This window comes from Marinobacter sp. EhC06 (genome assembly GCF_001650915.1).
In the GTDB taxonomy this organism is placed as follows: domain Bacteria; phylum Pseudomonadota; class Gammaproteobacteria; order Pseudomonadales; family Oleiphilaceae; genus Marinobacter.
This window is the reverse complement of the sequence record NZ_LXYO01000036.1, coordinates 57,672-115,033: the sequence shown is the minus strand read 5'-3', so window position 1 is coordinate 115,033 and position 57,362 is coordinate 57,672. Positions and strand designations below refer to the sequence as shown.

Sequence of the window (57,362 nt, the reverse complement as noted above, 5' to 3'; positions counted from 1 at the left end):
TAACAATCTGGGCGGCTGTCATGGCAGCACCGGCCCCAACAGCCTCAACCCCGAAACCGGAAAACCCTTCGGCCCGGAGTTCCCGGTAATCACTGTGGGAGACTGGGTGAAGAGCCAGGCGCTGCTGGCAGACCGGCTCGGCATCCAATGCTGGGCGGCCGTTGTTGGCGGATCCCTCGGCGGCATGCAGGCCCTGCAGTGGAGCCTGGACTATCCTGACCGCCTGAAGCATGCCGTGGTGATTGCCTCCACCCCCCGGCTCACTGCCCAGAATATTGCCTTCAATGAGGTAGCACGGCAGGCCATCACCTCCGACCGGGAGTTTCACGACGGTCGCTATTACGACTTCGATACCGTTCCACGGCGTGGCCTTATGCTGGCACGGATGGTCGGCCACATCACGTATCTATCCGATGCATCCATGGGCGAAAAATTCGGCCGCGAACTTCGCGATCAGGCCTACAAGTTTGGTTATGACGCGGAATTCCAGGTTGAGAGCTACCTTCGCTATCAGGGCGAGCGATTTTCAGAGTCTTTCGACGCCAATACCTATCTGCTGATGACCCGAGCGCTGGACTACTTCGATCCGGCCTATGAGTTTGGCGGGGACCTTTCCAAGGCACTGGCGGCCGCCAGTTGCGAATACCTGGTGTTGTCGTTCAGCACCGACTGGCGTTTCACACCCGCCCGCTCGGAAGAAATGGTCAACGCCATGATTGCCGCCCGCCGAAAGGTCAGCTATGCCGAGGTGGATGCTCCCTGGGGGCACGACGCGTTCCTGATTCCGACCCCGAGATACACCGACATTTTCAACGCCTACATGGACCGAGTGGCCCGGGAGGTCGGCGCATGAGACCGGATCTCGAAATCATCCAGCAGTGGGTTCAGCCCGGTCATCATGTCCTGGACCTGGGCTGCGGCGACGGCACCCTGCTCGACTTCCTCCAGAGGGAGCGGGGCGCCAGCGGCTTCGGTCTGGAAATCAACCCGGACCATATCACCACCTGCATGGGCCGCGGGGTGGCGGTTATCGAGCAGAACCTGGATACCCAGGGGTTGGGTAACTTTGATGACGGCAGCTTCGATATCGTTCTGATGACCCAGGCGCTTCAAGCGGTCCGGCGCCCCGACAAGGTGCTGGACGAAATGCTCCGGGTTGGCAGCGAAGGCATCGTAACTTTCCCGAACTTTGCCCACTGGCGACTGCGCTGGGGACTGACTTTGAGCGGGCGTATGCCCGAATCCGAGGCGCTGCCGTATAAATGGTATAACACACCTAACATAAGGCTGTGCACCTTCAAGGATTTTGAGGCTCTGTGCCGGCAGAAAGGCATCAGGATCAAAAGCCGTCGGGTGGTAGACGGCCAGCATCAGAACAGCTGGTTGGCGCGCCTGTGGCCGAATTTGTTGGGTGAAATTGCCATTTACCGAATCACACGGGAGACCTAGCAATGATCGCAAAAACCTTTTCCGCATTCCGCAACCTGCTGGTAATTGCTCTCATCGGCCTGTGTAGCCTTCAAGCACAGGCTGGCTCCAAAGATTTCGGCGAGTACAAAGTGCTCTGGAGCGTGCTGCCCAGTACCTTCCTGGCCCCGGAAGTCGCCAAGGCGAACAATCTTCAACGCAGCAAGGGCATCGGTATCGTCAATATTTCCATCATGAAGGAAAACGAAGACGGCTCCATGTCCCCGGTCAGCGGCCAGGTAGAGGGCAAGGTTTCCAACGATGTCCAACAGGTACGCTTTCTGGCGTTTCGCCGTATTCAGGAAGGTGACTCCGTGTATTTTATTGCCGAGTATCAATATTCTTCCGGCGAGCTGATGACCTTCAATATCACCGCCCGCCCTACCGGACACCGGCAAGACCTGGCGGTGCGGTTTGCTCACACACTGTTCAGCGATTAAGCCTATATGACCAACCGACTTGTCATCGCCAGCAATAATAAAGGGAAAATCGCCGAGCTGACCGAGCTGCTGTCACCTCTGGGCATGACGCCGGTTGCCCAGGGTGACCTGGGCGTCGGTGAAGCCGAGGAGCCGGCGGTGACCTTTGTCGAAAATGCGATCCTCAAGGCCCGCCATGCCGCCTGGGAAACCGGGCTCCCGGCCCTGGCAGACGACAGCGGTCTGGCGGTGTATGCACTCGAAGGCCGCCCCGGCGTCCGTTCCGCCCGCTTTGCCGGCGAGGCGGCGACCGACCAGGACAACGTGAACGCCCTGCTGGACGCCATGGCCGGCGTTCCAGATGGGCACCGGGGCGCCCAGTTTCACTGCGTGCTGGTATACCTCCGTCACCCAGACGACCCAACCCCCATTATCTGCCATGGCCGCTGGCCGGGCTCGATCCTCAGATCACCCCAGGGCGATGGCGGTTTTGGTTATGACCCGGTATTCCTTGTTCCTGAGCATGGCTGCAGCGCGGCCAAACTGTCCCGCTCCGAGAAAAGCAGCATCAGCCACCGCGGACGAGCCCTGAAAATTCTGATGGAACAGCTGAAGGCCGAGGCCTGACCCCGTTGAACGACGCTGAGACCGCGAAAGATCCACAGCCAGCGGCGGTTCGGCCGCCACTGAGTCTCTATATTCACGTGCCATGGTGCGTGCGGAAGTGCCCCTACTGTGATTTCAACTCCCACGCCTTCACCGGGGTTATCCCCGAGTCCGCCTACCTGGAGGCCCTGCTCGAAGACCTCGACCAGGATCTGGCCTTTGCCACCGGCCGGCCGATAGAAACCTTGTTCATTGGCGGCGGCACTCCCTCCCTGATGAGCGGAGAATTCTATGATCGGCTGTTCCGGGAATTACAGGCAAGACTCAACTTTGAGGCAGATGCCGAGATCACTCTGGAAGCCAACCCGGGAACGCTTGAAACCGGCCGCTTCGAAGCCTTCCGGAAGGCGGGCATCAACCGCCTGTCCATCGGCGTGCAGAGCTTTAACGCCGATCACCTGAAAGCCCTGGGCCGAATTCATGACGCCGATGCCGCTCACCGCGCGATACGCACCGCTCGCCGAGCCGGCTTCGACAATTTCAACGTCGACCTGATGCACGGCCTACCGGGCCAGACTCCAGAGCAGGCCCTTGAGGACATCCAGACCGCCCTGGACTACGAGCCGCCTCACCTGTCCTGGTATCAGTTGACCCTCGAGCCCAATACTGAATTTTACAGTCGGCCTCCAGACCTGCCGGACGACGATCATCTCTGGGACATCTATCGACGCGGCTCAGACTTGCTGCACAAACAGGGATACCAGGATTACGAAGTTTCGGCCTGGAGCCTCCGCGGAAAGGCCTCTCGCCATAATCTGAACTACTGGACTTTCGGGGACTATCTGGCCCTCGGGGCCGGCGCCCACGGCAAGATCAGTCTGGCCGACGGCAGCATCAGGCGCTACTGGAAAACCCGCCAACCCGAAGCCTACCTGCAAAGGATCGGGAGCCGTACCGCTGGCACAGACGCCATAGCCGCGGAAGATTTACCCCTGGAGTTCCTGATGAACGCCCTGAGGCTCAAAGAAGGAGTGGATGAAAGCCTTTTTTCTGAACGAACGGGTTTACCCCTGACAACAGTTGGGGTAAAACTTGAACAACTGCGAAATGAAAAGCTGATGGTGATCGATCGGCTCCAGGCCACTGACTTGGGCCAGAGATACCTGAACAGCCTGTTGGAGCGTTTTCTGTAATGGACCCTGCACACGGAGTGGCGGCCTTTCCGAAAAGCCTGAAAGCCAGCCTGGTGGTGGCTGCCGTGCTGCTGTTCGCCTTGCTTATGATCAACCAGCCACTGCAGACCGCCTCCGCGCCCCAGGGTATCGTCAGCTACCAGTTGGCCGGTACCGCAGACCAGGCCCATGCCATTTTTCGCAGCTGGGGAAGAGAAGGTGTTGCCTGGGCGAAGATTTCACTGTGGCTGGACTTCCTGTTCATCCCCGCATACATGCTTGCCCTGATCCACCTGACACGACACTTCACCCGCGATCGCCCCGGCATTCGCGAGCGGGTGGGAGCCCGCTGGGTGAGAGCCCTGTTTGCAACCGCCGGCCTGAGCGATGGTGCGGAGAACATTCTGTTGCTGAACAATTTCAACCCACCCACCGATGAGGTGAGTCTGTCCGCAACCCTGTGCGCGTTGATCAAGTTCACGGCGCTCACGCTCGGAATTGCAGGACTGGTAATTATCCGGGCGTCCCGGCGCCATCCGCTGGCGCACCACTGAAGCTCCTTTTGCCGGACATCAATTGGTCCGGTAGAACAACAGGTCCCAGACGCCGTGACCAAGGGTTTCGCCCCGCTTTTCAAACTTGGTAATCGGACGGTCTTCAGGGCGCGGTGAATAGCCACCGGACTCCTGAGTATTGGCAAAGCCTTCGGACTCGTTCATTACCTCGAGCATATGCTCGGCGTAATTCTCCCAGTCGGTCGCCAGGTGCAGGATGCCACCCACCCTCAGCTTGTGACGAACCCGCTGGACAAACTCGTGCTGAATCAGGCGGCGCTTGTGATGCTTTTTCTTGTGCCAGGGGTCCGGGAAAAACACAATCACCCGATCCAGACAGGCGTCCGGGAGGCAAAGATCAATGACATCGTTGGCGTCTATGCTGTAGATGCGGACGTTCTCCAGGCCCCGATCCTCTATCTCCTTGAGCAATGCACCAACACCGGGCTGATGGACCTCGACACCAATAAAATCCTGCTCTGGGGCCGCTTCGGCCATTTCAGCCAGGGACCGGCCCATACCAAAACCGATTTCCAGGTTAAGCATGTTGTCCCGACCAAAGACTTCGCGCGGATCAATCATTCCGTCCTCACGGGTCAGGCCATACTTCGGCCAGCTGCGCTCAAACGCCTTCTTCTGGCCCTCTGTCATCCGGCCCTGGCGTAGAACGAAGCTGCGCACGCCACGGCGGGTGGTTACCGGCGATTCGGCGGCGGCATCCTGGGAGTTTTGCGGTTCTTTATGGTCTGTCATCTGCAATCCTTAACCGCAGGCAGCGGGTCTGTTTAACGGGATTTGCCAACAGTTTACCAGAGTGTCCTCGCTCAGGCGGAGACCACCGAGTTACGACCCTGTTGTCGATCCAGCTGCCGATAGCCCAGTGCTTCAACCAGATGGCTCTGGCGCAGCGCTTCGCAGCCTTCCAGATCGGCAAGTGTTCGGGCGACTCGCAATATGCGGTGCAGTGCACGGGCCGAAAGTCCCAGCTTTTCCATGGCACCGGTGAGCAACTGCTCACCCTGGCGATCCAGCCGGCACGCAGCCTGCAGTTCACGCCCGGATAAGCCGGCATTCAGGCAACCCCGCTCTGATTGCCGGGCTCTGGCGATCAGGACACGTTCCCGGACGGTGGCGCTGGTTTCGCCATCCCCGCCCTGCCGCATCAAGATATCGCCACCCTGTACGGGCACTTCAACGTGCAGATCAAACCTGTCCAGAAGCGGGCCGGAAATTTTCGATCGGTAACGCGCAACCTGTTGCGGCGTGCACTGACACTCGATGGTGGGATGACCACTATAACCACAGGGGCAAGGGTTCATCGCGCCCACCACCTGAAATCGAGCCGGAAAATTCACCTGCCGCGCCGCGCGGCTGATCGAGATCTCCCCGGTTTCCATCGGCTCCCGCAACACCTCCAGAACCCGACGTTCGAACTCTGGCAATTCGTCCAGAAAGAGTACGCCCCGATGGGCCAGGGAGATTTCCCCGGGCCTCGGGCTGCTGCCGCCGCCCACCAGGGCAACAGCCGATGCGGTATGATGAGGCGATCGGAAGGGCGGTTCCCGCCAGCCCCCGGAACGAACAGGAAGCCCGGCAACAGAATGCACGCTGGCAACTTCCATGGCGGCAGCATCATCCAGCCCCGGAAGAATGCCGGGCAGCCGACTGGCGAGCATACTCTTGCCGGTTCCCGGTGGACCGAAGAACAGAAGATTGTGACTACCTGCCGCAGCCACCTCCAGTGCCCTGCGGGGAACCCGCTGGCCGCGAACATCCGACAAATCTGGCACCTCCCTCTTGTTGCCCGGCGGCTGTTCCAGCGAGGACCTGGGCACTGGCACCAGGCGGGCGCGGCCACTCAGGTGCTCACACACCGCCAGAAGGTGACCGGCGGCCAGAACGTCACCCTGGCTAGCCAGGGCCGCTTCCTCGGCATTCCTGTGAGGAACCAGCAAACTCCGCTGATCCTCACGGGCGGCCAGCACAGCCGGCAGTACACCCTTTAATGGACGCAATGCACCATCAAGGGACAATTCGCCAAGAAATTCGCAATCGGAAAGACTGTCCACCGGGATCTGGCCCGAGGCCGCCAGAATGCCCAGGGCAATGGGCAAATCGAAACGGCCGCCCTCTTTGGGCAGATCAGCAGGCGCGAGATTGATGGTGATTCTGCGAGCGGGAAATTCGAAGCCCGCGTTGAGAAGGGCGCTTCGAACACGCTCCTTGCTTTCTCTGACACCGGTTTCCGGCAGCCCTACGATCGAGAGCGCGGGCAGGCCGCCTGAGAGATGAACTTCAACGGTAACGGCAGGGGCCGACACGCCAATGGTGGCGCGGGAGTGAACGATAGCGAGCATGACAACCTTCCATGGTAATGACAGGAAATGCTTGCCCGGCATCCTGCCGGGCACGTCCGGGATTTACTGTTTCTGCAGGGAATTTTCCAGTTCGGCCACCCGCTTCTCGAGCGCGTCTACCTTTTCACGAGTCTTCAGCAAGACCGCCTGCTGGGCGTCGAACTCTTCCCGTGTTACCAGCTCCAGACGGGACAGGACGGCCATCACAGTAGCCCGAGCCTGGGTTTCAAAATCTTCCCGTGCAGCGCGGGCCATATCGGGAACGAACTGGCCGAATTGGCCCTGCAGCTGAGCAAAAATATCCTGTGGACCTTTCACACATCACCTCACAAATTACTGAAATATCCGGCTTCGACTAAAAGACAGGGCCGGTTGCCGGTTAGCGGGAGTGTATCACACCGCAGCCCCTGCCATACTGTAGGTGGTCGACCCTATAATAAGTGGCGAAGGGCCAGGGAGCCCGCTCCAAATTGGCTCACTGGCCGGCTGCCCGCTCTATTTTGGTGCACAAGTTTGCGCCATTCTGGTACGCGGATATCGTAGCTTACTGTTTTTAAACTATTTTTTTGCGTTGGCATACACGATGCTAAAGCTCTCGTACGCAATCCGCACAATTGGTGTGCGAGGTGGCAGCATCCCGAGCTCAACAACCGGCCGACGGGCCCTCACTGTTGAGACGGCTTTACCAAGGAGAAAGCAATGAAACTTGTGACAGCGATCATCAAGCCTTTCAAATTGGATGATGTCCGTGAGGCACTATCCGAGATTGGCGTACAAGGCGTAACCGTCACTGAAGTCAAAGGCTTCGGTCGGCAAAAAGGCCACACAGAACTCTATCGTGGCGCTGAATATGTGGTGGATTTCCTGCCCAAGGTGAAGGTGGAAGTTGCCATTGGCGACAATCTGCTGGACCAGGTTATTGAATCCATCACCAAGGCGGCCAACACCGGAAAGATCGGTGACGGCAAGATCTTCGTGACTGAACTGGCTCAAGCCATCCGGATCCGGACGGGCGAAACCGGCGAAGAAGCGGTCTGAACCAGCTCTGATTTTTCGAACAGCCAACGCAAAAAAATTTATAACCTGAAAAGCCTCGTGCGGAGGGCTTCATATGGAAAGCAATCTTAATCACATTTTTGAACTCCAGTATGCGCTGGATACCTTTTACTTCCTGATTTGCGGTGCCCTGGTCATGTGGATGGCCGCCGGCTTTGCCATGCTGGAAGCCGGCCTGGTGCGTGCCAAGAACACCACCGAAATCCTGACCAAGAACGTGGCCCTGTTTGCGGTCGCCTGCACCATGTACCTGATTGTCGGCTACGACATCATGTACGACGGTGGCATCTTCCTGAGCGGCATCACTACCGTTGCCGAAATGGACGACGCAGCGGTTGCCGGCGTTATTGCAGCCTCCACTGAAGCCGGCTTCGGCGACATGGGCGAATACAGCGGCGCTTCTGACTTTTTCTTCCAGGTTGTCTTCGTTGCAACCGCCATGTCCATCGTTTCCGGTGCCGTGGCCGAGCGCATGAAGCTCTGGGCTTTCCTGGCTTTCGCCGTTGTTATGTGTGGTTTCATCTACCCGATGCAGGGTTCCTGGACCTGGAACGGCGACGCGGTATTCGGCATGTATGAGCTGAGCTACAGTGACTACGCCGGTTCCGGTATCGTTCACATGGCCGGTGCAGCAGCTGCCCTCGCTGGCGTGATCCTCCTCGGTGCCCGTAAAGGCAAGTACGGCGCCAAAGGCGAGATCCGCGCCTTCCCGGGCGCCAACCTGCCCCTGGCAACGCTTGGTACCTTCATTCTGTGGATGGGCTGGTTCGGCTTCAACGGTGGCTCAACCCTGAAACTGGGTGGCATCGGTGTCGCGAACGAAGTGGCCAACGTGTTCCTGAACACCAACGCAGCTGCAGCCGGCGGCCTGATCGCTGCCCTGATCGTGGCGCGCCTGATGTTCGGCAAGGCTGACCTGACCATGGCCCTGAACGGTGCCCTGGCTGGCCTGGTTGCCATCACTGCCGAGCCGGCGGACCCTTCTCCCCTGCTGGCCGTCATCATTGGCGCCATCGGCGGCACCCTGGTGGTCTTCTCCATCGTAACCATGGACAAGCTGCGCATTGACGATCCGGTCGGTGCCATCTCTGTACACGGCGTGGTGGGTATCTGGGGTATCTTCGCGGTTCTCCTGTCCGACGCAGACGCCACCTTCATGGGTCAGCTGGTCGGCATGCTCACCATCTTCATCTGGGTGTTCGTAACGAGCCTCATCGTCTGGGGTATCCTGAAAGCCGTAATGGGCATCAGGGTTTCCGAAGAAGACGAGTACGAAGGTGTGGATCTGTCCGAGTGCGGCATGGAAGCCTATCCGGAGTTTGTCAGCGGCAAGCAGTAATCGCTGACACGAGGAACGAAAAAGGGGCGCCATCTGGCGCCCCTTTTTTTGTCTGCCTATTGTCACCTTAACCTTCTTCCGGACGGACCTCGTCTTCCAGGGCATCCACCATGAACTGGGGCATCGCCAGGGCACCGTGATGAACTCCGGAATTGTAGTACCGGGTCACGAACGGCCGGTTGTTGGCGTCTTCCTCGCGGAAGTATTTGATCGGGTTTTCCTTGCTGGCCATGGTGCAGCTCCACCAGCCCGTCGGATAGACCGGCTGCGGGAACGGCAGGGTCTGCACGTGCTCGAACCCCGCCTTGCGCATGTCCTCGTGAATACCCTTGATGATACTGTCGGTGTGCAGCAGCGGCGATTCACTCTGCTGGACAATAATGCCGCCCTCACGTAGGGCCAGCATGGCATCCCGGTAGAAATCCAGGGCAAACAGGCCTTCGGCCGGACCAACAGGATCGGTGCTATCGATAATAATGAGGTCGACACTGTTCGGTTCAATGTCCCGCATCCACTGAATGCCATCCCCAAAGAAGAAGTTGGCGCGCGGGTCACTATTCGCTTCGCAAAGCTCCGGGAAGTACTTTTCCGACATACGGGTGACACGCTCATCGATTTCCACCTGCCAGGCTTCCTCAACGCCCGGGTGTTTGAGCACCTCTTTAAGGGTGCCGCAGTCACCGCCGCCAACAATCACCACCTTTTTGGGGTCCCTGTGAGTAAACAGGGCCGGATGGGTCATCATCTCGTGGTACAGGAAGTTATCGCGGGTGGTCAGCATCACACAGCCATCCAGGACCATCAGGTTACCGAAGGTCTCGGTCTCATAGATTTCCAGTTTCTGGAACGGTGTCTGCTCCTCGTGGAGCTTCTTTTTCAGCTGCAGGGAGAACGCCGTCCCCTGGTCCTGGAATACCTCGGTAAACCAGCCGTCATTGAGTGCTGTCATGTCTTGCCTCCCGCTGTGGGCCATGGGCTAAATTGAAAGGGCGTATTGTAGGGGTGCCCCTTCGTGAGCTAAAGCGATAATCGCGGTGAACGGCCACGTTTTTTCCGCACCCGATGCTTTTAGCCCGGAGTGGGAATCCATACAATGGCGGCCAGTGTTTCCTGACAGGATAGCAAGCATGAGCGAAGCCAGCGCCACTCCGGCCCATAAGGTATACAACATTGCCCACTGGAGCGATGGCTACATCGGCGTCAATGACCAGGGCCAGGTACTGATCCGTCCGGATCGTGGCCACAGCCCGGCCCGAATCAACTTGCCGGAACTGACCCGAACGCTGACCGATTCCGGGGTTCAACTGCCGGTACTGGTGCGCTTCGTTGATATCCTGCACGACCGTGTCAACAAACTGTGCAGTGCCTTCAACAAGGTCGCAGAGGAACACGCCTACCAGGGTTGTTACACGGCGGTCTACCCGATCAAGGTGAACCAGCAGCGCCGTGTGGTCGAGGAACTGCTGGCCGCCGAGCCGGCTGCCTCAAAGGGGCAGATCGGCCTTGAAGCGGGCAGCAAGCCGGAACTGATGGCAGTGCTGGCGATGTCGCAGCAGCCGGGATCGGTGATCGTCTGCAACGGCTATAAAGACCGGGAGTACATCCGCCTGGCCCTGATCGGCCAGACCCTGGGCCACAGGGTGTTCATCGTGGTGGAGAAAAAGTCGGAACTGCCACTTATTCTGGAAGAGGCAAAAAGACTGGGGGTTTCGCCCCTGATCGGGGTTCGGGCCCGGCTGGCAACCATCGGCAAGGGTAACTGGCAGAACACCGGCGGTGAAAAATCCAAATTCGGTCTGTCCGCCAGCCAGGTGTTGGCTGTGGTGAACATGCTGCGCCAGGCGGGGGCCCTCGACACCCTGCAGCTGCTGCATTTCCACCTTGGCTCGCAGATCGCCAATATCCGTGACATCCAGACCGGTCTCCGGGAATGCGCACGTTTTTACAGCGAGCTGCGCCAGATGGGCGCGCCGATCGGAACGGTGGATATCGGCGGAGGCCTGGGCGTGGACTACGAGGGCACCCGCTCCCGCAGCAGCTGTTCCATGAACTACAGCGTTTACGAATATGCCTACAATGTCGTGCACGTACTCCAGGCGGAGTGCGATCGCCACGGCATTCCCCATCCTGATCTGATCAGCGAATCCGGCCGGGCCCTGACCGCGCACCACTCTGTGCTTGTAACCAACGTGATCGACCACGAAGCACCGGAAAACCTGACACCGCAACGACCAGACGAGACAGCCTCGGCCCCGTTGCATGATCTGTGGCGCGACCTGGAGAGCCTGCAGGACGACAACACGCCGCGCTCACTGGCGGAGATCTACCATGACGTGCTGCACGCCATGGCCGATGTTCACGCCCAGTTTGCCCACGGCGTACTCTCCCTGCAGGAACGGGCAGACGCTGAAACACTGTACACCCGCTGTTGCCGACTGCTCCGGGATCAGCTGGACAGCAGCAACCGGGCCCACCGGGAAATCATCGACGAGCTCAACGAGAAACTGGCAGAAAAGCTGTTCGTGAATTTCTCCCTGTTCCAGTCACTGCCGGATGTCTGGGGCATCGACCAGATCTTCCCGGTGATGCCGATAAATGGCCTGGACCGGCCGCTGAACCGACGCGCAGTCATCCAGGACATCACCTGCGATTCTGACGGGCGCATCGACCTTTACGTGGATGGCCAGGGCACCGAGACCACCCTGCCCCTGCCGGAGGAGAAACCGGGCGATCCGCTGTTGATGGGCTTTTTCATGACCGGCGCCTATCAGGAGATCCTGGGGGACATGCACAACCTGTTCGGCGACACCCATTCTGTGGACGTCCGCCTGACCACAGAAGGTGGCCACGAGATCAGCGACCCTATCACCGGCGATACGGTGGCCAAGGTGTTGCGCTATGTGAACTTTGAACCGGATGCCTTGATGGATGCTTACCGACGCAAGTTCGCCGTCTCTGCCCTGACACCGGAGACCCAGTCAGCGCTGCTGGCGGAGCTGGCCGCCGGTCTGGATGGCTACACCTACCTGGAAGAATAGCCAGACTCAGGGTTTCCGGCGCTCCCGGCGCCAGGCGCTGGGGGCAATGCCCTCCCACTTGCGGAAAGCCCGGCCAAAGTTGGAGGGGTCACTGTAGCCGAGGGCATCGGCAATCTCGTCGATGGTCAGCTCATTGCGCCGCAGAAGCTCCAACGCCCGGCGGTGACGCAGTGAATCCTGCAGCTGCTGGAACCGGACGCCCTCCGCTGCCAGTTGCCTGCGAAGTGTTCTTGCGGACATCTGCAGGCGTTCAGCCACTTCCTCAAGCGCCGGTAACCGCTGGCTCTTCCCGGTTTCAAGCAGGCGTATCACCCGGTCCGAGACCGACGTCGCTCCCTCGATAAATCGCATTTCCTCCTCGCACTGGGCTTCGGCTATCCGACGGGTCACCGGGTTCGACAGGGACATGGGCGAATCCAGAAAAGCCCCCTTGAAACGCAGCTGGTTCACACCGCTGCCGAACATGATCTGGCTGCCAAACAGCTGCCGATAGGCCGTTGCATCGTCAGGCTCCGGGAAATCCAGAAGGCAGCGGCCTCCGTCCAGGAGCCTTTGACCGAACAGCAAAAGATTCACATCCATCAACGATGCCATCACCACATCGACGTTGAACCGGTACAGGTCCTCGATACCGTGCGCCAGGTCCAGCTGGATCACTGCCTCACGGCCGTCCACGAAAAAAGACAGCTTCATGTAAACGAAACGGATCTGGAAATACTTGATCAACACCGTGAGCGCCTGCTCGAGGGTGTCGCAACTGATGGCGGCCTGGGCCAGGGAACCGTGGGTGGTAAATTTCAGTCGCTTGCCGTATTCGAGCCCTAGGGCCGGATCACCGCTTTGCACCAGACTTTCGCGGCACAGAGCGCTGAACTGATCAACCGTGATGAAATTCTCCGGGTGCCCCAACATGGAAGGCCGAATTCCGGAGGCTGACAGCAACCGGGATCGTTGCAGGCCACGATCCTCCGCCAACTGGCAGAGAATATCCGCATAGTGCGCCCGGATAACGGGCAGGTTTCCGGTAATGCCGGGTGCATTCATGGGGATGGTTGTCTTCCGGTATCGGTGTATTGCTCAGACTAGACCGCTCTGAAGGTTCCGGCAATCACCGGCGAGACGACCGGCAACCGTCGCTGATGCCAGATTTCTGCATTATTTTCCAATCGGGCTGATCCACCGGATAACGCATTCCGTAACCCTTCTAACTGACAAACCCGGGACGAGTGCATAGAATGATGACCAGAACAAGCTCAAATCATGCGACTGTCAAGGAGCGTCCGGTGACCACACTGGATCAGAAGCCAGCCAGTTCCGAGGGCCGGAAGGATCCCTGGAGCCAGATGCTGCAGAAAGTGGGTAAGAACCAGGACCGCGAAGCATACCACGCGCTGTTCGAGCATTTTGGCCCGCAAATCAAGTACTACGCCATGGCCAACGGCCTGGCAAGCCACGCGGAAGAGCTCGTGCAGGAAGTATTTGTGTCCATCTGGAGGCGGTCCTGTCTATACGACTGGCGCAAGGCTGCCGCTTCTACCTGGATTTTTACCATCGCCCGTAACCAGCGCATTGATATGCTCCGCAAAATGCAGCGTACCAGTGCCGAAATGCCGGTTGAGACGGAAGATCTCTGGCAGATTCCGGGTGAAAACGAGAACGAGCCGGTCACGTCTTTGCACCGCCTCATGTCCGAGCGGCGGATCAGGGAGTCCCTGAGCCACCTTCCGGAAGAACAGATCACGGTTATTGCCAAGGTTTACATGGAAAACAAGTCTCACCAGATGGTCGCAGACGAGTTGGACATCCCGCTTGGCACCGTTAAAAGCCGGGTTCGTCTGGCATTGAACAAACTGAAAGTGATTTTGCAGGACCAGAACGTATGACACGGCACCATCCCGACAGCCTGAGCCTGATGGAATACAGCGCAGGTAACCTGAGTGAGCCTCATGCCCTTTGCATCAAGCTGCATCTGGACAAGTGTTCCCACTGCCGCAGCCGTGTGGACACACTGGACAGTCTTGGCGCTGTGATGATGGAGCAGCAACCGAAGGTGACTGTTTCTGAAAGCATGTTCGACAGCATTCTTTCACGGATCGACAGCGAACCTGCTGGTGAGCCTGTTACTCCGACGATCCCACGGGTCAGTGCTCTGCAGAAGTTGCTGGGTGAAGATCTCAACAGCCTGCCGTGGAAGCGTCAGCTGGGCGATGTGAGTGTCTTGGACATTACCGACCGGTTTCCCGGCCAGAAAGAACAGGTCGTCCTCCAGAAATTGGCCGCGGGCGGAAAAGCGCCAGCCCACACTCACCGGGGTGAGGAAACAACCATCGTGCTGCAAGGCGCCTTTGCCGACCAGAAAGGTGTTTTCAATCAGTGGGATTTCGTAGTGCTGACTGACGAGGATGAGCACAAGCCGGTAGCGGTTGGCTGTGAAGACTGCATCACACTCTCTGTGCTCAGCGCGCCGGTTAAGCTGACAGGCACGTTTACGCGGATGCTCAATCCCTTTATTCGGTAATGAATTCAGTGGATTAGCGGGCACGCAAAAGGGGCGATACAGATCGCCCCTTTTTTCGTACCCGATTCTGGGACTTTTAGAACTACCAAGGCAGTTCCGAGCCATCCCAGCTCAGGAACCGTCCATTGTCATCCTCCTCCAGCCCATCGATCACGTCCAATAGGTTGGAGGCAGTTTCCTCCGGAGTATGTACCTTAAGCTTGGCGAGAGACTGGCTGAATGGTTCGCTCAACGCCGATTCGGTGGTGCCCGGATGCAGGGATACGCACGCAATTGGTTTGCAGCGGCGCGGCAACTCAATGGACAGGTTGCGAACCAGCATATTCAGTGCCGCCTTTGAACTGCGATAGGCATACCAACCGCCAAACCCGTTGTCGGTTATCGATCCGACTTTGGCGGAAATGGCCACCACCCGTTTGAATTCCCGATGCCGCAGCCGTGGCAATAATGCCTGGGTCAGCAATCCGAAACCGGTTGCATTGACTGCGAACGCACGCGCCATACTCTGCGAATCCAGATCTTCAAGCCGCTTCTCCGGAAACATATCCGGCCCATGGAGCAAGCCGGCAGCGTATATAAAGCCGTCGATGCCTTCCTCTCTGGCCAGCAACGATTCCAGCGCCTCTGCCACGGCCGCTGGCGACGCACTGTCCTCGGCATCCCATGGCAACACCGTACTTCGCCCATGGGCTCGCAAGACCTCGGGGGCCTTCTCCGGGTCACGACATAACCCGATCACACGGGTCTGCGCATCCCGGTCAATCAACCGGGTCGCCAAAGCGCCGCCAATTGCGCCGGAAACCCCGGCAATCACCACTCGTTTCATCAGAGACCTCCTTTGTACTGGAGGACATACGAAAATTCTATCGTCCGGACTGCCAAAACGGTGAACCAGCCCATTAAAACGGGCGTATGAAACCAGTGTTCCAATCACCTTCGGTGTTCTGCCGTTCCGGGCAGCACTCCAGTAAAAAAGCGCACCTAGGAGAGTATCCATGCAATACCAGGCTCCGGCGAATGACCTTCGCTTTCTGTTGTTTGATGTATTGGGCGCAGACCGGCTGCATGAGCTGGAAAAATACGCCGATGCCACCCCGGATCTGATTTCTGCGGTCATCGACGAGGCCGGCAAGCTGGCTGCGGAAGTCATCCAGCCCACCAACCAGGCGGGCGACCGGGAAGGCTGCAGCTACGATCCCGAAACCCGCTCGGTGAAAACACCAGACTGCTTCAAAGAGGCCTACAAGAAGTTTGTCGAAGGCGGCTGGACCGCACTGGACGCGCCGCTGGAATACGGCGGCCAGGGCCTGCCCCACACCCTGAAGTTCGTGGTGGACGAAATGGTCTGCTCCACCAACCTCTCCCTGGGCATGTATCCCGGGCTGACCCATGGCGCCATCAGTGCCCTGCACGCCCACGGCTCCGATGAACTGAAAAACATCTATCTGGAAAAACTGATCTCCGGCGAGTGGACCGGCACCATGTGCCTGACCGAACCCCAGTGCGGCACAGATCTTGGCCTGATTCGCACCCGCGCCAACCCGAACGATGACGGCAGCTATGCCATCGAAGGTACCAAGATCTGGATTACCGGCGGCGAGCACGACCTGGTGGACAACATCGTGCACCTGGTACTGGCCAAACTGCCGGGTGCGCCAGATACCACCAAGGGTATTTCGCTGTTCGTGGTTCCCAAATTCCTGCCGGATTCCGGCGAGCGCAATCCTGCCTTCTGTGGCGGCCTGGAGCACAAGATGGGAATCAAGGGCTCCGCCACTTGCGTCATGAACTTCGAGGGTGCCAAAGGCTGGCTTGTCGGCGAGCCAAACGACGGTATGCGGGCTATGTTCACCATGATGAACGAAGCCCGCCTGATGGTCGGCATGCAAGGCCTCGGCCTGGCGGAAATGGCTTACCAGGAAAGCCTCGGCTTTGCCCGAGAGCGCCTGCAGAGCCGTTCACTGAGCGGTCCGAAGAACCCGGATGGTCCCGCTGATCCGATCATCGTGCACCCGGATGTACGCCGGATGCTGATGCGCCAGAAGGTCCTTAACGAAGGCATGCGTGCCCTGGCCCTGTTTGCCGGACACCAGCTGGATCTGTCGGTTGCCCATCCGGACGAAACTGTCCGGGAATCCGCCGATGATCTGGTTCAACTGCTCACTCCCGTCGTGAAATCCTTCCTGACGGACGAGGGCTTCAACAACGCCAACACCGGGCTGCAGGTACTGGGTGGCTCCGGCTTCACCACCGACTGGCCGCTGGAGCAGCTGGTGCGGGACGGACGGATTGCCCGGATCTACGAGGGCACCAACGGCATTCAGGCCATGGACCTCGTGGGCCGCAAGCTGAGCCTGAAAGGCGGCCAGCTGGTACGTACCCTGTTCGGCACCATGAGCGGATACCTCAAGGACAATCCGGAGGCGCCGCACCGGGAGGAACTCAAGAACGCCATGAAGGCGCTGGAAACCGCCACCATGTGGCTGGCCTCCAATGCACCGAAAGATCCGGAGCAGGCGGGTGCTGCCGCGACGCCGTATCTGCGACTGATGGCGCTGACCGTGATCGGCTATCTCTGGTCCCGCATGGCCAATGTTGCCAACGAGCAGCTTGCCGCCGGCGAAGGCAACAAGCCCCTGCTGGAGAGCAAAGTGGTCTCTGCGCGCTTCTTCTTTGAAAAGCTCCTGCCGGAAGTCGACTGGCTGCTGGGCGACATTCAGAGCGGTAAGGATAGCCTGATGGCGTTCTCAGACGACCACTGGGCCGCGTGATCCGGACTCCGGCCGGAGCCTCGTGGTTGTGGCCGGAAATGACCGAACAATGACAGCTTGTGACCTTCAGGGTGATGGTCTGGAAATTGATAATGATCACGTTGATTAGTGTCTCTGAACTAGTCCTGCCCAGCTCCCCGTCGGACTGGGTACTTTTGAAAGCCACGCTCTGCGTGGCTTTTTTTATGGTCATTTTTTTGTCTGTGCGGTCACTGGGTTACAATTGCGTTCTTTGATTTTGTCCGGCTTTTGAACGGACCAACACGGGGACACCATGAACGTCGACGATTACGCTTTCCGCTTTGGCGGCATCGAACGACTCTACGGGCGCCGTGCCCTGGAAGCCTTTCGTCACGCCAATGTGGCCGTGGTCGGGCTTGGTGGCGTCGGATCCTGGGCCGCTGAGGCCCTGGCCAGAAGCGGTATTGGCAGCATTACCCTGATCGACATGGACGATGTCTGTGTATCCAATACCAACCGCCAGCTCCACGCCCTGGAAGGCCAGTACGGGCGCACAAAAACCGATGCCATGGCAGACCGGTTGCGGTCGATTAATCCGGAGGCAGACATTCGGGTGCATTTCGGCTTCCTGACCACCAAGAATGTCAGCGAGCTGATTACCGGGGAAATGACCGGGGTGATCGACGCCATCGACAGCGTCAAAGCCAAGGCCGCCCTGATCGCCCATTGCCAGCGCCGGAAAATTCCGTTGGTGTGTGCCGGCGGCGCCGGCGGACAGATCGACCCCACCCAGATTCAGGTGGCCGACCTCAGCAAAACCACCCAGGACCCGCTTCTGGCCAAGGTACGTAATCTGCTGCGCCGGGAATACGGCTTTTCCCGGAACCCCAAGCGTCGCTTTGGCATTGAGGCCGTATACTCCCTGGAGCAGCTGACGTATCCTGCCGGAGACGGCGAAGTCTGCCTGCAGAAACCGGCTACCGACGGCCCGGTTAGACTGGATTGCGCCTCTGGCTTTGGCGCCGCCAGCCCGGTGACCGCCAGCTTCGGTTTTTTTGCGGCCTCCCGACTTCTGAACCGGATTGCCCGGCGCGCCAACCAATAGATCAACGGACCTGAAACCATTATGCCTGTCAGCACTGTCCTGCTTCTTGCCAGCATTGGCGTTCTCTCACTGTTCTGTCAGTGGCTTGCCTGGCGGGTTCGCATGCCTGCGATCCTGTTCCTGCTGGCCGGCGGCATTGCTGCCGGGCCTGTCCTGGGCTTTCTGGCTCCGGAAGCGGTGTTTGGCGACCTGCTGTTCCCGGTTATCTCCCTGGCCGTCGCCATCATCCTGTTTGAAGGCAGCCTGACCCTGCGTTACGCGGAAATCCGCGGCCACGGCAAGATGGTCCGCAACCTGATTCCTGTCGGTTCCATTGTCACCTGCATCATTGGCACTCTGGCAGCGCGATGGCTTCTGGATGTCTCCTGGGCTGTCGCCCTGTTGTTCGGCGCCATTTCCATCGTCACCGGCCCGACAGTAATTGCACCGCTGCTGCGCTCCGTGCGACCGGACTCGAAGCTGGCCAACATCCTGCGCTGGGAAGGCATCATCATTGACCCTGTCGGAGCCTTGCTGGCGGTTCTGGTGTTCGAGGGGATTGTCTCCTGGGGGCAGGGCAACGTGTTTGGCCACTCGCTCTACATCTTCGGCAAGACCCTGGCGGTGGGTTTCGTGATCGGTGCCGTTGCCGGCTATCTCAATGGCATCGTATTGCGCAAGCACTGGATTCCCCAGTACCTGCATAATGCCGGCACACTGACCTTCATGCTTGGCGTGTACGCCATCTCCAACGAACTGGCCCATGAGTCAGGCCTGCTGACCGTGACCGTCATGGGTATCTGGATGGCAAACATGAAGCAGGTACCCATCGAGAGCATTCTGGAGTTCAAGGAATCCCTGAGCGTTCTGCTGATTTCCGCCCTGTTCATCATCCTGGCAGCACGGGTTGAGTTTGCTGCGATCGCCGAATTGGGCTGGGGCCTGGTGGCTGTGTTGGCCCTGTTGATGCTGGTAGCCCGGCCGCTGAGTATTTTCCTGTCCGCCATCGGTACAAGCCTGAACTGGCGGGAAAAACTCTTCCTGAGCTGGATTGCCCCCCGGGGCATCGTTGCTGCGGCAGTGTCAGCGCTGTTCGCCTTCCAGTTGCAAAAGCTTGGCTATGAAAGTGCCGGCGCCCTGGTGCCCCTGGTATTCATGCTGATTATCGCCACCGTTACCCTGCAAAGCCTGACCGCCCGGCCGGTCGCCCGCCTGCTGAAGGTCGCGGAACCGGCGGAATACGGCTTCCTGATCCTGGGCGCCAACCCGGTGGCCCGGATGATCGGTAAAGCCCTGAGGAAGTATGAGGTACCGGTGACCCTGGCCGATACCAACTGGGAAAACGTGCGACAGGCGCGCATGGAAAACCTGCAGGTCTACTTTGGCAACCCCGTATCAGAACATGCGTCCACCCATCTCGACCTGACAGGCATCGGCAAGCTGCTGGTCATATCTCCATACAAGCACATGAATTCCCTCGCCACGTACCACTTCCTGGACTGGTTTGGAAACAAGTGCGTGTTCAGCCTGGCAGAGGGTGACCAGGACCAGAAGGCCCGGCACCAGACGGCCGAAAAAATCCAGATGACCCGGGGCCTGTTCGACGGCGTCAGCTACGCCAAACTGGCCAGCCTGGTCAGCCAGGGCTATACGGTGAAGACCACTCAGTTGAGCGAGGAATTTGGTTACGAGGAGTTCCTGAACAAATACCAGAACCAGGCTCTGGTGCTGTTCACGTTCGACAGCAAAGAGCATGTCGCTCCGGTTTGCAGCATGAAAGACCTGAAACCGGAAGACGACTGGATCCTGATCAGCCTGGTGCCACCCCAGGCCAGAAAGGAACGTAAGGAGAAAGAGGGGGAAGAGCCTTCAGCCCGCGGGGAAGAGCCCTCGGCAGGTCAGGATACGGCAGCTGACGAAAACCCTTCATCGACAATCTAGAACCAGCTTGCCGCGCACATGCCCACCCTCAAGGAGTTCGTGGGCCTGCGCTACATCCGCCAGCGGAAAGGCCTTCTCAATGTGCACCTTGACGTCGCCGTCCTCAATCAGCTCGGCAATCTCATCCAGGTGAAAGACGTCGGGGCGGACGGTCATGCCGTGAGCGCGTAATCCCATTTCCTCGGCCGCGCTGATGATTTCATCGGCAGTAACGGTGGGGATGGTGACAAGGACACCCTGCTCGCCAAGGGTGTGCAGCGAGCGTTTGCCAGTATCGCCGCCGACCAGATCCAGCACCACGTCCAGGCCATAGCATTCTTCGCCGATATCGGTAGTGCGGTAGTCAATCACTTCGTGCACCCCGAGTTCCGCCAGAAAATCCCGGTTCCCGGCCGAAGCCGTGGCAATGACATGGGCACCGCGCTCCAGTGCAAATTGAACCGCGAAATGCCCGACACCACCGGCGCCGGCATGAATCAGGATTTTCTGCCCGGACTCCAGCTTCGCCATTTCAAACAGTGCCTGCCAGGCGGTCAGCGCCGCCAGGGGCAAAGCACCCGCAGACACCAGGTCCAGCTCTTCCGGCACAATGGCCAGCTCATCAGCCGCCGCCAGGGCATACTGGGCATAACCGCCCCCGCCGGCCGGAAATCCGACCATCCCCATAACCCGGTCGCCGGGCGCCAGGGTGGTAACGTTGGCACCAACTCCAACGACCTCGCCGGCCACATCGTAACCTGGCGTCCAGGGCAAGGAATTCTCGATCTGCCGGGCCGCGAACCCCAACCCCTTGCGGGTTTTCCAGTCGATGGGGTTAAGCCCTGCCCCGTGCACCCTGACCAGCACCTGATCATCGCCGGGAACCGGCACGTCAGCCTCGACCACCTGCAGCACATCACGCTCACCAAATCGATCGTAGATCACATGGTGCATCGTGGCTTCAGCATTCTGATCAGCAGTTTTTTCCATGGGGATCTCCGGACAACAGGTTAAACGGGATTGGCTTTGAACAAGACTAGCTGAAGTAAAGCACAAAAGAGCTCGGGGGACCTAGAGCCCCTTACCTCCGGCCACAACAGCAGAACCGAGAATCTCGGCAAATTCTTTCGGAGCACGGGCGGGCCGCTGGCTTTTCATATCAACACAGGCGTGAGTGGAGACCGCCCTGACCAGGGTTTTGCCATCAGAAGGACGCACCAGCTGGAACTGCCGGGCAGACCGGAAACGACCGTCGTAGTCGGTCAGCCAGGTTCCTAACACCAGCTGATCCCCCGTGTTCGCCGAGGCCAGGTAGTCAATTTCCGTGCGGGTAATGGCCATCGCCTTTCCGGTTTTCTCGTGCAGCGACCAGCTCATACCCAGACTTTCAATGTGAGCCCAGCTGACATCCTCCAGCCAGCGCACATAGACAACATTATTGGCATGTCCGAGCCGGTCGGTATCCTCGGCCTGAACCGTTATATCAATGGTGAAGGGCGCCGGAAGATCCCAGGCAATGTCTTGGTGCTGCATCAGTTGCTCTCTCCGAGACCGGGAATGGCCTGCAACGGTAGCCGACCAATACGATCATTGTGAAGTGAACCAAAGTACAGGTTGCCACCGTGGGGATTGACCGAGGTAATTTCCTGAAGATGGGTTCCCCGGGTGTCGTGGAGACTGGTAATAACGTCGCCATCCCGATCGAAGGCGATCACCAGACCATATTCCTGTGGCGCGGGCTTCAGGCTGTCCGGGAGCTTGGCCACCAGATCCTTGAGCCAGGGCCTCGGGTGCATGGCGTCAACTTTCTGGTTCCGCAAGGTTGGAAACGCTACCCAGTAGCGGCCCTGCTCATCCACCGCCAGGTTGTCTGGAAAACCTGGAAGATTGTCGGCAAACACTTCTGCCTGCCCGGCTCTGGGCCCGTGAATCCAGTATCTGAGGATGCGGTATTTCCAGGTTTCGTTAACCAGCACGTAGTCACCCTCCGGAGATACCGCAACGCCATTGGCAAAATGCAGGTTGCCCAGGAGGACTTCGGCCTTGCCGGTTTTCGGCGAGTAGCGCAGCAACCGACCGTGGGGGCGCATTTCCAGAAGATCCAGCAGGTACTCCGGCTGACGGAATTTCGAGCTGGCATCGGTGAAGTAAATTCGCCCGTCATCGGCAATATCAACATCATCGGTGAACCGGAACAGGGTACCCTCAGCTTCCCGGGCCAGCACGGTAATCTTGCCATCGGGGCTTATGGACAGCAGGCCTCGCCAGGCATCGGCGACGATCAGGTTCCCCTGTCTGTCAAAAACCATCCCCAGGGGCCGGCCGTCGGTAGACAACCAGTTCTCAACCCGACCATCCGGGAACACCCGCACAATGTAGCCATCCTGGGTGCCGGTATAGAGCACGCCGTCCTCGCTGACGGCCGTATCCTCGGGACCATACACCTGGCCCCTGGCCAGAAGGTCCGCGAGTCTCAGTCGTTCGTTCGGCGCAATAGGCCCGGTAAGGGGCGGCGGCGAGGGCGGATTCCAGGCTTTGCTGTCAACAGGCGACGGTGTCAGCAGGAAGCTGCCAAGTAGCAGGAAAACAACCAGCAACCCCACCATCCATTTCATACACTCTGCCCGCCTGTTGTTATGTCAATTCCATGTGTCAGCGATTGGGTTACCTTAGCAGACCGGCCGGTGGGCAGGAAAATACCCGACACACAACCCGGTCAGTCACCGGCACCGAGGAAACGGCGGCAGAGGGCGGCAAAGGAATCGGCCTTTTCGGCGTGCAGCCAGTGGCCGGTACCCTGGATAATACGCAACTGCGCCCGGGGAAACAGTCGCTGAATATCATCCCGGTGTTTCTCCTGGATGTAGGCCGAATCCGCGCCCTTGAGAAACAGCACGGGTCCATCAAACGGGCCATCGCCCTCAGGCGCTTTGGCCAGATTTTCATAGCAGGCATCGATAACCGGCAGATTGAGCCGCCAGCGAAACATGGGGCCGCCCTCCTGCTGCTCTTCCCGGGGAATGCGCTCCAGGTTCTTCAGAAGAAACTGGCGCACACCCGGCTCTTCGACAAAATCGGCCATGAGTCTGTCCGCGTCCTGGCGGGAGCGCACACCGGTCAGATCCATGCTGGTCAATCCTTCCAGAATGGCATCGTGCCGGGGCTTGTAGGAAACCGGCGCGATATCGGCCACGATCAGTTTATCTACGCGCTCCGGGGCCTGCAGGGCGACCTGCATCGCCACCTTGCCGCCCATGGAGTGGCCCAGCAGACTGACCTTGTCCAGGCCCTGTGCATCCATGTAGGCGAGCACATCCCGGGCCATTGCTGGATAATCCATGGTGTCGATGTGCGGTGAGCTACCGTGGTTACGCTCGTCGAGCGCATGGATCTGCCATTGGTCTTCCAGACGGCGGGCGATGCCACCGAGGTTGTCGAGGGATCCGAACAGCCCGTGCAACAGGATCAGGGGCGGGCCTTCGCCGGTAATGCGGTGATTCAGCGCAACAGTCATGGGCAGTCAGTCTCCGGATTGGTCTGCGTTCTCGAACCGGATACATTACCACTGCCAGTCTTGCGAGCAAGTGCCGGGATTTACGGTCATTTTCCAGGGACGAAAAAAGCCGGGCAGAGCCCGGCATGAAGGTCATAGACGTTACGCCTGAGAAATCAGCAATAGAAGATGCTGTTCAGGTACTCAGCGAGCTCAATCACGTTTTGACGCTCAAGCTCGGTATGGGGTACGAAAATTTCCTGTTCCATAAAACACCTCCTGATTGCTTTTCCATTGCTTCAACCTGATAACCTGATGCTATCGTTAAAGCCACGGGTGACCGTTGACAGGCGGTTGCATACACTTGACATTTTGTATCAGTCATTATGACAGGTCGTTAACTATCAACGTGACATCTGCCCAACCAGAATCCACCAGCGCTCCCCTGGTCGCTGCCTCCAGCACGCTGGCACTGGTCCACTACCTTGAGCGCCAGGGCGTGCTCAATGCACCACGCGTTGAGCAGCTGACCGGGCTGGCAATGTCGGAACTCACCGACCCGGACCGTCGCGTACCCGCGGATGCCCATTACCGGCTCTGGGAGCACGCCGAGCTTGTTACCGGCGACCCGGGTGTCGGGCTGCATGCCGGTCAGGTCGTGGACCCGGAGCGAATGGGGCTGGTCGGGCACGTGTTCTTCAACTGCGATACGCTGGGCGAGGCGGTTACCCAATATGTGCGCCTGCACCGGCTGATCAACGAGTCGGTATTCCTGAGCTTCGAGCAGACCGCCGACCAGGCCATCCTTTGCTGGCAGCCGGACCGGGCCGAACACTACTGCCGGCAGGATATGGACCGGACCCTCGCTGCGTCCATCACCCGCACCCGGCACTTCATCCACCCGGGGATCCGGGCGGAATGGGTGGAGATTGCGCACCCCGCCCCCGTGTATGCGGACGAGTATGAAAAACTCCTCGGTGGCCCGGTCCGATTCGACTGTGGCATTACCCGCCTGGCATTCAGCAGCCGGCATCTGGGACATCCGATTCCCCGCCGCAACCCCTATGTCTATTCAGCAGTGCTGAAGCAGGTCAACTCGCTCCTGGCAAGGCTGCAGACCCGGCGCTCTTTCGGTCGCAAGATTCGCCGATTGATTTCAAAGCAGATGGCAACCGAGAAAATTGATGCTGACACCCTGGCCCGCCAATGCCACATGAGCCGCCAGACGCTTTACCGAAAGCTCAAAAAGGAGGGCCTCAGCTTTCATGGCCTGGTGGAGCAGGTACGCCAGGACAAGGCACTCAGGTATGTCGCCGCAGACCAGTACGCCCTCGGCGAGATAGCCTTCCTGCTTGGCTTTTCAGAGCTGAGCGCCTTCAGCCGGGCGTTCAAGCGCTGGACCGGCACCTCGCCGGCCGAGTACCGCGCGCGGCAGCTGGCAACCTCAGAGGCAGATCACCAGAGGCCGGGCGCCGGCGACGGAGAGCAATGATGGACGACCTGTCTCTGGTTGCGATTGCGGTTGGCGCTATTTATCTCGGCGCATTCGCCTGCGTCTACCGCATTTTGCTGACCTACCGCACCACCCAGGGCGCCATCGCCTGGATTATAGGCCTGATCGCGCTGCCCTATATTGCAGTGCCCATGTTCGTCCTGTTCGGGCGTTATCGTTTCGGCGGCTACGTAAAAGCCCGGCGCCTTGGAGACGAATCCCTGACCAATCTGCTGAACCGGTTCGAACAGCAGACTACCTCCATACCGATCCCGACCAGCGACCGCTTTACGGACGAGCTACAGGTGCTGTGCCGGCTGGGACGCCAGCCGTTTACCGATGGCAACCGATGTACCTTGCTCAGGGATGGTGAGGCCACGTTCGAGGCCTTGTTCGAGGCCATGGAAGATGCCGAGCACTACATCCTGCTGGAATTCTACATCGTGCGTTCCGATCGGGTTGGCCGCCGGATAAAGTCTATTCTCGAACGCAAGCTGGCCCAGGGTGTGGAAGTCTGGTTCCTGTACGACGACATCGGCAGCGTCTGGCTGCCGCGGAACTACCTGAAGCAGCTAGCCGCCGCCGGCGCCCGCGTGGCCTCGTTTGGCGACGGCAACATCCGCAGGCGGCGGTTCCAGATCAATTTCCGGAACCACCGCAAGCTGCTGGTCTGCGACGGTAAAGTCGGCTTTGTGGGCGGTATCAATCTGGGGGACGAATACCTGGGCACCGCCATGGACCAGGAACCCTGGCGCGACACCCATTGCCGGATTGAAGGCCCGGCAGTAACCGGCTTGCAGCTGGCCTGGCTGGAGGACTGGAACTGGGCCAGTAACGATTTTCCCAGCCTCGACTGGAAGCCATCCGACAACCAGCCCGGGGACGACGAGGTGCTGATGCTGCCGACGGGGCCGGCCGACACCTGGGAAACCTGCACCCTGTTCTTCCTGAACTGCATCAACAACGCCCGATCCCGGCTCTGGATCGCCTCGCCCTACTTCGTGCCTGACTTCCAGATCATGAATGCGCTGCAGCTGGCGGCCCTTCGGGGGATCGACGTGAGGATCCTGATTCCGGAGAAATCAGACAGCCGCCTGATCGGCCTGGCGGCTTACTCCTACCTGGTCCAGGCCTGCAAGACCGGGATTGGTATCTATCGCTACCAGCCAGGCTTCATGCACCAGAAAGTGATCCTGGTGGATGATCGGTATGCAGCAGTAGGAACGGCCAATATGGACAACCGCTCGATGCGACTGAATTTCGAGATCACCGCCATTACTACAGCACCGCATTTCATCCGCAGCGTGGAATCCATGCTGGAACAGGATCTGGACAGCTCCCGCCTGATGACCGAAAGCGACTACAAGGACCGCTCGATCCTGTTCCGCCTGGCTTGCCGTGCGGTCCGGCTGCTGGCACCGTTGCTGTAGAATGCAAGGCCACTGGCCGAGAAATACCCGATGTGCGACTATGCCTACACGATTCAGCCAGTATGCAGTAGCGACAGATCACCATGAATGCCTTCAAACCCAGAGAAACACTGACCGAACAGGTCGCCCGCCACATCGAGAACCTGATTGCCTTTGGCCAGCTCCGGTCCGGAGAACGGATCTATGAGGGCGCTATGGCCAAGCAGATGGACGTCAGCCACGGATCCATCCGGGAAGGGCTGCTGCTGTTGGAGAAGCGGCATCTGGTTCGTAACGTTCCCCGTAAAGGTGCGTTCGTGACCCCGCTGGATGACTACTTCGTCCGCAGCCTTTACGAAACCCTGGAACTTTACCTCACCCATACCGGGCGCAAGCTGGTGCGTAACTGGCAGCCTGATGATATGGCCAGGCTGGAAAACCTCTATGACCAGATGCAGGCCTGCTACCAGAAGAACGATCTGATGGCCTTTCTGGAACTGGGGATCGAGTACACCAAGGCGTCGCTGGCCTATGCCGATAACTATTTCATTGTCTCGGCCATTGATGATCTCTGGCCGTCGGCGAAGCGCTGTGCGTTTGTCGCTTTCCAACAGGGAGGCAACCAGGTGCTCGAAGACAACCTGTCGCACATGGAGCAATCCATCAGCGCCATCAAGGATCGGGATGAAGACCGGCTGGCAGAGATACTGCACCGCTATGCCCTGCAACAATGTCAGCAGGTTCTTGCAGCCATTGAAAAGACCGGCAACAAGACGGCTTGAGGGCCCTCAGTAGAAGAGCTGAGTGAACGAAAAACCGATATTTAGGTAGGCCGTCCAGTTATCCTCGTTGTTGTAGGCTGCGGCCAGTTGAACCGGGCCCAGGAAGGTATCCACGCCCGCGAACACACTGGAGGATTTCACCGAGCTGTCCCAACTGGCCGCATCCAGCGAAGGCCAGGCATTACCCGCCTCGAACCCGGCGCCCACAAACCAGGGCAGCAGTGGTCCACCGAAGCTCTGGCTGGCGTAGGCCGAGACCATCAAGGCGTTGTCTCCGGTAATTTCACCCGGGGCGTAAGCCGACAACCGGCGAAAACCGCCCAGGCGGACCGCATTTTCAATACCTGGCGTGCCCTTCGTTACGGCATGGGCATACACCAGCCCGGTCAACGTCAGGCCCTTCCAGCTCTCAGTACCCAGCGCCAGGCCGGTGACCGAATCAAACTCCCGGTCTGACCCCAACCCCTCACGCTCGAAGCGCCCCCGGAGACCGGCAAAACCACCCGCGCGAGGGAAAAACGTATCATCCAGCGAGTCATGAACCAGTTGCAGGGCTATGCCACCCTGATGCACGGAACCTTCAGGGGCCATCGGCTGGCCGATCTGCTCATCCACCGTGGCATAGCCCCGGGCATAGATCAGGCGGATCTCGGCATTGCCGCCAATTTCCATACCCAGTGCCAGATCCGCTTTTCGGAAGGTCACGTCCACCTCCGCAATGCGCGTGCCCGAGGCATCAAACTGGCTGAAGGTATCCCTGGAATATTCGCCACCCAGCACCAGGAAGCGCTCGTAACCGTAATCCAGAGGCTGGTACCACTGGCTGCGCAGCCAGGGTTCGGTGCCAAGCTGAACACCGGTCTGCCACTCCCCACCCAGCTCGTTCAACTCGGTCATGCGAAGAGCTGACGCCAGATTAAAACGGGTTTCCCCGTCGAAGTTGTCCTCATAATTGAGTCCGAAAGACAGGTAGTTCGGCCCCCAGCTTTTCTCCTGAACGCGAATGATGAGGACCGTACCTTCAGCCGACGACGCCGTCGAATACGACACGATTTCGTAGTAGCCGAGGCCATAGATTCGTTTAAGATCGGCCTCCAGCTGCTCGGTATTCAGAGGCTCGCCAGTTCTCTGTCGGATTCGCTCTTTGAGGAAGTCGCGGGCCAGCCGACGACTGTCTTCGATCTCGATGCGTGAAATGATGTCTGCGCCCGCGTCCCGTGTTGCCACACGGTCCCGCCAGGCCGCCCACGCCTTTCTGGACACCGAGAGTGGACGCAGCTCGACACCGTGTTCCCTGGCGGAACTGGCGCCCAGCTCAAACAGTACCGGAGCATCGTAGAAATCGGCGGAAGTGTAGCCTTCCAGATCCGGGCGTATCAGGACATCGCGCTCTGCGAGCAGATCCAGCTGTTGATCGGTGTTTCTTCTGGTCATGATGGTTGTGAGCTGACCGACCACGGAAAACGCACCTCGCAGTTCGTCGGTCTGCATCAGGCTGTCGGTAATATCTATGGCGATAATAACCTCCGCGCCCAATTCCCGGGCAACGCTGATTGGCAGGTTATTGGCGACGCCACCATCCACCAGTAACTGGCCATCGCGTTCTGCCGGCGCATACACGCCGGGAATGCTCATGCTGGCCCGAATGGCCTCGGACAGGTTACCGTCACCGATCACCACCTGCTCACCAGTCTCAAGATCCGTGGCAACGGCCCGGAAGGGAATGGGAAGCCGGTCGAAGTCTTCAACCAGAGCGGCGTTACGGGTCAGTTCATTGAGGATGAAACCAAGATTCTGGCCGGCAATCAGCCCGCCGCCGACATGCAGGCCATCGGCGCGAACACCGATTCCCGGAACCACCGGAAACCGCCAGTCTTCCTGCTTTCGCCGAACCGGCTTGTAGACCCGGCCGGGGTCATCGCGAAAGCTGGAAAGCCAGTCCATTTCAATAAAACGCTGCTCGATATCACTGACCGGCATACCGCTGGCGTACAGGGCACCAACCGCGGAACCAGCGCTGGTTCCCACCACCAGGTCAACCGGAATCCGCATTTCCTCCAGCACCCTCAGCACGCCAACATGGGCCATACCCTTGGCGCCACCACCACTGAGAACCAGCCCCACCCGGGGGCGCTCCTCAGCCGGAGCCAAAGGCGCCAGAAGAAACAGGATTGGGGTCAGCAGCCAGGGCGCAATCCAGGCCCAACGGTTGCGCTGATTCACAACTGGCTCATTTCCGCTCGGAGGAGTCGTCGTCCGCCAGCGAGAGGTGGGACACATCGGGTATCACCGGCGGCGGCAGGTCACGCTCCACACCCAGATCACTGCCGGGCGGAGCCAGGCTCCACTCCTCCAGATGCTGGAACATTGGGGGTTCCACTTCGGTCTTCTCTGCCAGGGTGACGCCGACCGGATCCAGACTAAGACCAGAACCTGAGAGAATGGTGTCCACCTTGTCGCCTGCCACCGGAAGACGATCGCCGGGCTCGGTCTCGGGAACCTCACTCCGTTTCTCCTCCGCGGGGCGGCTAGCGGGCTCCGGCTGCTGACGCGGCTGGTTTGCCGGGGCCGAAGGCCTGGGCTGAGCTGCAGCACCGGCAGCAGGCCGGGCTTCGCCCATGGGCTGGACATAAGCCACCATGCCGTGCTTTTTCAGCACCGCCCGGTACTTTTCCGCCTGTACCTCTTCCAGCTTGTTACGAATAACCACCGGCTGACCACTGAACATACGGTCTACCTGGTCGAGAGAGGCCTTGAACAGGGTGCGGGCGTTATTGCGCGCGGTTTCCAGATCCGTTCCGGGAACGCATTCCCCTTTAAAGACAAGCTGAAACATGCGTTTTCCTCTTAACGTCCGTCTTTCTTACATCATAGTTGATCGAGTCGCGCACCGGGAGCCCGAAACCCCACCCGCCACTGTATCGAGAGTGCAAACAATTGAAAAATTAATGTCACATATCACGCAAAATGCGACAGACTCTGCAATAATCAACGGTAACCAAACTTTACACTTGGTTACAGATTAACCGGATTGTCACCAGGGAGTGGCCTCCAATGATTATCAAACCTTCGCTTCACATCGCGGTCGCGGCCCTGTTGCTGTCGGCGCCTTTTGCCCATGGTGAAAACCTCGACGTACTCATGAGCCAGGTGTTTCCGGCGGCCCAGGCGACCTATATCGGTTACGAGAGCGTTGAACGGCAGGATATTCCTGCCAGCGCCGCGGTCGACCGCAAGTACCTGATTGTGGATTTCCGCCTGGCCTCGAATCAGATGGAATCGGAACAGCTTCAGGCAAGCGTGCACAAGGTCTGCATGACCCTGCTGAAAGACCGCGAACTGATCCGGCAGCTGTCGGATTCCGGCTACGACATGGTCTCGGTCGCTTTCGACCGCCGCTCGCAGTTCGATTGCCTCTGAGGCACCCGATTCCTCACTCTTCACGGCCGAGCAGTTTCGGGAACGCCTCAAGGGTGCTGTTGACAGCATCCAGGTTGAACGCCTCGACATCAGCAAGCAGCTTTTCCCCGTAGCGTGTCACGGACCGGGAGCGGAACCGCTGGCCCCAGGCCAGCACCCGGCGCGCAAAGTCCTTCATCTGTTCCGGATCGCCGCTCTCTCTTACGGTCTCCCACTCATCACCGAAGTCCGCCGCCAGCTGCTCCCTGAGCCAGCCCCGTTCCTGCATGCTGAGGGTCTGGGCCAGCAGCCGTTCTGATTCCTTCGGCGCTCCCTCGTCATCCGCCTGCTCCACCGTGGCCTCTACCCGAGGCAGCGTCACCGTAAACACCGAACCTGTACCCGGCTCACTCTCCACTTCCAGTTCGCCGCCCATCATCCGGGCCAGTTTCCGGCTGATGGCCAATCCGAGCCCGGTACCACCATAACGGCGGGTGTTCTGGCCCTCCTGCTGCTCGAAGGCATCAAAGATCCGCTCCACCTGATCCTGCGGGATTCCGATGCCACTATCTCTGACCGTGACAACCAATTTGTAATACTGGCGCTCCGGCGCCTCTGTGCTCTGTTCCGCGTTATCGGATCGTTTCTTGAGCGGCTTAGCGGTGGCCCGAACCGTCACACCACCGTCATGGGTGAATTTGATGGCATTGCCCACCAGGTTGAACAGGACCTGCCGAAGCCGGGTCTCATCCAGCATCATGGCGGCGGGCATACGTGAGTCGACACTCACTTCCAGAGTGATGCCCTGCTCACGGGCCCGCAGGTCAAAGATGTGGCGAACATCGTCCAGGAGGCGACGTACAGACACTGCAGAATAGTCGAGCCTCATCTTTCCGGCTTCGATGCGGGACAGGTCCAGAATGTCATTGATCAGCATCAGCAGGCTTCGGCTTCCAGCCCGGATTGCATCCAGATAGTTCCGCTGCTGTGGATCGGTAACGCTGTTGCTGAGCAGATCACTGTAGCCGATCACCGCATTCATCGGGGTCCGGATTTCATGGGACATGTTGGCCAGGAACTCACTCTTGGCCAGGCTGGCCGCCTCGGCTTCGCGGGCAAGACGTTCGGCCTCCAGTTTGGCGGCGCGCAATTCGTCCTCGCTCCGGCGCAGGGCATTCTCGGAACGAATGCGCTCATCCACCTCCCGGGACAGTTTCCGGTTCCAGTACAGAAAGATCAGCACCACCAGAATGGCAATCAACACCACCCGACGCACCACCGTGTAATCGGTTTCCTGCTCGATATCCAGATGGATCCAGCGGTTGTAGATCGACTCTGTCTCGCTGGCCTCGAGGCTGCCCAATGCCTTGTTCAATACCCGATGCAGCTCCGGACTGTCCTTGCGTACCGCCAGCCGCAGATCGTATTGGTACGGGGTGATACTGGTAATACGGAGGTTGGAAAGACCCAGCCGGGCCACGGTGTAACTGACCGCCGGGATGTGGGTAACCATGACATCCAGATCGCCATTGGATAGCGCCAGAAGCCCCTCCTCCACGGTCTCCATGGGGTACAGGTCCAGATTCGGATGATTAATCAGCAGGTAATCATGGGCCGCGTGTCGGTTCACCACTCCCACCCGCTCACTGCGGAGCTCGCGGAGGTCGCCAATAAAACGCCCGTCATCCCGTATGGCAAGAGCAATGGGAACGGTCAGATAGGCCCGCGTGAACAGAAAGGCCTCTTCCGTGCGAGGTGTCCGTGACAATCCCGGCAATATATCAACCTCACCGGATCGGAGCTGCTCTTCAGCATCCATCCGACTCCCTGCCACCGTCCGGGTAAACCGGACATTCAACTGGGCCTCGAGCCGGGTAAGCAGGTCCGGAATAAGGCCCGTAGGCCGACCATCCTGGGTATATTCAAACGGCGGCCAATCCGAGCGGAAGGCAACCTTGGGGTTCGGGTGTTGCTTGAGCCACTCGATGTCCGATGCCGACAGCTCCAGCCCGCTTCGCTCCATGGCTGGCTGGTCTGCCTGCAGCCAGGACTGGCGGATAGTGCGATGTTCGTTATGACTGATCGCGGCAATGGACTTGTTCAGCACCTGGAACAGTCGATCGTTGTCAGCGTCCACCTGTAACACGACATCCACCGGGTTGCTGTCCAGCAGGACCGACAGCCCGATGCCGTTCACCATGGCCGACTGCAGATAATCGGAAACAACCGGAACCGGCGCGAGAAATGCATCGGCCTGCCCCGAGAGTATCTGTCCGACGGCTTCGCTGACGTTGCTCACCGGCACCGGCGTGAACTCCTCCACCGGGTCGAGCATGGGGTACTGATTGGGATCACCGGCGATCACGGCAATCCGGTTGCCTTCCAGATCGGCCAGAGTACGAATGGCAGCATCGCCGGCACTCACGAACAGACCGTAGGTGAGGGACATCAGGGGGTCAGTAAAGCGTTTACCGGGAACTACCGGCATGCCGGGCATCCGCGTGGTGAGAACTGCATCGGTCGCCAGCTCGCTCTGAACCGGGCCACTTTCGCGTCCTGTTTCCAGGACAACGGGCTCCATGGTAACTCCCAGCTTGTCTGAGAGCCGTGCGAGGTAGTCAATGTAAGTCCCGGCAAGAACGCCATTACCGGTATCAAAAACCAGCGGCACCTGATCACTGCGAAGTCCAATGCGAAAGCGGTCCTGGTCTTCCAACCAGCTCAGTTCCTGCTTGCCAAGCACCGGTGCCGGCGATACTTGCGGCGGTTCCGCCCGCAGGGGGGATTGAAACAGCGCCAACAGGCAGCATAGTACAAAGGCAAGGGTAACCTTCACTGGATATCCTTAAGGGTTCCGCTACATTTCAGGGAACAATACCTGCAAACGCCATTGATTTCATTCAGGCAAACGGCCAACGGGAGACGAATGTCCATGGACACCAGCAAACACACCCTCAGTACTCTGTTCGAGCAACTAGGCCTGGCGTCCGACGCCAAGAGCATTGAGGATTTTGTCGCCAGGTACTCGCCCCTGCCAAGCGAGGTTGCCATCCAGGATGCTCCCATCTGGTCCGAAAGCCAGTCTCACTTCCTGGAAGAAGGCCTGGAGGAAGACAGCGACTGGGCGGAAATCATTGATGAGCTGGATGCGATGATGCGTCACTAAGCGGTGGCATTGTCGCTGATAACAACCTGATCGCGGCCCGCGTCCTTTGCCTGATAAAGGGCCCGGTCTGCCCGATCAAACACCGACTCTTCAGTGTCGCCGACAACAAAGCCTGCCAGCCCGGCAGAAAAGGTCACGGTGACCGGCTCTCCGCGAAAGTGGAAGGGCAGTTTGCCGACGTGCTCACGCAATTTCTCCACCACCGTGCGGGCGTCTTCAGGCTCGGTTTCCGGGAACAGCACCACGAATTCCTCACCGCCAAACCGGGCCACGAAATCGGTGGTGCGCAAGCGTTCCCTGAATTCTTTCGCAACCAGTTGCAGTACCCTGTCGCCGGCCTTGTGGCCGTAGCAGTCGTTGATCCGTTTGAACAGATCGATATCCAGCACGCCCACGGTCAGAGGATGGCTGTAGCGTTGCCAGCGGTTGTACTCGAATGAAAGGCGCTCCTGCCAGGCTTCGCGATTGGGCAACTCGGTAAGCAGATCGGTCATGGCGCGCAATCGTTCCTTGCGGACCTGTTCCTGCATCTGTTCGGAATGAGCCTCCATGGCCGCCACTTTCTCCTGCATCGCCTCAAGCTGCTCGGAGAGCGCACGTTCACGTTCCGATTCCTGGGTCCGGAAGCGGCCGACCGCCTGACCGATGGATTCAAGGTGACGACTGACCGACTGTTTGAGGTCCTGCAGATTGTCGCTCTCCTGCAGCCGCTGCCCGACACGTTCAATTTCCTCACGTATTTCCCGGTCGAGATCCTCAGATGCGTGGAGCCGCCCGGACTGGGCCGACGACTGGGCCGAGAAATGCTCTCGCAACAGCTCCAGCCGTTCATCCAGTCGCTTCAGAAAGTCTTCGAATTCACGCTTGCTGCGGGTTACCGCGGCTATAACCAGTTCGGCCACATGGTTCAGCCCTTCCCGCAATTCGTCCCAGTCATTACTGGCCAGCAGGGATTGCTGAAGCGACCGTGCACGGGCCTCGGCTGCGGGCTCCAGGGAAACCTGGGCAAGCATTTGCCCCAATAGCTGGCCTACCCGGCGGGCAATACGCAGCCGTTGGGCATTGTCCTCGATATCCTGATCATTGCCCGGGACAGCCTCTGGCTGCTCGGTGCTCTCGGGCAGAGATTCTGTAATAGTCTGCTGCTGTTGCTGTTGCTGCTGCTCTGGCTCCCGCGATTTTCGGGAGAAAAAGGAAGGTTTCCTGTCATTGGAGGACTGGCGTTCGTCGAGAAGGGCCACCTGGCGATCAATCTGGTCCTGCAATTCCTTCCAGGCGTCTACATCCACCCGGTTCTTTCTCAGATCCTTGCGGATTCGCGCCAACAGACGGTCCAGTTCCGGGGTCTGGCCTTCGGATGCAAGGCTGGTGCGCACCAGCATGCGTTCAAGGGTGTTCCGTTCCGCCTTCCACTGCTTCTCCCTGTTATCTGCAGACTCGAGCTCCTGAAGGTACTTTTCCTTCCAGGACTGATCCGATGCCATGGAATGCTCCCGCTTACCCTTGCTGTAATGTTGAAGATCGCAAATGTCTTGCCCGCCCGTTGACGGCATCAGGCATTCTTGTCGCCGGTCTTACCATGATACTTATCGCGACGCGCCCTGGGGTGACTCTGGTCATAAACACGAGCTAAATGTTGAAAATCAAGATGAGTATAGACCTGGGTTGTGGCAATGTCGGCGTGCCCTAATAACTCTTGTACGGCCCGCAGGTCGCCACTGGATTCAAGCATGTGGCTGGCAAAGGAGTGTCGCAGCAGGTGTGGATGGAGTTTCTGGTCGGCACCGCGGCTGATGCCCCAGCGGCTTAGGCGGGCCTGGATACTGCGGTGGCTGAGCCTCTCGCCCCTCTGGCTGACAAACAGTGCGTTTTCACCCTCATTGGCCAGCGCGACCCTGTGTCGCAGCCACTCCTCAATGGCCGCAATCGCCTTGCGCCCTACCGGCAGCAGCCGTTCCTTACCGCCTTTACCCAGCACACGGACTTCACCGCCGCGCAGATCGACGGTATCCAGATCCAGACTCGCCAGCTCCGCCAGGCGCAACCCCGAGGAGTACATCAGCTCGAACATGCATAGATCGCGGACTTCCAGGGGATCATCCGGCTGGCCATCAAGCAGTTGATTCAGTTGGTCCACGTCCGCCACTCGAGGTAAACGACGACCACTCTTCGGGGCACGGATATCCAACGCCGGATTATCCGAGGCCAGCTTCTCCCTGAGCAGGAACTGGTAGAACCGACGGGTCGCGGAGAGATGCCGGGCAATGCTTCGCCCTGACAGGCCCTCCCGACTGAGAGTCGCCACATAGCGGCGCAAATCATGATTGGTCACCCGCTGCCAAGCGGTAAAGCCAGACAGGGTAAGCCAGCTCGCCAGACGCAGCAGGTCGCGCTGGTAGCTGTCGCAGGTTCTGGGGGAATGGCGTTTTTCGGAGGCCAGGTGCCGGATAAAATCCGTCAGCGGCCCGGAAAGCTCATGGGGCACCGCCGGAACCTCCGACACTCTAGCGGGACTCCGTCGCCATATCGGTGACCGGGGCAGCCGTGGTGTGGCGCTGCACCATCGGGGGCAGCAGGCGGCTGAGGGTATCGCTGATGTAGCTCAGAAAAAGCGACCCCATGCTCTGGTCAAAATAGCCCGGCTGGCAGCTGCCGACCGCAAACACGCCCACCAGCTCATCATGCCTCAGCGGCACCAGCGCCACGGAGGCAATCGGTTCTTCTCGGTCCGGGAACAGGAACTCACGCTCGCTTTCACGGAACTGGCCACACACAGCCCTCTCGCCTTCCAGCAGACTACCGAGCCGCTCTCGGGCCACGGATGGGCTCACCACATGCAGCGCGCCCTGGGAGGCTTCGGGCAGCTCGACATCGGTGAACAACAGCACGGAGGCGGCGTCGAGACCGAAATCACCACGGATGCTGTCATCAATGGCTGCGGCCATGTCGTTGAGGGTCCGGGCTTCAATCACCTGCATCAACAGCCGCTTGCTCTTCTCGAACAACCGGTCGTTGTGGCGGGCGATGGACACCAGCTCTACCAATTCCCGGCGCAGGGTGTCACGTTGCTCCCGGAAAAGATGTACCTGGCGCTCCACAAGGGAAATAGCCCGGCCACTGTCATGGGGCAGGGTCAGACTGCGTAGCAGCTCATCCTGGTCGACAAAGAAATCGGGGTTGGCTCGCAGGTAGTCTGCCACCTCTTCCCGGGTGAGCTCACCGGCCTTCTGGCGGGCCGTTTGTTCTGTCATGGAGTACTCCTGGCTGTCAGGATCTTTGTTTATGGGGGCGACCGCTTCTGCGGCGGCGACCACCAGCTTCACCTGGCAGCCTTAACTGCCCCTCAAATACGCTGGTTGCAGGCCCTTCCATCATAACAGGGGTCCCTTCACCCTGCCATTCGATGACCAGCTTGCCACCTCGCAGCTCGACCTCCACGCGGGAATCCAGCAAGCCCCGCAAGCAGCCAACTACAACGGCAGCACAGGCGCCGCTACCGCAGGCCAGAGTTTCACCGGAGCCCCGCTCAAACACCCGGAGGCGCGCATGAGTACGATCAAGGATCTGCAAAAACCCGATATTGGCCCGGGACGGGAATCGCGGGTGTCGCTCAAGCTTGGGCCCCAGCGTTTCCACCGGTGCCTGGTCCACGTCCTCAACCAGCAACACGCCGTGGGGGTTGCCCATGGACAGGGCGCTCAGTTCCACTGTCTGGCCGTCCACATCCACGGTGTAGACATCCTTGCGCCGGTCGGCGGCAAAAGGAATTGCCGGTGGATTGAACTCGGGCACACCCATGTTGACCATGACCATCCCTTCGCGCCCCACACGAAGCTCAATCACACCCTTCGCGGTCTGAACCCGGATCACTTTCTTGTTGGTCAGACGCTGATCACGGACGAATCGGGCAAAGCAACGGGCACCATTGCCGCACTGCTCCACCTCGGAGCCGTCCGCGTTAAAAATGCGGTAACGGAAATCCACATCCGGCAGCCCGGGCGGCTCCACCACCAGCAGCTGGTCGAAGCCAATCCCGAAATTCCGGTTGGCCAGTTCCCGAATCATCTCTGGTCGCAGACGGAACGGCTGACTGATGGCATCCACCACCATGAAATCGTTACCCAGCCCGTGCATCTTGGTAAATCGAAGCATGGGGCCCTGACTCCGGCGTTGCTGTGTCATCTCCTCGCCCCCGCTCATTCCGGAAGGCAGCTCTCGGGTGCGAGCTGGTCTTCGAGAGTTTCACGGCGGCGAACCACATGCACCTGGTCACCATCGACCATCAGTTCCGGCGGCCGGTTCCGCGTGTTGTAATTGGAGCTCATAACAAAGCCGTAGGCACCGGCGGAGCGAACCGCCAGCAGATCCCCGGCCTTAAGACGCAGGTGCCGGTCCTTGCCCAGGAAGTCACCGGTTTCACAGACCGGGCCCACCAGGTCCCAGGCCTTTTCCTCACCATCCTGATGCGGCTTGACCGGGATAATCGCCTGCCAGGCGCTGTACAGGGCCGGCCGGATCAAATCATTCATCGCGGCATCAATGATGGCAAAATTCCGGTGTTCGGTGCACTTCAGGAACTCGACCCTGGTCAGCAGAATGCCGGCATTAGCGGCGATGGAACGGCCTGGCTCAAGAATCAATTCCAGCTTCCGGTCACCGAGCCGTTCGGCCAGCGCCTTGACATAATCCGACGGCTGCGGTGGCTGTTCCTGGTTGTAGGTGACACCCAGGCCACCGCCCATATCCAGGTGATGGATGTGGATGCCCTGGTCCGCCAGGGAATCAATCAGGGCCAGCACCCGGTCCAGGGCGTCGAGGAACGGGGACACGCTCGTCAGCTGTGAGCCGATGTGACAATCCACACCCTTTACGTCGAGATTCGGCATACCTGCCGCACGGGCATAGACCTGCGGCGCTTCGGCAATATCAATCCCGAACTTGTTCTCTTTCAGACCCGTGGAAATATAGGGATGGGTACCGGCATCAACATCCGGGTTCACCCGCAGAGAGATCGGCGCCTTTACGCCGAGTGCTCCCGCCACAGCATTGAGCCTGTCCAGTTCGGTGTCGGATTCGACATTAAAGCAGCGAACGCCCACTTCGAGGGCCCGCTTCATTTCCCACTCCTGCTTGCCAACGCCGGAGAAGACCACCCGCGACGGATCGCCACCTGCTCGCAACACCCGCTCCAGCTCACCGGCTGACACAATATCAAAGCCGGCACCAAGCCGCGCAAGAACGTTCAGCACCGCAAGATTGCTGTTGGCTTTTACGGCGTAGCACACCAGATGCGGGTGATCCCGAAGGGCGTCATCATAGGCCCGGTAATGCCGCTCAAGCGTGGCGCGCGAATACACGTAGGCCGGTGTGCCAAAGCGATCAGCAATGGCAGAGACAGGGATATCCTCGGCGTACAGCTCGCCGTCGCGGTAGTTGAAATGATCCATGAGTTTCCTGATTCGTTTAACGGGGCCGGGAGGCCATGGCGCTAGTCGCGGGTTTCTTCGCGATCGGGCTGTTCCTGGGCCGAATCCGGCCCGGACGTTATCGAAGCGGCCTGACTGTCACGGTACAACGGACCTTTCTGACCGCAACCGCTCACAACCAGAGCCAGCATCAACGTCACGATCGACAGAGTCCACGCTCGCATATTGGCTACCTACCCCTGAGTTCACTATGGGCGCAGTATACCTGACACCCGCCCCGGGCCGCGAGGTCAGCGCGTCCTTGCAAGGTGCCGGTTAAGGGAATCCTCCAGCACAGACCGGTAATACAGGTATTGACTGGTCTGGATATCCTGCTGATACACGCGGGGATCGAGGTCGTGGGGCAGATGGATGTCGGTCAGATACACCGGGTAAACCTCGTCACTCTGGCGCAGTGACCGGATGTAATGGGCCACCGCCGGAATCAGCTGGTCACCATACTCCTGGACGCTGAATTCCTGGTCACCGCAGAAGATATCGAAGCGCAGACGGCTGTCGCCCTCATGGATGCCCACGGCCTGCACCTCAAACCCGGGTAGGGGTACACCCGAATCCGATTCCGGCCGGTATTCGGCGCGCCAGGTGCCGTCGCGCCGGACAATCTCGTAACACTGAACGCCCGCTACCACGCCGGCCGAATCAGTGTGGCGCAGCAACCGCCGTTCAATCAGGTTATCGAGAAACCGCAGTACCGGCACCAGCAAGTGCCGACGGCTGGTCACCGCCTGCTCCCAACTGAACAACGAGCCCAATTCGTCAACCACCCAGAGCCGGGCCTGGTCGCCCAGAATACGGTAGAAAACCTGGATGTTATCCGGCTCGCTGGCCAGGCAAACCGCCCGCAAGGCCGGCTCCTCCTGCAGCGCGTAGCGATCGAATACCACCGGCAGGTAACGCTCCTGGGGCATTGCCAGATATTCCATCAGCGCCTCGAAGCTCTCCAAGGCAACAAAACCAGGCTCAAGGCCGTTGAACTGGAGCAGGAAGTAGCGGCGATCCATCTCGATTACATAGCGCAGCGGATGCGGGCCAGTACCGCCGGCAAAAAAGGGTCGAAGCACATCGGCAAACAGCTCCTGAACCCGGCGGGCAATGGCCGAGCCATGGCCGCGGTTGTGGCAATGCACCTGAACGCCGGGAAGTTCAGCAGGGTTTGCTGCCACCGAGGCGAGGACATTCTTCAGGCATTGGATCAGGGTGTCGCCGGCGGCGTAGTGCTGCAGGCTCACCTCGTGCCAGCTGTTGAAGGTAATCTGGTCGATGCTGATCACCAGGTTCTCCCGGCCACCACTGAATCCCAGCGAATCGTGTCGGGAACTGAGCTTGTGAAGCCCCTTTTCCGTCAGATGCGCCTGGGGATCGACGCCCACGTTGACCAGAAGCAGATTTCTCAGTGGCCGGACACCCCGGGACAACGCTTCCCGTTCCGCAGGCGGAACCGGAAATGGCAGGAACGCGGACAGGGCGTCCAGCATTTCCCGCAATTCGCTGACCGAGGCAATACTGGTGCCGGAACGCACGTTCAGTCTTGTCGAGCGGGTCAGCAGGCCATTGCAGTAGCACCAGACCATCAGTTCCGCCAGATTGCCGGAGCGACGGATAACCGGCTGCCAGAAAGCGTCCGCCGGGTCTTCGAGGTCCCGGTAAAGCAGCCAGCCGTCGGAGTCGCCGCCCTGCTCTGACTGATGATGAAATGCCAGATTTTCCTCAGCCAGCGACGGCGCCAGCCCCGGATTGATCTGCTCAATCTTGCCAGCCTTGCGTTGGAAAGCCGCATAGAGCTTGCGGCCCAGCAGGTTGATATCGTTGGCGCTGATGGCCGCCCGCTGGCCATGTTCCCTGGCCATTTTTGACAGCAACCGGTAACCATGTGTCAGTTCGTTGACAATGGTTCGGCGCAGGGTGACGACATCCTCTGCCCGCCACCGCTGGCGCTCGTCCAGCTCGGCCAGAATGCACTCGGACCAGCCCCAGCGAGTCACCATCTGGCGCAGAAGACGAGCGCGCCACTGCTCCCCTGAGACCTCGGACCGGGTGAGTGGCAAACCGGCTTTCAGATACAGGCTCCGGCGGATCAGATCCAGTCTCGAAGCCACTTCCGGACCGGCAAGCCAACCTTCGAGACGACCATAAAGCATGACGTAAGGGTCGAGGCTGTCGGCATCGGTCTCTCCCCGGAACACGGCCCGTTTGAACTCGCTGGACAGCAAGGGCTCACCGGTGGTCCGGGCATAACATTCAATCAGAAGCAGTTTAAGAATGGACTTCCAGGGCGCATCAATGCCCTTGTACAACTGCCAGACACCGGCACCGAGAAATTCTTCCTCGGGGATCGTCGGAACCGGGCCAAAATCGATGTAATCCTCGGCACGCACAAACCGGAAATCCACCAACTTGCGCATGCAGTCGTCGTAGTTTGCCTCCTGCTCTGGGGGAATCAGCCACCACATGGGCCAGGCGCCGGCCAGATGGATGCTGGTCCGGTAGAACTCATCCAGCAACAGGAAGTGCTGGGCACTGCCACAGTTCTCGCCTGTTACCTCGGCACGCTGCCGGCCGGCCCGCCAGTCCGAGGCGCAGAAGACGAAAACGTGAAGTTCCACACCAAAGGATTCCGCCCAGCGAGTCAGCTTGGCAGCCTTGCGCTCGAGACAGCCGATTCCCCGCTCCGGCAAATCGCGCCGGTGGCAAAGCCAGACATCAAGATCACTGGCCACGGAGTGACCGAGGGTTCCGGGACTGCCCATCAGGAACATGGCGTCCAGATCCGGCTTGCGTTTGCCTTCATCCTTCAATGAGAAGGTCCGGGCCAGCCGCCGGGCCGCATTGATCGTGGCGGGCGACGGCTTGTAATTACTCAGGCCATAGGGGCAATCGCTGTCCAGGTAACCGGGCAATGCCGGATGGTTGAGATGAAACACCAGGGGCAGAACTTCCAGCACCATCTGCTGGCGATAGGACAACGCCGAATGAGCGCGGTCCCAGCGCTGCTGATTGACCAGTAGAAACCGGTCCCTCAGACGACGGAGGGTCTTACGATCAATTCCCTCCTCAAAGTCGAGGGAAATCGGGGCAACGTGGGCGGTCAAGGCAGCTCCGCAGAGAGGTTCTTTTCAGCATCAGTATGAGTATGATGTCGGCATCGTGGCAAAACCTTTAGAAAAATAAAAGCTGGAGAACACGCGAGGCTCACCCGCTGTGAAAGAATTCATCATCCGCCGCTACCGTTCGGAACAGTCGCCCGCATCCGAGCGCCAGACCGTTTTACGCATCGACGATGAAGGCAAGGTACTGTTCGCCGACCACCAGGCCGAGGCAGTGCTCGGCTACGATGCCAGCGAACTGGAGGGACAGCCGGTACACCGGGTCCTGGCATCCCGCCAGGATGACCCCTTCGCACCCGCAAACCGCCACCGGATTGAACGGGGCCAGAATGTTCTGGTGACCTTCCGGCACAAGGAGGGTTTTTTCTACACCGCCTGCCTGAGCCTGAGGCTCGACATGCGGGATTCCGACAAGGCCGCCAGCGCCACGATAACCCTGTGCGACAGTTCCACCAGAGATTCGCGGCTTTTGCGGGGAGCCGAGAGCAGTGCCGGTTTCGGGATCTGGGAACTGGATACCCGAACCAATGAAATGACCTGGACCGAGGGTATGTTCCAGCTTCTGGAACTGAGACCCGGTGCCGACATCACCCCGGAGCAGGCGCTATTCTACTGCCAGACTGGCCAGGCGAGGGTTCGTGCCATGTTCCGGCGCTGCCTCCGCACGGGGGAGGCGTTTTCCCTCGATCTTGATATCGTCACCTCACGGCAGAACCAGCGGCGGGTGACTCTCAGTTGTCGGGCGCTGAAGCAGGCGGGCAGAATTCCCCGGCTCGGAGGCACCCTGGTAGACCGGACTGCCGACATGCAACTCGAAAGGGCTCGCCAGCATGCCTTTGCCATGCTCGCAGCCACCACCAGCGCCACTTCTGACCTGGTTGTCGCCGTCGATGCTTCGTTTAACCTGCTCCATTTCAATGCCGCCTGGGCCAGGCAGTTTTCCGAAACCTTCGGCCGGCAGCCCGAAGCAGGCGACAACCTGAGCGACCTTCTACAGGAGTTCCCGAACGAACGCAGATTGATGGAGCGTCTCTGGCACCGGGCCTTTGAACGAGACAGTTTCGTGGTTGAAATGCCCATGGCCCAGCAGTCCAGGGAACTTCCCGTGCATGAATTCCACTACCAGCGCCTGTCCAACGAGCAGGGCGAAGTCACCGGCGCCGTGCACGTTGCCCGTCGCATTGAACCAAGGCTGAACCACGCCTCAAGCGAGGAATACCGGATACGTCACGATCCGGTTACCGGCCTGATGAACCGCAAGGCATTCATCGCCCGCGTACTCAGAACCCTGGAACAGAAAACCCATCGGGAATCCTGTGACAGCCTGCTCTATCTGGATCTTGATGAATTCGAGCGCTTTAACGACCTGGCTGGCAGCGGCACCTGCGACCGCTATCTGCGGGAACTGGCCGGCAACCTGGGCGTGCGGGTTCGCCAGCGCGACGCCCTGGCCCGACTTGCCGGCGACACCTTTGCACTGCTGATAGAGAACTGCCCGGAAGCTCGGGCCCGCAAGATTGCCCAGGAAACCCTCAATCTGATCGGCGACTTTGTCTTCGACTGGCAGGGACACAGGCTCCAGACCACCGCTTCCGGAGGCCTTCTGATCCTGGACAGCGACACTCCCGGAGATCCGGAACAGCTTCTGAGCCAGGCGGCCGACCTGTGCCATACCGCCAAGACGTCTGGCCGAAACCGGGTCCACGCCGCCAGGGCCATTGCCCACCAGACCGACGAATCAACCGTCAGCAAACGGGTCGAGCAAATCCGCGAAGCGCTGGACAATCACAACCTGATTCTCGAATATCAGGCGATGCGACCGGTGGCCAGCCCTACATGGGGCGACCACATTGAAATCCTCTGCCGAATTCCGACGACTGCAGATAATGAAGCGGCACTGAAGCCCGACGACTTCCTGCCCATCGCGGAGCGATTCGACCTGGCCAAACGGCTGGATCGCCAGGTGATCCGACAAACCCTGGACTGGCTCGGCAACCAGCCGTTGCTGGAACCACGATTGAAGTACTGCGGTTTCAACCTGTCTCTGGCCAGCGTTCTGGATGATACCTTCGCTGATTTTATGGCCGAGGTGCTGAGTAAATCAGCTTTCGACCCTGGCTGTTTCTGCCTGGAAATTCGCGAAGCCCATGCCACCCAGTATCCCGATGACGTGGCCGTGCTGTGCGATGCGCTGCATCGGGCGGGCTTCCGCGTCGCCCTGGACGGCGCCGGTGCGTCGGTGGAAAGCTACAGCCTGGCGGCGAGGTTACCAGTGGATATCATCAAACTGGATCGGAGAATGGTTCAGCAACTGGAGGAGGACCCGGTGCAGCAGGTGATGCTTGAAGCCCTGCACCGGATTGCCGAGGCCGCCGGCAAGGTCACCGTGGCCACGTTTATCGAGAACGACGACGCCCTGCGCAAGGTCCGGACCCTGGGCATTCATTACGGCCAGGGTTACCGGCTATTCCGGCCGCAACCGCTGGACGAGCTCACCCCCGCGGCAGTGGATCTGACCACGGGACGGATCGGCGGCTAGCGGACCCGCCCCGCAAACGCGGAATGGGTCAGCCCAACTGACTGCGCGCCCGGCCAACAGCCGCGCGCACCTGGTCCGGCGCTGTACCACCGAGGTGATCCCGGGCCTGGACAGAGCCTTCCAGGGTCAACACGTCAAAGACATCAGCGCCAATGTGATCGGAGAACTGCTGCAGCTCTTCCAGGGTCATATCAGACAGGTCACGCCCTTCAGCCACACCAAACGCCACTGACTTGCCAACGATTTCATGGGCATCCCGGAAAGGCACGCCTTTCTTCACCAGGTAATCTGCCAGATCGGTGGCGGTGGAGAAACCGCGCTTGGCCGCCACCCGCATGTTGTCGGCCTTGGAGCGAATGGCCGGAATCATGTCGGCGTAGGCTTTCAGACAGCCCTTGATGGTATCGACCGTGTCGAACAGTGGTTCCTTGTCTTCCTGGTTGTCCTTGTTGTAGGCCAGCGGCTGGCTCTTCATCAGGGTCAGCAGGCTGATCAGGTGGCCGTTGACGCGACCGGTCTTGCCCCGCACCAACTCCGGCACATCCGGATTCTTTTTCTGCGGCATGATGGACGAGCCCGTGCAGAAGCGATCCGGCAGATCAATGAAATCGAACTGGGCAGAGGTCCAGAGCACCAGTTCCTCGCTGAACCGTGACAGATGCGTCATCAGCAGCGCCCCAAAGCTGCAGAACTCAATGGCAAAGTCCCGGTCGCTGACTGAGTCCAGGCTGTTCTCGCTGGCCCGGTCGAAGCCCAGCAGCCTGGCGGTCATCGCCCGATCGATGGGATAGGTGGTGCCAGCCAGGGCCGCTGCGCCCAGGGGCATCACGTTGACCCGCTTGCGGCAATCCTGCAGGCGCTCGGCATCCCGTACCAGCATTTCGTACCAGGCCAGCAGGTGGTGCCCGAAGGTGACCGGCTGGGCGGTCTGCAGATGGGTGAAGCCGGGCATGATGGTATCCGCCTCGCGCTCGGCCAGATCCAGCAGGCCCGCTTGCAGGCGCTTCAGTTCCTCGGCAATGACATCGATTTCGTCCCGCAGGTACAGACGGATATCCGTGGCCACCTGGTCATTGCGGCTACGGCCGGTGTGCAGTTTCTTGCCGGTGATCCCGATACGGTCGGTCAGGCGCGCCTCAATGTTCATGTGCACGTCTTCAAGGCTGACAGACCACTGGAAATTGCCGGCCTCGATGTCCGCCTTGACCCCTTTCAGGCCTTCGATGATCTGGTCCCGCTCCTCGGTGGTGAGCACGCCAACCTCCGCCAGCATAGTGGCATGGGCGATGGAGCCGGTGATGTCGTGATGGTACAGGCGCTGGTCAAATCCCACGGATGCGGTAAATTTTTCAACAAAGGCATCGGTAGGTTCGCTGAAGCGTCCGCCCCAGGGTTTTTCAGAGCTTGTGGTCTGGTCAGACTTTTTCTGATCCGTCATGGTCTATCTTTCCTGCTGACAGCCCGGCATCATCTGGCGGGAACTGGGTACATTGAACGTGGCGGGAGTATACCATTCTGACCCGGGTAAAGGAGACACCCCGTAACGGGGACAAAGGTGTGACAGAGAGCGAGTTCTTCGTTCCGGACCTGTGCCGGGTGAGGGCCGTGTTCCTGTTGCTGGTGACCAGTGAACTACTGGTTCTGGTGCTCGCCATCGTGCAGGCGGACCGTGGCTGGATCGACTGGAATTACTTCGGACTGCTGTCGCTGTTCGTGCAGTGGACCACCCTGACCAGTGCCGCCCTGATCTGCCTTTTGCGAGCCAGGCTTGCGCGGATGTCCGTCTCCGGTGCAACGACCACCATTGTCGCCATTGTGCTGCTGGATGTGCTGGCGTTCAGCCTGTTTGCCGACAGCGTACTGCACCCCCAGGACGGCGTGGCTGTCTGGCAGGGCGTGGCCAAGAAAATGCTGCTGGCGTTGCTGATCGTGCTCATGGTGCTGCGCTATTTTTACCTGCAACACCAGTGGCAACAGCAGCGGGAGGCGGAAATGCAGGCGCACCTGGCATCGCTTCAGGCTCGCATACAGCCCCACTTCCTGTTCAACAGCATGAACACCATCGCCAGCCTGATTGCGGTCAACCCGGAACGGGCGGAAGAGGCCGTGCTGGATCTGTCGGAACTGTTTCGCGCCAGCCTTCGCACCGGCGATCAGCTGATCCCGCTGTCCAGGGAACTGGCACTTTGCCAACGCTACCTTGCCATCGAGGCACTGCGTCTGGGCGACCGTCTGAAGCTGGAGTGGCAGATTGAGGAGGGCCTCGAGCAACAGGCTATCCCACCGCTCACGTTGCAGCCCCTGGTGGAGAATGCCATCTACCACGGCATTCAGCCCCGCCCGGACGGCGGCACCGTGCGGATCGAGGCCCAGGCCAAAGGCGAGTTTGTCTACCTGCTGGTACAGAACCCGAAGCCGGACCAGAATAACCAGCAACACGAGGGCAACCGTATGGCGCTTGCCAACATACAGTCCCGGCTTCGGGCGCTGTTCGGCGAACCGGCGGTGTTGAAACACAGCCATCAGAACGATGTGTATACCGTTACCCTGAGGTTGCCGCGGCAAAAGGCTGGCGAACAGAAACCCCGTAAGAAGTGAATCCCGAAAAAAGAGAATCGAGACAAACCATGACTGATACCCGCAGCGTCCTGATCGCAGATGACGAACCCCTTGCCCGGGAACGTATCCGTCGACTGGTGGAGGCGTTACCGGGGTACCAGGCCTGTGGTGAGGCCGTGGACGGCGACAGCACGCTGAAACAGGTGGCGGACCTTGAGCCGGACATTCTGCTGCTGGACATACGGATGCCGGGCATGGACGGGATGGAGGCTGCCAGCCGCCTGAGCCAGCTGGCCAATCCGCCCGCCCTGATTTTCTGCACCGCCTACGACCATTACGCCATCCAGGCGTTCGACGTTCAGGCCATCGCCTATCTGCTCAAACCGGTTCGCAAAGAGGCATTGGCAGATGCCCTGGCCCGGGCCGGCAGGGTCAACCGGGTGCAGTTGCAGGCGCTGAATGGCCAGGCCGGCCAGAGCCAGGAGCAGCTGGCGGTGCGCACCCACCGGGGCACCGAGCTGATCGATCTGTCGGAAATCCTCTACTGCGAGGCGGATCAGAAATACGTCACCATCCACCATGCCCGGGGTGAGACCGTGTGTGACTATACCCTCAAGGAGCTGGAAAACAGTTACCCGAGCATCCTGCTGCGAATCCATCGAAACACGCTGGTAGGTGTACGCTTTATCCAGGCACTGAAACGGACGCCGGATGGTCACAATCTGGTATTGCTCCGGGATGGACAGGGCGAGCTCCCGGTCAGCCGCCGCCATGCCAGCAACGTGCGGCAGTGGCTTCAGGAGCATCAGCCAGGCTGAATCCATAGCGCTCCCAAAGGTGGTAGCCGCGGGACTTTTCTGCCGCTACAAGGTAACCTTGGCGGACATTTTTTCGAACCGACAGTGAGTGTCATGTCCAAACGTACCCTTCGCATTGCAACCCGCAGCAGCGCACTGGCGCTGTGGCAGGCGGAATTCATCAAGGCCGAACTGGAAAGGCTGCACGACAACATCACCGTGGAACTGGTCAAGATCAAGACCCAGGGTGACAAGATCCTGGACGTGCCCCTGGCCAAAATCGGCGGCAAGGGCCTGTTCGTCAAGGAACTGGAAGAAGCCATGCTGGACGGCCGGGCCGACCTGGCAGTGCACTCCATGAAAGACGTGCCCATGGAGTTTCCGGAAGGGTTGGGGCTGGTGGCTATCTGCGAGCGGGAAGACCCGACCGACGCCTTCGTCAGCAATCACTACGACAACGTTGACGCCCTGCCCCACGGTGCCGTGGTCGGCACTGCCAGCCTGCGCCGGGAGGCCCAGCTTCGGGCCTATCGCCCGGACCTGGAGATTCGCGTGCTGCGTGGCAACGTCAACACCCGGCTGGCCAAGCTTGATGCCGGCGAATATGACGCCATCGTACTGGCCAGTTCGGGCCTGAAGCGTCTGGGCTTTCACGAGCGCATCCGCTACTGCCTGCCAGACACCGTCTCGCTGCCGGCTGTCGGCCAGGGCGCCCTGGGCATTGAATGCCGGGTCGATGACCAGGATCTGCTAGCCATGCTTGAACCCCTGAAGCACAAAGACACCTGGGATCGCGTCACCGCCGAACGGGCTCTAAACCGTCGCCTGGAGGGCGGTTGTCAGGTGCCAATCGCGGCGTACGCGCTTCTTGAGGACGACGATACAATCTGGCTTCGGGGCCTTGTGGGCGCCGTGGATGGCACCCAGATCTTCCGGGTGGAAGGCCGTGCGCCAAGGGCCGAAGGCGAACGCCTGGGCCGGGAACTGGCCGAGGATCTGCTGGCTCTCGGAGCCGACAAGGTGCTGGCTGAAATCTATGGCCACACACCCACCTGAGCCCGATCTGAACGGCCGGCGGATTCTGATCTGCCGGCCCGAACCCGAGGCCTCCCGGCTCGCCAGCCGGTTTCGCTCAGCCGGCGCCGATGTACGTATCCTGTCACTGATTGACCGGGAACCTCTGCCGGAAACACCCGAGCGGCGGACTCTTATCCTGAGCCTGGATGAATTTTCCCATGTGATCGCGGTCAGCCCGTTTGCCGCCCGCCTTCTGCTGGAAGAGGTGGACACCTGGTGGCCCCAGATTCCCATGGGTATCCGCTGGTATGGGGTTGGCGCCGGCACGGCGGCAGTGCTTGCCGAACACGGCCTGAGCCCACGCAGGCCGCCCGAAGGCTGGACCAGCGAGGCGCTCCTGGCGCTGCCGTCATTGCAAAACCTGCAAGGAGAAAGGGTTCTGCTCGCCCGTGGTGAAACCGGGCGCGAACTGATCCGGGAAACCCTCGAATCCCGTGGCGCCCGGGTCACCCTCCTGCCCCTGTATCGCCGCTTCCGCCCGGACCACTCTCCGGAGCAGATCCGGGCCACCCTTGACACCTTTGCTCCGGAGGCCATCGTCGCCCTGTCTGGAGAAACCTTGAACAATCTCATCGCACTATGTGCGAATAGCAGCCATAATCTATACGATAGGTTATTGATTGTTCCCGCAGATCGGGTTGCCGAACAGGCCCGGGCAGCGGGATTCCGAAATCCGTGTATACCAGGAAGCCTTGCCGATAACGACATCGTGGCCACGGTTGCAGCGCAACTTGCCGGCCGGGACGGTGGCTCCGGAAAAGCCAAGTAAGGACGCCCGTGACAGAGACAACGAATCAACTGCCCGCAACCGTTTCCAAGGAACCACCAGCCCGCCAGAAGCTCTGGCCAGTATGGCTAGTTGCCATCATTGCGCTGATCATCGCTGTCGCCCTGGCCCTCTGGAGCTGGCAGCAGTGGAACAACCATCAGGCCGTGATGCAGACACTCCAGGGCCTGCAACAGGATACCGCCCAGCTGGAAGATCGCTATGGTGACCGCGGCAGCCAGCAGAGCCAGCGCCTTCAGTCCCTGGAAGAGAAACTGGCAAGCCAGCGGGAGCTGATCGCCACCCAGCAGCGTCAGATCGACCACAATGCCCGTGAACTGCTGGAAGCCGGAAATCGCACACGCACTGACTGGCTGCTGGCAGAGGCGGAATACCTGCTGCGCATTGCCAATCAGCGGTTGATGATCGAGAAAGACATTCGCGGCGCCATGTCGGCCCTGGAAGCGGCCGATGAAGTACTGGCCGAATCCGACGACATCGGTGTGTACCCGGTTCGCCAGCAGCTCGCCCGTGAAATCCTGGCGCTCAAGGGTCTTACCGGTGTGGACCGGACCGGTCTCTACCTGAAACTGGAAGCCGCCATCGACAGCATTCACCAGCTCACCGACCAGGCCCTGATCAGCGAGAATGCCCCCGGCTTTGTCGTCAACGCCGGTACGGAAGAAAGCGCTGAAACCGGCGGGGAACCCGGCGCCGTTGCACGGGCCTGGAACAAGGTGAAATCAACCCTGATGCAGGTGGTCGTTGTGCGCCGCATGGACGAGCCGGTAAAGCCCCTGCTGTCCCCGGACCAGAGCGCCTATGCCCGACTCAATCTCCAGCTCATGCTGGAAGAGGCCGAAATGGCAGTACTGCGGGGCAATCAGCCGCTGTATGAGCGGGCGCTGACCAAAGCCAGGACCACCATTGAGGACTGGTACAACGCCAGCAACCCCCGGGTCGCCGCCCTGAGCGACACCCTGGCTGAGCTGGCTGGTAAGAACGTGGACCCGGAACTGCCGGATATCAGTCAGTCCCTGGACCTGCTCAAGGAACGTCTGGCAGGGCGCCTTAATGCCAACAACGGCAATGGCGAGGGTAACGCCGGTGGCGGTAACGGAGGCGACGATTCATGATTCGCCTGTTACTGATTATTCTGCTGGCGCTGCTGATAGGCACCGGCCTGTCCCTCGGTTTGCAATATGACCTGGGCTACATCCGGATCAGTCTGGGGCATTACCTGATCGAGACCAACTTCTGGGTGGGATTGGGCGTTATCGTTGCCCTGATCGTCCTGACCGTGCTGACCATCAACGTTATCCGCAGGCTCAGAACCAGCACCGGCCTGGTGGCTGGCTGGATTGCCCGGGGCAATGAGCGCCGGGCCCGGCGGCGGACCACTCAGGGTCTTCTGGCGCTGGCCGAGGGCAACTGGCCCAGAGCCCGGAAACTGCTGACATCCTCCGCCAGCCATGCCGACACACCCCTGATCAATTACCTGGCGGCAGCCCAGGCATCGTTCGAATCAGGCGATCACGAGGCGGTGGATGAACTGCTGCGCAAGGCCTTCGACAGCACCCCGGGCTCCGACATGGCAGTGGGTATCACCCAGGCCCAACTGCAACTGGCGGGCAACCGGCTGGAGCAGGCCCTGGCGACCCTGATTCGCCTGCGCAAGCAGTCGCCCCATCATCCCTTTGTACTGAAGCTGCTGAAAAACACCTACCTGCGCCTGGAAGACTGGCGCGAACTGTCCAGATTATTGCCGGAACTTCGCAAACGCAGCGTGCTTTCGGAAGACGAACTCAATGATCTTGAACGTCAGGTCTGGCACAATCTGCTGGAGCGTGCCGCGGAGGATTGCCGGCGCCAGCAGAAACAGGATCCTGACGCATCGCTGGAACCGCTGACCAGGCTCTGGGACGAACTCCCCGGCTTTCTGCGCCGCGACGAATACACCATCCGGGATTACGCCCGCCTGCTTGCCAGCCTTGGCGACGAGGTCCAGACCGAAACCCTGTTACGCAAGGTGCTGCGCAACCACTGGAGCGATGAGCTGATCAACCTCTACGGGCGGGTGAAGGGTCAGAAACCGGATGAGCAGCTGTTACTGGCCGAACAATGGCTGAAGGACCGGCCGAATAACCCCGAGCTCTTGCTGGCCCTCGGGCGGCTGAGCCTGCGCAACGAACTCTGGGGCAAGGCCCGGGAATATTTCGAAACCAGCCTCCGGCTGAAGCGCAGCCGGGAGGCACTGGCGGAGCTGAGTCGCCTGAATGCCCACATGGGCGAGGAAGAAGCCAGCGTGAAACTGCTTATGCAGGGACTGGCCAAGGATAACGGGCTGCCGGAACTGCCAATGCCAAGGGCCTGATTCAGGTCCTTGGTGCGTACTCCAGCACGTCAGAGAAGAACGCCTCTTCAGGCAAGCCCGCATCTACCAGGGCATCCATCAGGGTGTACACCATGGTGGGCGAACCGCTGGCATGGACTTCCACGTTGTTCCAGTCCATTCCGGAAGCGAGCACCGCGCGAACCAGCTGGTCGTGATGGCCGGCCCAGTCATTATCCTCATCATCCCCCACCACCGGCAGGAACGTGAAACGCGGCCACTCGTCCTGCCACTGCTGTGCCAGGGCGCGAAGGTACATGTCTTCATGCCGACGCACTCCCCAATACAGTTTCACCGGCTGGTCGTAGGACGTTTCCCGGAGGTAATCCACGAGGCTTTTCATCTGGGCAAAACCGGTGCCAGCGGCCACCAGCAACAAGGGTTTCGTTGGTGCGGATGCCAGGCATGCCTTGCCATGGGGCAGCTCCACGGTTACTTCGCCACCAGACGTCAGGGCATCAATAACCTTCTGCGCGGACACCCATTCCGGGGTCGCCTGGATATGCAGCTCGATGTTCTGGGCCGATGGGCTGCTGGCGATGGAGAAGTAACAGGGGTCTGCGTCAGGCAGATTAACCGACAGGTACTGCCCGGCGTGAAACGACAGTTCCCGACGCCGCGGAAGCTGCAGCTCAACGCGATAGACATCGTGACTGATGGAACTTACGTCCACGACCTTTGCCTGAAACTTGCCAGGCTGATTGTTTCCAGCTGCCATAACGGCGGATATCTCCAGTTCCAGGTCCGTGAGCGGGATGCTTCGGCACATCATCAAACGCTCGCCGACCTCTATAGTCTGTTGGTTTCGGGTATTCAGCGCGCTGCCGACCAGCAGTTGGGCCTCGCAGATTTCACATACCCCATTACGACAGGCCGCCGGCACATCAATGCCAGCCTGCGCGGCAGCGCCAAGCAAATCTGCGCCCGGCGCCACAGTGAAGGCGATACCAGAGGGCAAAAGCCGCACCGCCCTGTGTTCACTGCCCATATCAGTCGGGGCGCGATGCCGGACTTTCAATGCCCAGGGTATCCCACAACTCATCGACGCGCTTTTTAACGTCGTCTGTCATGGTGATGGGCTCACCCCATTCGCGGGTGGTCTCGCCCGGCCACTTGTTGGTGGCGTCCATCCCCATCTTGGATCCCAGGCCGGAGACCGGTGAGGCAAAGTCCAGGTAATCGATGGGCGTATTCTCTACCAGCGTGGTATCCCGGACAGGATCCATCCGGGTTGTGATCGCCCAGATCACGTCTTCCCAGTTGCGGGCATTCACGTCGTCATCCGTGACAATTACAAACTTGGTGTACATGAACTGCCGCAGGAATGACCATACCCCCATCATCACCCGTTTGGCATGGCCGGGGTACTGTTTCTTCATGGTCACCACTGCAAGCCGATAGGAACAGCCCTCCGGCGGCAGGTAGAAATCGACGATCTCCGGAAACTGCTTTTGCAGAATCGGGATGAACACCTCATTCAGAGCCACCCCGAGGATCGCCGGCTCATCAGGCGGTCGACCGGTATAGGTACTGTGATAGATCGGATCCCGACGATGAGTGACCCGTTCTACGGTGAATACCGGGAAGTGGTCCACTTCGTTGTAGTAACCGGTGTGATCACCGAACGGTCCTTCCGGCGCCATATCATCCGGGTAGATGAAACCTTCCAGCACGATTTCGGCGCTCGCCGGCACCTGCAGATCACTCAGGCCTGCCTTGACCAGCTCGGTCCGGCTGCCGCGCAGCAGCCCGGCAAACGCATATTCCGACAGGGTATCGGGCACCGGCGTTACCGCCCCCAGAATGGTCGCCGGGTCGGCACCCAGGGCCACGGCAACCGGATAGGGCTGACCCGGATTGGCCTTCTGGAACTCCTGAAAGTCCAGTGCACCGCCGCGGTGACTCAGCCAGCGCATGATCAGCCGGTTGCGGCCGATGACCTGCTGGCGGTAGATACCCAGGTTCTGGCGCTCTTTGTGGGGCCCGCGGGTAATCACCAGGGGCCAGGTCACCAGCGGTCCGGCATCGCCGGGCCAGCAGTGCTGAACCGGTATCTGGTACAGGTCCACCTGATCCTTCTCGATCACCACATCCTGACAGGGCGCAGAACGAAGCACCTTGGGACTCATACGCATCACCTGCCGGAACAGCGGCAGCTTCTCGATGGCATCCCGGAAACCCTTGGGGGGATCCGGTTCCTTGAGAAACGCCAGCAGCTTGCCGATGTCCCGAAGCGCTGTGACGTTGTCCTGCCCCATACCCAGCGCCACCCGTTTCGGTGTCCCGAACAGGTTGGCCAGCACCGGCATGTCATAGCCCTTGGGATTTTCAAACAACAACGCAGGACCACCTGCCCGCAGGGTGCGGTCGCAGATTTCGGTCATTTCGAGGTGAGGGTCGACTTCTACGCTGATACGTTTCAGCTCACCCAGCTTTTCCAGCTGGTCAATGAAGTCTCGCAGGTCGTTGTATTTCATCGGTTACTCCGTTCAGATATGCCAGTACTACGGAGATCGGTGGTCGCTGGACTGCTTTAAGGCAGTTGGAACAAGATGCGCGCACTTGGTATGAACGGCGGAGCCGGGGAGAACCTCCCCGGACCGTGCATTGCCAAGGATGGCAATGCCGAGCCCCCAGGGATGGGTTCACGGCGTGTCCGGGGAGGTTCTCCCCGGCTCTGCCAGCCCCCAAAACCAGAGGCGCTTGTCCTAGCTAGGAAGAGATCAACGACGCTTCATGGACTGGAAGAACTCATCGTTGGTCTTGGTGTCCTTGAGCTTGTCCAGCAGGAACTCGATGGCGGCGGTGTCGTCGTCCATGGAATGCAGGAGTTTGCGCAGGATCCAGACCCGCTGAATGTCGGCTTCACTCATCAGCAGATCCTCACGACGGGTGCCGGAGCTACGGATGTTAATGGCCGGATAGGTCCGCTTCTCGGCAATCTTGCGATCCAGATGGATCTCCATGTTGCCGGTGCCCTTGAACTCCTCGTAGATAACCTCGTCCATCTTGGAACCGGTGTTGACCAGCGCGGTAGCAAGGATGGTCAGGCTTCCGCCTTCTTCCACGTTACGGGCGGCACCGAAGAAACGCTTGGGCTTTTCCAGGGCGTGGGCGTCAACACCACCGGTCAGGACCTTGCCTGAGGACGGAATAACCGTGTTGTAGGCGCGAGCCAGACGGGTGATGGAATCCAGCAGGATAACCACGTCCTTCTTGTGCTCGACCAGACGTTTGGCCTTCTCGATCACCATCTCGGCCACCTGAACGTGACGGGCCGGCGGCTCGTCGAAGGTGGAGGCGATGACTTCGCCGCGCACGGTGCGCTGCATCTCGGTCACTTCCTCAGGCCGCTCGTCAATCAGCAGTACCATCACATGGCACTCTGGATTGTTACGGGTGATGGACTGGGCAATGCTCTGCATCAGCAGCGTCTTACCGGCCTTGGGCGGAGACACGATCAGTCCACGCTGGCCTTTGCCGATGGGCGCTACCAGGTCCAGAACCCTGGACGAGAGGTCCTCGGTGCTGCCGTTACCGGCCTCGAGCATCAGGCGCTCGTCCGGGAACAGGGGCGTGAGGTTCTCGAAGAGAATCTTGTTTCGGGCGTTATCCGGCTTGTCGAAATTGATCTCGCTGACCTTCAACAAGGCAAAGTAGCGCTCGCCGTCTTTAGGAGGGCGGATCTTGCCGGCAACGGTATCACCCGTGCGCAGGTTAAAGCGGCGGATCTGGCTGGGAGAGACGTAAATGTCGTCCGGTCCTGCCAGGTAGGAGGCATCGGCGGAACGGAGGAAGCCGAAGCCGTCCTGCAGAATTTCCAGTACGCCGTCGCCGTAGATGTCTTCGCCGCTTTTTGCGTGCTTCTTCAGAATGGTGAAGATCACATCCTGTTTGCGCGAACGAGCCAGGTTATCGAGGCCCATCTCTTGCGCAATATCGAGCAATTCGGGCACGGATTTCTGCTTGAGTTCAGTAAGATTCATAGTTTGTTGGATTTTCAGGAATGGAAGTAAACGAGTATTGGAATGACAGGGGTGCCCCTGAACGTATTGATCGTAAAAAAACGCTGAACTTGATGCTGGCCAGTTGGAGCAACCGGTGTAGATGGAGTCCGGAATTAAGGTACTGAAGCCAGAGAGTGGGAACAACCGTTCGCCGGGCAAGAGCGATCATCGGCCACCTGACTGGCGAATGTCAAGTGCACTGCACAAATTAACGGCAATTTCACGTCAAACCGGCCACAACAGGCCTCTAGAGCCTCCCCCTGATGGGTTACTCCCTTCCATTGGAAGCCCGTGATGGCGATACTGGCGTATAACCACTTTTCAACGATTCTGGAGCGCCATCCATGAGCAGTGTACCCAGTACCGAACTCAAACCCCTGAACGTTGCCCTGCTGACCGTGTCCGATACACGGGGGCCTGAACAGGACACCTCCGGGCAGTTCCTGGAGGACAGCGTGGTCGAGGCCGGCCACAACCTGGTCGCCCGCCGGATCCTGCCTGACGACGTATATCTGGTGCGGGCCTTGTTGTCCAACTGGATCGCCGATTCCCAGGTGCATGTCGTGATCATTACCGGTGGCACCGGTCTGCTTGAACGCGACAGCACGCCGGAGGCAGTCAGGCCTTTGCTG

Annotated in this window: 51 protein-coding genes (2 of these 51 cut by a window edge); 27 read left to right on the top strand and 24 right to left on the bottom strand. The window is 59.7% G+C overall.

From position 1 onward, the window contains the following. The 6 genes in view from metX to A8B84_RS19590 are tightly spaced (at most 6 nt apart) and all read left to right on the top strand, a layout consistent with a single transcriptional unit that may run on beyond the window. Positions 1 to 853, top strand: the 3' portion of a protein-coding gene (gene metX / locus A8B84_RS19615; RefSeq protein WP_064228407.1) for a homoserine O-succinyltransferase MetX. 296 nt of this gene lie to the left of the window's left edge; the window shows 853 of its 1,149 coding nt (coding positions 297–1,149); its start codon lies beyond the left edge, outside the window; its stop codon occupies positions 851 to 853. After that, positions 850 to 1,449 carry a methionine biosynthesis protein MetW gene (metW, locus tag A8B84_RS19610; protein ID WP_064228408.1) on the top strand — a complete coding sequence of 200 codons (600 nt, stop codon included), beginning with the start codon at positions 850 to 852 and terminating at the stop codon, positions 1,447 to 1,449. Before metX ends, metW begins: the two co-directional genes overlap by 4 nt. A gap of 2 nt (positions 1,450 to 1,451) precedes the next feature. Then, positions 1,452 to 1,907 carry a DUF4426 domain-containing protein gene (locus A8B84_RS19605; protein WP_064228409.1) on the top strand — a complete coding sequence of 152 codons (456 nt, stop codon included), beginning with the start codon at positions 1,452 to 1,454 and terminating at the stop codon, positions 1,905 to 1,907. Between the two features lie 6 nt (positions 1,908 to 1,913). After that, positions 1,914 to 2,513 carry an RdgB/HAM1 family non-canonical purine NTP pyrophosphatase gene (gene rdgB, locus A8B84_RS19600; protein WP_064228410.1) on the top strand — a complete coding sequence of 200 codons (600 nt, stop codon included), beginning with the start codon at positions 1,914 to 1,916 and terminating at the stop codon, positions 2,511 to 2,513. Between the two features lie 5 nt (positions 2,514 to 2,518). Then, positions 2,519 to 3,685, top strand: a complete 1,167-nt coding sequence (gene hemW, locus A8B84_RS19595; RefSeq protein ID WP_064228411.1) for a radical SAM family heme chaperone HemW — start codon at positions 2,519 to 2,521, stop codon at positions 3,683 to 3,685. Further along, complete coding sequence (locus A8B84_RS19590) at positions 3,685 to 4,218, top strand: hypothetical protein (protein WP_064228412.1); 534 nt, start codon at positions 3,685 to 3,687, stop codon at positions 4,216 to 4,218. The genes hemW and A8B84_RS19590 overlap by 1 nt, the downstream gene beginning before the upstream one ends. Before the next feature lie 18 nt (positions 4,219 to 4,236). Here the strand turns inward: A8B84_RS19590 and trmB are convergent, their stop codons facing one another. The 3 genes from trmB to A8B84_RS19575 all read right to left on the bottom strand — a co-directional run bounded on the left by trmB (position 4,237) and on the right by A8B84_RS19575 (position 6,893). Then, on the bottom strand, positions 4,237 to 4,971 hold the full coding sequence (gene trmB / locus A8B84_RS19585) for a tRNA (guanosine(46)-N7)-methyltransferase TrmB (RefSeq protein WP_064228413.1): 735 nt from the start codon (positions 4,969 to 4,971) through the stop codon (positions 4,237 to 4,239). 71 nt (positions 4,972 to 5,042) lie between these two features. Further along, positions 5,043 to 6,575: a YifB family Mg chelatase-like AAA ATPase gene (locus A8B84_RS19580; protein WP_064228414.1), complete on the bottom strand. Its 1,533-nt coding sequence runs from the start codon at positions 6,573 to 6,575 to the stop codon at positions 5,043 to 5,045. A gap of 63 nt (positions 6,576 to 6,638) precedes the next feature. Beyond that, positions 6,639 to 6,893 (bottom strand): accessory factor UbiK family protein, encoded by a 255-nt coding sequence (locus A8B84_RS19575; RefSeq protein WP_064228415.1) that lies wholly within the window; start codon positions 6,891 to 6,893, stop codon positions 6,639 to 6,641. A 381-nt stretch (positions 6,894 to 7,274) separates the two neighbouring features. On the opposite strand from A8B84_RS19575, the gene glnK reads away from it, so the two are divergent. Together glnK and A8B84_RS19565 are read left to right on the top strand one after the other, a co-directional pair. Continuing rightward, entirely contained in the window at positions 7,275 to 7,613 is a 339-nt protein-coding gene (gene glnK, locus A8B84_RS19570; RefSeq protein ID WP_008173268.1) for a P-II family nitrogen regulator, read from the top strand. 73 nt (positions 7,614 to 7,686) lie between these two features. Then, positions 7,687 to 8,970: an ammonium transporter gene (locus tag A8B84_RS19565; RefSeq protein WP_064228416.1), complete on the top strand. Its 1,284-nt coding sequence runs from the start codon at positions 7,687 to 7,689 to the stop codon at positions 8,968 to 8,970. A 67-nt stretch (positions 8,971 to 9,037) separates the two neighbouring features. Here the strand turns inward: A8B84_RS19565 and speE are convergent, their stop codons facing one another. Next, positions 9,038 to 9,919: a polyamine aminopropyltransferase gene (gene speE / locus A8B84_RS19560; RefSeq protein WP_064228417.1), complete on the bottom strand. Its 882-nt coding sequence runs from the start codon at positions 9,917 to 9,919 to the stop codon at positions 9,038 to 9,040. Between the two features lie 178 nt (positions 9,920 to 10,097). Here speE and speA point away from each other — a divergent pair, with 178 nt between their 5' ends. Beyond that, positions 10,098 to 12,008: a biosynthetic arginine decarboxylase gene (speA, locus tag A8B84_RS19555; protein WP_064228418.1), complete on the top strand. Its 1,911-nt coding sequence runs from the start codon at positions 10,098 to 10,100 to the stop codon at positions 12,006 to 12,008. Between the two features lie 6 nt (positions 12,009 to 12,014). Here speA and A8B84_RS19550 read toward each other — a convergent pair whose 3' ends face one another. Further along, the gene (locus A8B84_RS19550; RefSeq protein ID WP_064228419.1) at positions 12,015 to 13,052 is read right to left on the bottom strand and encodes an AraC family transcriptional regulator; all 1,038 of its coding nucleotides are present in this window, start codon (positions 13,050 to 13,052) and stop codon (positions 12,015 to 12,017) included. A gap of 239 nt (positions 13,053 to 13,291) precedes the next feature. Here A8B84_RS19550 and A8B84_RS19545 point away from each other — a divergent pair, with 239 nt between their 5' ends. Next, the gene (locus A8B84_RS19545) at positions 13,292 to 13,891 is read left to right on the top strand and encodes a sigma-70 family RNA polymerase sigma factor (RefSeq protein WP_064228420.1); all 600 of its coding nucleotides are present in this window, start codon (positions 13,292 to 13,294) and stop codon (positions 13,889 to 13,891) included. Further along, a complete protein-coding gene (locus A8B84_RS19540) occupies positions 13,888 to 14,526 on the top strand; it encodes a ChrR family anti-sigma-E factor (protein WP_064228421.1) in 639 nt (212 codons plus the stop codon). The genes A8B84_RS19545 and A8B84_RS19540 overlap by 4 nt, the downstream gene beginning before the upstream one ends. An 82-nt stretch (positions 14,527 to 14,608) precedes the next feature. Here A8B84_RS19540 and A8B84_RS19535 read toward each other — a convergent pair whose 3' ends face one another. Further along, positions 14,609 to 15,352, bottom strand: coding sequence for an SDR family oxidoreductase (locus A8B84_RS19535; RefSeq protein WP_064228422.1), 744 nt, complete (start codon positions 15,350 to 15,352; stop codon positions 14,609 to 14,611). A gap of 169 nt (positions 15,353 to 15,521) precedes the next feature. Here A8B84_RS19535 and A8B84_RS19530 point away from each other — a divergent pair, with 169 nt between their 5' ends. From A8B84_RS19530 to A8B84_RS19520, 3 genes are all read left to right on the top strand, one after another. Continuing rightward, on the top strand, positions 15,522 to 17,297 hold the full coding sequence (locus tag A8B84_RS19530) for an acyl-CoA dehydrogenase C-terminal domain-containing protein (protein ID WP_064228423.1): 1,776 nt from the start codon (positions 15,522 to 15,524) through the stop codon (positions 17,295 to 17,297). Between the two features lie 274 nt (positions 17,298 to 17,571). Continuing rightward, the gene (gene tcdA / locus A8B84_RS19525; protein ID WP_064228424.1) at positions 17,572 to 18,363 is read left to right on the top strand and encodes a tRNA cyclic N6-threonylcarbamoyladenosine(37) synthase TcdA; all 792 of its coding nucleotides are present in this window, start codon (positions 17,572 to 17,574) and stop codon (positions 18,361 to 18,363) included. A gap of 21 nt (positions 18,364 to 18,384) precedes the next feature. Further along, positions 18,385 to 20,283 (top strand): cation:proton antiporter, encoded by a 1,899-nt coding sequence (locus A8B84_RS19520; RefSeq protein WP_064228425.1) that lies wholly within the window; start codon positions 18,385 to 18,387, stop codon positions 20,281 to 20,283. On the opposite strand, the gene A8B84_RS19515 is transcribed toward A8B84_RS19520, so the two are convergent. From A8B84_RS19515 to A8B84_RS19500, 4 genes are all read right to left on the bottom strand, one after another. Next, a complete protein-coding gene (locus tag A8B84_RS19515) occupies positions 20,269 to 21,252 on the bottom strand; it encodes an NADP-dependent oxidoreductase (protein ID WP_064228426.1) in 984 nt (327 codons plus the stop codon). The two genes, A8B84_RS19520 and A8B84_RS19515, sit on opposite strands and share 15 nt — an antisense overlap. Before the next feature lie 81 nt (positions 21,253 to 21,333). Next, positions 21,334 to 21,795, bottom strand: coding sequence for an acyl-CoA thioesterase (locus tag A8B84_RS19510; RefSeq protein WP_064228427.1), 462 nt, complete (start codon positions 21,793 to 21,795; stop codon positions 21,334 to 21,336). Beyond that, complete coding sequence (locus A8B84_RS19505; RefSeq protein ID WP_064228428.1) at positions 21,795 to 22,877, bottom strand: SMP-30/gluconolactonase/LRE family protein; 1,083 nt, start codon at positions 22,875 to 22,877, stop codon at positions 21,795 to 21,797. The genes A8B84_RS19510 and A8B84_RS19505 overlap by 1 nt, the downstream gene beginning before the upstream one ends. Positions 22,878 to 22,978: 101 nt before the next feature. Next, positions 22,979 to 23,776, bottom strand: coding sequence for an alpha/beta fold hydrolase (locus tag A8B84_RS19500; protein ID WP_064228429.1), 798 nt, complete (start codon positions 23,774 to 23,776; stop codon positions 22,979 to 22,981). A 388-nt stretch (positions 23,777 to 24,164) separates the two neighbouring features. Here A8B84_RS19500 and A8B84_RS19495 point away from each other — a divergent pair, with 388 nt between their 5' ends. From A8B84_RS19495 to A8B84_RS19485, 3 genes are all read left to right on the top strand, one after another. Next, on the top strand, positions 24,165 to 25,247 hold the full coding sequence (locus A8B84_RS19495; RefSeq protein ID WP_064228430.1) for an AraC family transcriptional regulator: 1,083 nt from the start codon (positions 24,165 to 24,167) through the stop codon (positions 25,245 to 25,247). Further along, a complete protein-coding gene (cls, locus tag A8B84_RS19490) occupies positions 25,247 to 26,677 on the top strand; it encodes a cardiolipin synthase (protein ID WP_064228431.1) in 1,431 nt (476 codons plus the stop codon). The genes A8B84_RS19495 and cls overlap by 1 nt, the downstream gene beginning before the upstream one ends. A gap of 83 nt (positions 26,678 to 26,760) precedes the next feature. Continuing rightward, positions 26,761 to 27,438, top strand: coding sequence for a GntR family transcriptional regulator (locus tag A8B84_RS19485; RefSeq protein WP_064228432.1), 678 nt, complete (start codon positions 26,761 to 26,763; stop codon positions 27,436 to 27,438). Between the two features lie 6 nt (positions 27,439 to 27,444). Here the strand turns inward: A8B84_RS19485 and A8B84_RS19480 are convergent, their stop codons facing one another. Both A8B84_RS19480 and A8B84_RS19475 read right to left on the bottom strand, forming a co-directional pair. Beyond that, on the bottom strand, positions 27,445 to 29,526 hold the full coding sequence (locus A8B84_RS19480) for a patatin-like phospholipase family protein (protein WP_413772187.1): 2,082 nt from the start codon (positions 29,524 to 29,526) through the stop codon (positions 27,445 to 27,447). 142 nt (positions 29,527 to 29,668) lie between these two features. Continuing rightward, positions 29,669 to 30,274, bottom strand: a complete 606-nt coding sequence (locus tag A8B84_RS19475; protein WP_064228434.1) for a hypothetical protein — start codon at positions 30,272 to 30,274, stop codon at positions 29,669 to 29,671. 218 nt (positions 30,275 to 30,492) lie between these two features. On the opposite strand from A8B84_RS19475, the gene A8B84_RS19470 reads away from it, so the two are divergent. Next, a complete protein-coding gene (locus tag A8B84_RS19470) occupies positions 30,493 to 30,858 on the top strand; it encodes a hypothetical protein (RefSeq protein ID WP_138103113.1) in 366 nt (121 codons plus the stop codon). Between the two features lie 13 nt (positions 30,859 to 30,871). Here the strand turns inward: A8B84_RS19470 and A8B84_RS19465 are convergent, their stop codons facing one another. After that, positions 30,872 to 33,673 (bottom strand): ATP-binding protein, encoded by a 2,802-nt coding sequence (locus tag A8B84_RS19465; RefSeq protein ID WP_064228435.1) that lies wholly within the window; start codon positions 33,671 to 33,673, stop codon positions 30,872 to 30,874. 96 nt (positions 33,674 to 33,769) lie between these two features. Between A8B84_RS19465 and A8B84_RS19460 the strand changes: the two genes are divergently transcribed. Then, the gene (locus A8B84_RS19460; RefSeq protein WP_064228490.1) at positions 33,770 to 34,003 is read left to right on the top strand and encodes a DUF2789 domain-containing protein; all 234 of its coding nucleotides are present in this window, start codon (positions 33,770 to 33,772) and stop codon (positions 34,001 to 34,003) included. On the opposite strand, the gene A8B84_RS19455 is transcribed toward A8B84_RS19460, so the two are convergent. From A8B84_RS19455 to A8B84_RS19430, 7 genes are all read right to left on the bottom strand, one after another. Next, positions 34,000 to 35,487 carry a GGDEF domain-containing protein gene (locus A8B84_RS19455; protein WP_064228436.1) on the bottom strand — a complete coding sequence of 496 codons (1,488 nt, stop codon included), beginning with the start codon at positions 35,485 to 35,487 and terminating at the stop codon, positions 34,000 to 34,002. The genes A8B84_RS19460 and A8B84_RS19455 overlap by 4 nt on opposite strands. Before the next feature lie 68 nt (positions 35,488 to 35,555). Then, positions 35,556 to 36,488: a tyrosine recombinase XerC gene (gene xerC, locus A8B84_RS19450; protein ID WP_064228491.1), complete on the bottom strand. Its 933-nt coding sequence runs from the start codon at positions 36,486 to 36,488 to the stop codon at positions 35,556 to 35,558. A gap of 19 nt (positions 36,489 to 36,507) precedes the next feature. Continuing rightward, the gene (locus A8B84_RS19445) at positions 36,508 to 37,254 is read right to left on the bottom strand and encodes a DUF484 family protein (RefSeq protein ID WP_064228437.1); all 747 of its coding nucleotides are present in this window, start codon (positions 37,252 to 37,254) and stop codon (positions 36,508 to 36,510) included. A 16-nt stretch (positions 37,255 to 37,270) separates the two neighbouring features. Next, on the bottom strand, positions 37,271 to 38,185 hold the full coding sequence (gene dapF / locus A8B84_RS19440) for a diaminopimelate epimerase (RefSeq protein WP_064228492.1): 915 nt from the start codon (positions 38,183 to 38,185) through the stop codon (positions 37,271 to 37,273). A 14-nt stretch (positions 38,186 to 38,199) separates the two neighbouring features. Next, positions 38,200 to 39,450, bottom strand: coding sequence for a diaminopimelate decarboxylase (gene lysA, locus A8B84_RS19435; protein ID WP_064228438.1), 1,251 nt, complete (start codon positions 39,448 to 39,450; stop codon positions 38,200 to 38,202). Positions 39,451 to 39,491: 41 nt separating this feature from the next. Beyond that, positions 39,492 to 39,653, bottom strand: coding sequence for an LPS translocon maturation chaperone LptM (gene lptM, locus A8B84_RS21395; protein ID WP_227512737.1), 162 nt, complete (start codon positions 39,651 to 39,653; stop codon positions 39,492 to 39,494). A 66-nt stretch (positions 39,654 to 39,719) separates the two neighbouring features. Next, the gene (locus A8B84_RS19430) at positions 39,720 to 42,578 is read right to left on the bottom strand and encodes a class I adenylate cyclase (RefSeq protein ID WP_064228439.1); all 2,859 of its coding nucleotides are present in this window, start codon (positions 42,576 to 42,578) and stop codon (positions 39,720 to 39,722) included. A gap of 109 nt (positions 42,579 to 42,687) precedes the next feature. Here A8B84_RS19430 and A8B84_RS19425 point away from each other — a divergent pair, with 109 nt between their 5' ends. Continuing rightward, positions 42,688 to 45,132, top strand: coding sequence for an EAL domain-containing protein (locus tag A8B84_RS19425; protein WP_064228440.1), 2,445 nt, complete (start codon positions 42,688 to 42,690; stop codon positions 45,130 to 45,132). Between the two features lie 28 nt (positions 45,133 to 45,160). Here A8B84_RS19425 and argH read toward each other — a convergent pair whose 3' ends face one another. Continuing rightward, positions 45,161 to 46,570 (bottom strand): argininosuccinate lyase, encoded by a 1,410-nt coding sequence (argH, locus tag A8B84_RS19420; protein ID WP_064228441.1) that lies wholly within the window; start codon positions 46,568 to 46,570, stop codon positions 45,161 to 45,163. Between the two features lie 119 nt (positions 46,571 to 46,689). Here argH and A8B84_RS19415 point away from each other — a divergent pair, with 119 nt between their 5' ends. From A8B84_RS19415 to A8B84_RS19390, 6 genes are all read left to right on the top strand, one after another. After that, positions 46,690 to 47,730 carry a sensor histidine kinase gene (locus A8B84_RS19415; RefSeq protein ID WP_064228442.1) on the top strand — a complete coding sequence of 347 codons (1,041 nt, stop codon included), beginning with the start codon at positions 46,690 to 46,692 and terminating at the stop codon, positions 47,728 to 47,730. 29 nt (positions 47,731 to 47,759) lie between these two features. Then, a complete protein-coding gene (locus A8B84_RS19410) occupies positions 47,760 to 48,509 on the top strand; it encodes a LytR/AlgR family response regulator transcription factor (RefSeq protein WP_064228443.1) in 750 nt (249 codons plus the stop codon). A 93-nt stretch (positions 48,510 to 48,602) separates the two neighbouring features. Beyond that, positions 48,603 to 49,544, top strand: a complete 942-nt coding sequence (gene hemC / locus A8B84_RS19405) for a hydroxymethylbilane synthase (protein WP_064228444.1) — start codon at positions 48,603 to 48,605, stop codon at positions 49,542 to 49,544. Beyond that, positions 49,525 to 50,334, top strand: coding sequence for a uroporphyrinogen-III synthase (locus tag A8B84_RS19400; protein ID WP_064228445.1), 810 nt, complete (start codon positions 49,525 to 49,527; stop codon positions 50,332 to 50,334). Before hemC ends, A8B84_RS19400 begins: the two co-directional genes overlap by 20 nt. 8 nt (positions 50,335 to 50,342) lie before the next feature. Continuing rightward, positions 50,343 to 51,467: a uroporphyrinogen-III C-methyltransferase gene (locus tag A8B84_RS19395; protein ID WP_064228446.1), complete on the top strand. Its 1,125-nt coding sequence runs from the start codon at positions 50,343 to 50,345 to the stop codon at positions 51,465 to 51,467. Beyond that, the gene (locus tag A8B84_RS19390) at positions 51,464 to 52,705 is read left to right on the top strand and encodes a heme biosynthesis HemY N-terminal domain-containing protein (protein WP_064228447.1); all 1,242 of its coding nucleotides are present in this window, start codon (positions 51,464 to 51,466) and stop codon (positions 52,703 to 52,705) included. The genes A8B84_RS19395 and A8B84_RS19390 overlap by 4 nt, the downstream gene beginning before the upstream one ends. A gap of 1 nt (position 52,706) precedes the next feature. On the opposite strand, the gene A8B84_RS19385 is transcribed toward A8B84_RS19390, so the two are convergent. From A8B84_RS19385 to rho, 3 genes are all read right to left on the bottom strand, one after another. Beyond that, positions 52,707 to 53,711, bottom strand: a complete 1,005-nt coding sequence (locus A8B84_RS19385; protein WP_064228448.1) for a 2Fe-2S iron-sulfur cluster-binding protein — start codon at positions 53,709 to 53,711, stop codon at positions 52,707 to 52,709. Between the two features lies 1 nt (position 53,712). Continuing rightward, positions 53,713 to 55,200, bottom strand: a complete 1,488-nt coding sequence (ubiD, locus tag A8B84_RS19380) for a 4-hydroxy-3-polyprenylbenzoate decarboxylase (protein WP_064228449.1) — start codon at positions 55,198 to 55,200, stop codon at positions 53,713 to 53,715. Positions 55,201 to 55,446: 246 nt separating this feature from the next. Then, positions 55,447 to 56,709 (bottom strand): transcription termination factor Rho, encoded by a 1,263-nt coding sequence (gene rho, locus A8B84_RS19375; RefSeq protein WP_008169890.1) that lies wholly within the window; start codon positions 56,707 to 56,709, stop codon positions 55,447 to 55,449. 365 nt (positions 56,710 to 57,074) lie between these two features. Here rho and moaB point away from each other — a divergent pair, with 365 nt between their 5' ends. Continuing rightward, a protein-coding gene (gene moaB, locus A8B84_RS19370) for a molybdenum cofactor biosynthesis protein B (protein ID WP_064228450.1) crosses the window boundary here: on the top strand, positions 57,075 to 57,362 show its 5' portion. It continues 285 nt past the right edge of the window; the window shows 288 of its 573 coding nt (coding positions 1–288); the start codon lies at positions 57,075 to 57,077; the stop codon falls past the right edge of the window.

What these genes read in the sequence shown, in the direction of transcription:
- lptM (WP_227512737.1), bottom strand. Translation starts at nt 39,653, where the DNA reads ATGCGAGCGTGGACTCTGTCGATCGTGACGTTGATGCTGGCTCTGGTT.
- A8B84_RS19535 (WP_064228422.1), bottom strand. Translation starts at nt 15,352, where the DNA reads ATGAAACGAGTGGTGATTGCCGGGGTTTCCGGCGCAATTGGCGGCGCT.
- glnK (WP_008173268.1), top strand. Translation starts at nt 7,275, where the DNA reads ATGAAACTTGTGACAGCGATCATCAAGCCTTTCAAATTGGATGATGTC.
- ubiD (WP_064228449.1), bottom strand. Translation starts at nt 55,200, where the DNA reads ATGAAATACAACGACCTGCGAGACTTCATTGACCAGCTGGAAAAGCTG.
- hemC (WP_064228444.1), top strand. Translation starts at nt 48,603, where the DNA reads ATGTCCAAACGTACCCTTCGCATTGCAACCCGCAGCAGCGCACTGGCG.
- A8B84_RS19460 (WP_064228490.1), top strand. Translation starts at nt 33,770, where the DNA reads ATGGACACCAGCAAACACACCCTCAGTACTCTGTTCGAGCAACTAGGC.
- A8B84_RS19550 (WP_064228419.1), bottom strand. Translation starts at nt 13,052, where the DNA reads ATGAATGCACCCGGCATTACCGGAAACCTGCCCGTTATCCGGGCGCAC.
- metW (WP_064228408.1), top strand. Translation starts at nt 850, where the DNA reads ATGAGACCGGATCTCGAAATCATCCAGCAGTGGGTTCAGCCCGGTCAT.
- A8B84_RS19605 (WP_064228409.1), top strand. Translation starts at nt 1,452, where the DNA reads ATGATCGCAAAAACCTTTTCCGCATTCCGCAACCTGCTGGTAATTGCT.
- A8B84_RS19470 (WP_138103113.1), top strand. Translation starts at nt 30,493, where the DNA reads ATGATTATCAAACCTTCGCTTCACATCGCGGTCGCGGCCCTGTTGCTG.
- A8B84_RS19565 (WP_064228416.1), top strand. Translation starts at nt 7,687, where the DNA reads ATGGAAAGCAATCTTAATCACATTTTTGAACTCCAGTATGCGCTGGAT.
- argH (WP_064228441.1), bottom strand. Translation starts at nt 46,570, where the DNA reads ATGACGGATCAGAAAAAGTCTGACCAGACCACAAGCTCTGAAAAACCC.
- A8B84_RS19530 (WP_064228423.1), top strand. Translation starts at nt 15,522, where the DNA reads ATGCAATACCAGGCTCCGGCGAATGACCTTCGCTTTCTGTTGTTTGAT.
- A8B84_RS19580 (WP_064228414.1), bottom strand. Translation starts at nt 6,575, where the DNA reads ATGCTCGCTATCGTTCACTCCCGCGCCACCATTGGCGTGTCGGCCCCT.
- A8B84_RS19485 (WP_064228432.1), top strand. Translation starts at nt 26,761, where the DNA reads ATGAATGCCTTCAAACCCAGAGAAACACTGACCGAACAGGTCGCCCGC.
- A8B84_RS19385 (WP_064228448.1), bottom strand. Translation starts at nt 53,711, where the DNA reads ATGGGCAGTGAACACAGGGCGGTGCGGCTTTTGCCCTCTGGTATCGCC.
- A8B84_RS19480 (WP_413772187.1), bottom strand. Translation starts at nt 29,526, where the DNA reads ATGGCCCATGTTGGCGTGCTGAGGGTGCTGGAGGAAATGCGGATTCCG.
- speA (WP_064228418.1), top strand. Translation starts at nt 10,098, where the DNA reads ATGAGCGAAGCCAGCGCCACTCCGGCCCATAAGGTATACAACATTGCC.
- A8B84_RS19390 (WP_064228447.1), top strand. Translation starts at nt 51,464, where the DNA reads ATGATTCGCCTGTTACTGATTATTCTGCTGGCGCTGCTGATAGGCACC.
- A8B84_RS19505 (WP_064228428.1), bottom strand. Translation starts at nt 22,877, where the DNA reads ATGAAATGGATGGTGGGGTTGCTGGTTGTTTTCCTGCTACTTGGCAGC.
- cls (WP_064228431.1), top strand. Translation starts at nt 25,247, where the DNA reads ATGGACGACCTGTCTCTGGTTGCGATTGCGGTTGGCGCTATTTATCTC.
- lysA (WP_064228438.1), bottom strand. Translation starts at nt 39,450, where the DNA reads ATGGATCATTTCAACTACCGCGACGGCGAGCTGTACGCCGAGGATATC.
- rdgB (WP_064228410.1), top strand. Translation starts at nt 1,914, where the DNA reads ATGACCAACCGACTTGTCATCGCCAGCAATAATAAAGGGAAAATCGCC.
- A8B84_RS19520 (WP_064228425.1), top strand. Translation starts at nt 18,385, where the DNA reads ATGCCTGTCAGCACTGTCCTGCTTCTTGCCAGCATTGGCGTTCTCTCA.
- A8B84_RS19510 (WP_064228427.1), bottom strand. Translation starts at nt 21,795, where the DNA reads ATGCAGCACCAAGACATTGCCTGGGATCTTCCGGCGCCCTTCACCATT.
- speE (WP_064228417.1), bottom strand. Translation starts at nt 9,919, where the DNA reads ATGACAGCACTCAATGACGGCTGGTTTACCGAGGTATTCCAGGACCAG.
- A8B84_RS19515 (WP_064228426.1), bottom strand. Translation starts at nt 21,252, where the DNA reads ATGGAAAAAACTGCTGATCAGAATGCTGAAGCCACGATGCACCATGTG.
- tcdA (WP_064228424.1), top strand. Translation starts at nt 17,572, where the DNA reads ATGAACGTCGACGATTACGCTTTCCGCTTTGGCGGCATCGAACGACTC.
- rho (WP_008169890.1), bottom strand. Translation starts at nt 56,709, where the DNA reads ATGAATCTTACTGAACTCAAGCAGAAATCCGTGCCCGAATTGCTCGAT.
- A8B84_RS19445 (WP_064228437.1), bottom strand. Translation starts at nt 37,254, where the DNA reads ATGACAGAACAAACGGCCCGCCAGAAGGCCGGTGAGCTCACCCGGGAA.
- A8B84_RS19410 (WP_064228443.1), top strand. Translation starts at nt 47,760, where the DNA reads ATGACTGATACCCGCAGCGTCCTGATCGCAGATGACGAACCCCTTGCC.
- A8B84_RS19455 (WP_064228436.1), bottom strand. Translation starts at nt 35,487, where the DNA reads ATGGCATCGGATCAGTCCTGGAAGGAAAAGTACCTTCAGGAGCTCGAG.
- A8B84_RS19475 (WP_064228434.1), bottom strand. Translation starts at nt 30,274, where the DNA reads ATGTTTCAGCTTGTCTTTAAAGGGGAATGCGTTCCCGGAACGGATCTG.
- A8B84_RS19590 (WP_064228412.1), top strand. Translation starts at nt 3,685, where the DNA reads ATGGACCCTGCACACGGAGTGGCGGCCTTTCCGAAAAGCCTGAAAGCC.
- trmB (WP_064228413.1), bottom strand. Translation starts at nt 4,971, where the DNA reads ATGACAGACCATAAAGAACCGCAAAACTCCCAGGATGCCGCCGCCGAA.
- dapF (WP_064228492.1), bottom strand. Translation starts at nt 38,185, where the DNA reads ATGACACAGCAACGCCGGAGTCAGGGCCCCATGCTTCGATTTACCAAG.
- A8B84_RS19500 (WP_064228429.1), bottom strand. Translation starts at nt 23,776, where the DNA reads ATGACTGTTGCGCTGAATCACCGCATTACCGGCGAAGGCCCGCCCCTG.
- A8B84_RS19400 (WP_064228445.1), top strand. Translation starts at nt 49,525, where the DNA reads ATGGCCACACACCCACCTGAGCCCGATCTGAACGGCCGGCGGATTCTG.
- A8B84_RS19540 (WP_064228421.1), top strand. Translation starts at nt 13,888, where the DNA reads ATGACACGGCACCATCCCGACAGCCTGAGCCTGATGGAATACAGCGCA.